The sequence below is a fragment of the Caulobacter segnis genome (assembly GCF_019931575.1).
Taxonomy (GTDB): domain Bacteria; phylum Pseudomonadota; class Alphaproteobacteria; order Caulobacterales; family Caulobacteraceae; genus Caulobacter; species Caulobacter segnis_C.
The window spans coordinates 3,845,995-3,903,203 of the sequence record NZ_CP082923.1; the positions used below are offsets into that span (position 1 = coordinate 3,845,995).

Sequence of the window (57,209 nt, forward strand, 5' to 3'; positions counted from 1 at the left end):
GCCAGCTGCGCCTGTTCGCCAGCGTGCTGCGCGACGGCGGCTTCCTGGACGCCCGCGTCGACCCGGCCCTGCCCGACCGCAAGCCCCTGCCGCGTCCGGACCTGCGCCTGCGCAACGTGCCGCTGGGCCCGGTGGCCGTGTTCGGGGCGTCGAACTTCCCGCTGGCCTTCTCGGTGGCCGGCGGCGACACCGCCAGCGCCCTGGCGGCCGGCTGCCCGGTCATCGTCAAGGCGCATCCCGCACACCCCGGGACCTCGGAGCTGGTCGGCCGCGCCATCCAGGCCGCCGTCGCCTCGGTCGGCCTGCACCCGGGCGTGTTCTCGATGATCCACGACAGCGGCTACGAGGTCAGCCAAGCCCTGGTCGCCGATCCGCGCGTCAAGGCGGCCGGCTTCACCGGGTCGCGCCGCGGCGGCCTGGCCCTGCTGGCCATCGCCCAGGGCCGCCCCGAGCCGATCCCGCTCTATGCCGAGATGAGCAGCATCAATCCGGCGATCCTGCTGCCGGAAGCTCTGAAGGCGCGTGGCGAGAAGATCGCTCCGGACTTCGTGGCCGCCCTGACCCTGGGCGCGGGCCAGTTCTGCACCAATCCCGGCCTGATCCTGGCCATCGACGGCCCCGAGCTGGACGCCTTCGTCGCGGCCGCCGGCCAGGCGGTCGAGGCCGCCCCGGCCGCGGTCATGCTGACCCCCGGCATCTGCAAGGCCTTCGCGCATGGGGTCGCGGCCCTGAGCGAGGCCTCGGAAGTCACCACCGTGGCGCGCGGCGTCCCGGGTCCCGACGGCAGCCACACCGGCCGCGCGGCCCTGTTCAGCGTCGCGGCCAAGGCCTTCCTGGCCAATCCGCACCTGCACGAGGAGGTGTTCGGCGCCGCCTCGGTGGTGGTCCGCGCCGCCGACCAGGCCGAGCTGGCCCAGGTCATCGACGCCCTGGAAGGCCAGCTGACCATCGCCATCCACCTGGACGCCGGCGACCACGCCCTGGCCGGCGCCCTGCTGCCGGCGCTCGAGCTGAAGGCCGGCCGCATCCTGGTCAACGGCTTCGGCACCGGGGTGGAGGTGGCCAACGCCATGGTCCACGGCGGCCCGTTCCCCTCGACCAGCGACGGCCGCACGACCTCGGTCGGCACCCTGGCCATCGCCCGCTTCCTGCGCCCGGTCAGCTACCAGAACCTGCCCGAAGCCCTGCTGCCGGCCGAGCTGAAGACCGACAACCCGCTGGGCATCGCGCGGCGGGTCGATGGCAAGGTGAAGATCGGCTGACGATCAAAGCCCTCCTCCCCATTAGGGGGAGGTGGCTCGATGCGGATACGCATCGAGACGGAGGGGGTCCGCGCAAGCGGTTCTGAGGTTGAGCGCCCCCAAGCCCCCTCCACCGGCGTTCGCCGGTCCCCCTCCCCCTGAGGGGGAGGAGAAATCAAGGTCCTCCCCCTCAGGGGGAGGATTTCTTTTGCCCAAACACTTAAGTAATCACTTGACCATTTCCCCACCCCTCGATACTTAACCCCATGCCTAACCAACAGCCTTCGCTCGATCTGATGTTCCAAGCCCTCGCGGACCCCGCGCGGCGGAGCATGGTCGAGCGGCTCTCCAGAGGTCCCGCCTCGGTGAGCGAACTGGCGCGGCCGCTGGACATGTCGCTGCCGGCGGTCATGCAGCACCTGGCCATGCTGGAGGCAGGCGGGATCGTGGCGTCGGAAAAGGTCGGCCGGGTGCGCACCTGCCGGATCAATCCCGACGTCCTGAGCCTCGCCGAACAATGGATCAACCAGAGGCGCACCCAGTGGGAGCAGCGCCTCGACAGGCTCGGCGCGTTCCTGGCGGCCGAGGACGAGGACACCAAATGACAGATCGAAACGTCGTCCACGCCAGCTTCACCGTCGAGCGCGTCTACGCCGCCGCGCCGGCCCGGGTGTTCGCCGCCTTCGCCGATCCGGAGAAGAAGAAGCGGTGGTTCAAGGGCCCGGAGGAATGGGGCCCGCCCGACCAGAAGTACGACTTCCGTGTCGGCGGCGAGGAGCACAGCATCGGCGGCTCGCCCGGCGATCCGCCGCACCGGTTCTACAACCGCTATCTGGAGATCATCCCCGACGAGCGGATCGTCTACGCCTACTGGATGCACCACGGCGAGCCGCTGGCCTCGGCCTCGGTCGCGACCTGGAGTTCCGGCCGGAGGGCGCCGGGACGCGCCTGGTGGTCACCGAGATGGGGGCGTTCCTGGACGGGTACTATTCGGCCGAAGGCCGCGAGCACGGCATCCGGCTGCAGTTGGAGAGCATCGCGGCGGTGGTGGAGGGCGAAGGGTGAGCGTCGCCCTCTCCTCCCCCTCTGGGGGAGGGGGACCGGCGAACGCCGGTGGAGGGGGCTTTGGGCGCTGAACGTCAGAACCGCTTCGCGGACCCCCTCCGTCTCGATGCGTATTCGCATCGATCCACCTCCCCCTAATGGGGAGGAGAGTTCACATCCCCCTCAGTGACTCGCCGCCGCCGGCGGCTTGGCGATCTTCGCCACGTCGGCCTCCGTCACCGGCTTGGCGTACGCATTGCCGAAGTGCGTCCGGACATAGGTGATCGCCTCGGCCATCTGGGCGTTGCTCAGCGTGCCGACGAAGCCGGGCATGGCGCCCTTGCCGCCGGTCACCACCATGATCGGATAGGCCGCGCCGGCCAGCTTGGGATTGGACGCCAGGGCCGGAATGGTCCCCGCCCCCGTCCCGCCCTTGGCGTCGGCCATGTGGCAGGCCTGGCAGACCGCGCCATAGACCTGCTCGCCAGTCACGGGCTTCTGCGCGCGGACGATGCCGCCGCCGGTGTCTCCGCTGGCCGGGGTCTGGGCGATGGCGGGCATGGCCAGGAGCGAGGCGGCCAGCGCCGCGGACAGAACGATCTTGCTCATGATCACGCCTCCAGCGCGCGCTTGTGCAGACGGGTGATGGCGTCGATGGACGACAGCAGCGCGCCCTCCATCCAGCAGCCGACATAGCTGGCGTGCTCGCCCGCCAGGACGATGCGGCGGTCCATGCCGACCAGGGTCTGGTAGTGCTCCTTGCGGGTGTCCTCGTTCCAGCGGGCGCAGCAGCCCAGGGTCCAAGGCACGCGGCTCCAGGCCACCGAGGCGCCGCTGGCGAACTCCTTGCGATAGCTCTCCGGGTGCAGCACCGAACCCTGCTGCAGGGCCACCTCGATCCGCTGCTCGGGCGTCATGCCCGACAGGCGATAGGCCCCCATCTCGCGCGCGAAGGCGCCCAGCAGCACCGCCGGCCCGTCCTTGAACATGTTGTTGTTCGGATACGAGATCAGGGCGATCTCCTGGTCGGTGAAGCTGTGGCCGCCATAGATGAAGTCGTCCTCCTCCCAGAAGCGGCGCTTCATCTCCAGGCCGATCTTGACCTGGCCCGAATAGGGCACGGCCTTGATGGCGGCCATCATCTCGTCGGTCACAGCCAAGTCCATCTGGCCCAGGATCCCCAGCGGGATCGTACAGACGCACCAGTCGGCCTTGGCGTCGGCGGTCTTGCCCGTGGCCGTGTCGGTCCAGCTGACCACGACGCCCTTGTCGTCCTGGGCGATCTTGGAGACCTTGGCGTTGTAGGTGATCAGCCCTTCGACCTGCTTGGCGAAGGCCTTGCCGATCATGTCCATGCCGCCCACCGGCTGGAACATGGTGGTCTGCATCTCGTGACCCATGAAGAAGGCCATCGAGGTCCAGACCTGCGGGTCCAGCACGTCGTGCAGGCCGTAGAGGTCCTTGGACGGGATCGGCGCGCCATTGACCCCGCCGCCGCCCGGCCGCTCGAAGCCCCGGTGCGAGGAGGCCCGCAGGGACGCCGAGTACTTGTAGTCGTTGTCCAGCATGCCCCAGCCCTTCAGGGCCTCCAGCAGCTTGTCGCGGTCTTCTTGCGTGACCGTGTCGTCAAGGGCCTTGGCGTTGACCGACTTGGCCAGCAGCTCGGCGATGTTGCCCTCGAAATCGGCCGCGGCGGTGTTGAAGCGCACCGGCTTGCCGCCGAAGGCCTGGGACGAGTGGACCCAGCCCGAGTGGTTGAACTGGATGAACGGCTCCAGGGCCACGCCGAACTGCTTGCAGTAGTGCAGCAGCGTGCGGTGGTGGTGCGGGATCCGCCAGGGGCCGGGGTTCAGGTAGTTGCCGGGCGAGAAGGCCACCTTCTGGGTCGCGCCGCCCAGCTCGGTATAGGTATCGCCGCCGCGCAGCGACCAGTTGCGGCCGCCGGCGCGGTTCTGGAACTCCAGGACCTGGACCTTGTAGCCGGCCTTGCGCAGCTCGAACGCCGCCAGCATGCCGGCCAGGCCCGCGCCCAGCACGATCACCGAAGCTCCCGGCCGCGCGCCCTGCAGGCCGGGCGGGCCGTGGAACTGGGTCTCGGCCGCGTGGCCCAGCGTGGTCATCGCCTGGTACAGAGCCGCCGTGCCGCCGACCTTGGCGATGGCGGAAAGAAGCTGACGCCTGGTCGGCGCCCCGGAACGCGAATCCATCAAAAGCCCATTCCCAACTGAACCGCCCCAAACCCGCGAAGGAGTCGGCGATGCAGCGTCAGGGGCGCACGCGCGCGCCGACGGGGGCGAGATGCGCGGGGCCAGAAGTGGGCTGGCGGGCGTCAGGTTTGCGAATTATCGGGCGCCCGGACGAAGGACCTGCGCAGGGAACGTGCAGTCCCTTCAAACCCTACCAATCCGGTGCGTCATCCCGGAGAGCCCGAAATCATGAGCTCCTAGCGCACGACCCGCAGCGTCGGGCGGTCGGCGTTGACCTGGGTCAGGGGGACGGTGAAGTGGAAGCTGGAGCCCAGGCCCAGCGAGCTGTGGACGCCGATCGTCCCGCCCATCAGCTCGACCAGCTCGCGGCAGATCGACAGGCCCAGCCCCGCCCCGTCGTGGGCGCGGGTCGTCGAGGTGTCGACCTGGGAGAAGGTCTTGAACAGCGCCGGCTGGTGCTCGGCCGCGACGCCCTGGCCGGTGTCCTCGACCTCGAAGCGCAGGCCGCCCTTGGTCGCGGGACGCACCCGGACGGTCACCCCGCCCTCGTCGGTAAACTTGATGGCGTTGGCCACCAGGTTGCCCAGCACCTGGCGCAGGCGCATCGGATCGCCCGTCCAGCGACCGCGCAGCTCGGGCGCGATGTCGACGGTCAGGCCCAGCTCCTTGGCCGCCGCCGCGCCCGAGAAGGCCGCGCAACTGGCCTCGACCAGGGCGGCCAGGTCGAAGAGCTCGGCCCGCAGGCGCACGGCCCGGGTCTCCAGGCGGGCGATGTCCAGGATGTCGTTCAGCAGGACCAGCAGCGACTGGCCGGACTCGGTCAGCACCCGCAGGCGCTTGGCCTGGGGCTCGGACAGGGCGTCGGCGGCCATCACCTGGGCCATGCCCAGCACGCCGTTCAGCGGGGTGCGGATCTCGTGGCTCATATTGGCCAGGAAGCGGGTCTTGGCCTCGTTGGCGGCCTCGGCCTGTTCCTTGGCGGCGATCAGAGCCACGCGGCCGGCCTCCAGCTTGCGCAGGGCCTCGGTCACGCGGGTCAGCAGCACCGCGCCGGCGCAGCCCAGCACCCCGAAGCCGGCGGCGATCCAGGGGGCGATGCTCTTCAGCAGCGTCAGGCCAGGATTCACCGGCTTCCAGGCCAGAGCCGCCAGCGGCCGGCCATGGATGTCCGACAGGGTCACGCGCGGCGCCTTGCCATAGGGCTCGTCCAGCAGGGCCAGGGCGTCCAGCCCCAGGTCGTCGGACAGCTGGCGGATGAAGGCCGGGTCCATGCGGCGGGCCGAGACGACGATGGCGGGCGGGCCGTCATAGGCGTCGGCGACCGACCGGCTCTCGGGCGTGATGGCGGCGAAGGCGGTCAGATAGACCGCCCCGTCGACCCGCATCAGGCCGGTGCGGGTCACCTCCCCGGCGGTGCTCAGCCGGCCGGCGCGACGGGCGTCGCGGGCGTCGGCGGCGACGATCGCGGCGATCGGCGCGGCCTGTTCGGGGAAGTCGCCCAGCGCCGCCGCCGGGGTCCGCTTGCCGTCCAGCGAGGCGTAGGCCACCTGGCCCGAGCGGACGACGAAGGTCAGGTCGTGCTTGAACTGGTCGTGATAGTAGGTGGCGAAGTCGGTGTCGGCCCAGTGCGCGTCGATGGTCCAGCCCGTGGCCTTGTAGGCCTGGTCCCAGACCGTGGCCGAGGTCACCTCCCGCTCCATGCGCTCCAGCGCGCGGACGATCGTGCGCTGGGTGATCTCGATCTCGTCGACGGCCTCGATCCGGTCCAGCTGGCGAGCGGCCAGGGCCATCAGGGCCAGGGCGCCCAGGATCGAGACGACCACCAGCACCGAGGCCGCGCCGACGATCCCGAGGATCAGCCGCATCGGCCGCGCGCCTTTGTCCAGGGAAGGAGAGGTCGGCCGCGTCATCGACGCCACCATGGCGGCTCGCACGCGGCCGCGACACGTGACGCGTGGTCGCGGTCCGAGGTTAGCGGACCCTTACCCCGTCCAGCACCAGGGCCGTCACCGCGGCCAGGGTCTCGTCCATGAAAGCCTTGTCGGACAAGGACTTGCCCGACAGCGCCCGCACCTGGACGGCGAAGTCGGCATAGTGCTGGGTCAGGGCCCAGATCGCGAAGATCAGGTGCGGCGGATCGACGGGCGCCAACCGGCCGGCCGCGACCCAGGCCCGCACCACCGCGACCTTGGCGTCGAACACCGCCTTCAGCGGGCCGGCCAGCACCGGTTTCAGCAGCGGCGCGCCGCGCAGCATCTCCAGGGCGAACAGGCGCGAGACCTCGGGATGGTCACGGCTCAGGACCAGCTTGGCGGCGATCAGGGCGGCGATGGCGTCGGCGGGGTCGTCGGCCTCGGTGAAGCGGGCCAGCGGGGCCAGCCATCGCGAAAGCCCCTGCTCCAGCACCGCCACGTACAGCGCCTCCTTGGAGGGGTGGTAGTAGAGCAGGTTGGCCTTCGAGATCCCGGCCGCCTGGGCGATGGCCTCGACGCTGGCCCCGTCCAGGCCCTGGCGAGCGAACACGGCCAGGGCGCCCTTGAGGATCGCGGCCTTGCGGGCTTCGCCAGCCTGTGCCCGGCGGCCTCGGGGCGCCTGCGCCGCCTCGGTTTCGCCCAGGGTTTGAGCGGCCTTGACCAGCTTGCGGGCGCCCGAGGCCGGCTTGGCGGCGGGACGGGCGCTCGCCTTGCGCGGCGGCTTGACGGTCTTGGCGGCTGGCCCGGTCATGGCGCCTCGAACTTGGACCATTTGGTCAAACTTGGACCGAACGGTTCGGATTGCAACGTTCTGCGGGATGGTATTCCATGCCATCCGGAATTCACAAGGAGCCGCGTCGATGAGCTCGTCGATCACCCCGCTTTCTCCCGGCGCGATCATGCTGCCCGCGCGGCCCGAGCCGCTGCCGGTGGATCCCAAGACCACGGCGGTGATCGTCATCGACATGCAGAACGCCTACGCCTCGCCGGGCGGCTATCTGGACCTGGCCGGCTTCGACATCTCGGGCGCGGCGGGCGTGATCCAGCAGATCAAGGGCGTGCTGGAGGTGGCCCGCGGCGCGGGCATGCAGGTGATCTATTTCCAGAACGGCTGGGACGACCAGTACGTGGAAGCCGGCGGTCCCGGCTCGCCCAACTGGTGGAAGTCCAACGCCCTGAAGACCATGCGCGCCCGGCCCGAGCTGCAGGGCAAGCTGCTGGCGCGCGGCCAGTGGGACTACGAACTGGTCGATGAGCTCAAGCCGCAGCCCGGCGACATCCAGCTGCACAAGACCCGCTACAGCGGCTTCTTCAACAGCCAGCTGGACAGCGTTTTGCGCGCGCGCGGCATCCGCCACCTCGTCTTCGTCGGCATCGCCACCAATGTCTGCGTGGAGTCGACCCTGCGGGACGGCTTCTTCCTCGAATATTTCGGGACCGTGCTGGAGGACGCCACCCACCAGGCCGGCCCCGACTTCGTCCAGAAGGCCGCCCTGTTCAACATCGAGACCTTCTTCGGCTGGGTCTCGACCACGGCCGACTTCAAGGGGGCGTTCGGTCAACTGGCGCCGCGAACCTAGAGAGGAACCACCATGCCCAAGACCGTCATCATCCCGCCCGGCACGGGCACGCCCATCGCGCCCTTCTCGCCCGGCACGCTGGCCGACGGCGTGGTCTATGTCTCGGGCACCCTGGCCTTCGACAAGGACAACAACGTCGCCTTCCCCGACGACGCCGAGGCCCAGACCCGCCAGGTGCTGGAGACCATCAAGTCGGTCATCGAGACCGCTGGCGGGACCATGGATGACGTGACCATGAACCACATCTTCCTGACCGACTGGAGCAACTACCAGACGATCAACAAGGTCTATGCCGAGTACTTCCCCGGCGACAAGCCGGCCCGCTACTGCATCCAGTGCGGCCTGGTGAAGCCCGGCTTCGTGGTCGAGATCGCGTCCGTGGCGCACATCGGGAAGCGCTGAGGCGATGGCCAATCCCTCCCTCGCTCATCCCCGCGAAAGCGGGGACCCAAGCGGCCTTTCGGGGCGTGACGCGGCCGAGCTGAAATCCGCTGCCTCGGCTTGGGTCCCCGCCTTCGCGGGGATGAGCGGATTGGGGGTGGGGTCATGAGTTCTGGCCTGGTCGACGGCCTCCACTACGAGCTGCACGGCGGCCCCGTCGCCGGGCGCGAGGTCGTGCTGCTGTCGTCGGGCCTGGGCGGCTCGGGCGCGTTCTGGGCCCCGCAGATGCAGGCCTTGCTGGAGCGCTGGCCGGTCGTGCTCTACGACCACCGGGGCACGGGCCGCAGCGTCCGCGAGCTGCCGCCCGGCCCCTACGGCGTCGCCGACATGGCCGCCGACATGGTCAAGGTCATGGACGCCCTGGGCCTGGCCAAGGCGCATGTCGTCGGCCACGCGGCCGGCGGCAACGCCGGCCTGCAGCTGGCCCTGGACGCCCCCGACCGCCTCGCCAAGCTGGTGGTGGTCAACGGCTGGTCCCGGCCCGATCCGCATATCAAGCGGTGCTTCGACACCCGCATCCATCTGCTGAACGACACGGGCCCCGAAGCCTATGTCCACGCCCAGCCGATCTTCCTCTATCCGGCCGACTGGATATCGCGGAACCATGCCCGGCTGATGGCCGAGGAGGCCCACCACGTGGCTGGCTTCCCGCCGCGCGAGGTGATGCTGGCGCGGATCAACGCCCTGCTGGCCTTCGACATCGACGCGCGGCTGGACGAGATCACCCACCGGGTGCTGATCAGCGCCAGCGCCGACGACATGCTGGTGCCGATGAGCTGCTCCCAGCGCCTGGCGGGCCGGCTGCCCAACGCCGACTTCCAGCAGGTCGCCTGGGGCGGCCACGGCTTCACCGTCACCGATCCCGAGACCTTCAACGAGGCGCTCGTGAACTTCCTACAAGGGGAATAACAACATGCAGGTCGGCGTCTTCATCCCCATCGGCAACAACGGCTGGCTCATCTCCGAGACCTCGCCGCAGTACATGCCCAGCTTCGAGCTGAACAAGGAGATCACCCAGAAGGCCGAGAAGTACGGCTTCGACTTCGCGCTCTCGATGATCAAGCTGCGCGGGTTCGGCGGCAAGACGCAGTTCTGGGAGCACAATCTCGAGAGCTTCACCCTGATGGCGGGCCTGGCGGCCGTGACCAGCAAGATCAAGATCTTCGCCACCGTCGCCACCCTGACCATCCCGCCGGCCATCGTGGCGCGCATGGCCTCGACCATCGACTCGATCGCCCCCGGCCGTTTCGGGGTGAACCTGGTCACCGGCTGGCAGAAGGCCGAGTACAGCCAGATGGGCCTCTGGCCCGGCGAAGAGCACTACACCGACCGCTACAACTACCTGGCCGAATACACGACCGTGCTGAAGGACCTGCTGGAGACCGGCGTTTCGGACTTCAAGGGCAAGTACTTCACCATGGACGACTGCCGGGTCAGCCCCCACCCCAAGGAGACCAAGCTGATCTGCGCCGGCTCGTCCGACGAGGGCCTGGCCTTCACGGCCCAGTACGCCGACTACAGCTTCGCCCTGGGCAAGGGGACCAACACGCCGACCGCCTTCGCCGACGTCAACAAACGCCTGGAGGCCGCCGCCGCCAAGACCGGCCGCGACGTGCAGTCGTTCATCCTGTTCATGATCATCGCCGACGAGACCGACGAGAAGGCGATGGCCAAGTGGCAGAAATATCGTGACGGCGCGGACCAGGAGGCCCTGGCCTGGCTGACCCAGCAGGCCGCCCCCAACGCCAAGGCCGGCGCCACGACCAACACCACCCAGCTGGCCGCGCCGGAGTCGGCGGTGAACCTGAACATGGGCACCCTGGTGGGCAGCTACGAAAGCATCGCCCGCATGATGGACGAGATCGCCGAGGTGCCCGGCACCGCCGGCGTGCTGCTGACCTTCGACGACTTCGTGAAGGGGGTCGAGGATTTCGGCGAGAAGATCCAGCCGCTGATGAAGTCGCGCGCGAAGTAGCGGCGACTTCTCTCCTCCCCCTCTGGGGAGGAGGACCGGCGAACGCCGGTGGAGGGGGCTTTGGGGCGCGGCCTATGCAGAACCGCTTCGCGGACCCCCTCCGTCTCGATGCGTATTCGCATCGATCCACCTCCCCCTAATGGGGAGGAGAAACACCTCAATCCACCGCCAGCATGCCTTCTAGCTTCAGCCGAAACACCAGCACGCTGTCGGGCGGGATCTCGCCCATGTCGCGGGGGCCGTAGCCCAGCTCCGACGGGATGTAGAGGGTCCATTCGTCGCCGACATGCATCAGCGGCAGGGCCTGCAGCCAGCCTTCGATCAGGCCGTCGGCCGGCATGATCGCCGCCTTGCCGCGCGCGAAGCTCGAGTCGAACACCGCGCCGCTCAGCAGCTTGCCCTCGTAGTTGACCTTGACGATGTCGCCCAGCTTCGGCGACGGGCCAGTCTTCGGGCCCGAGGTGGTGATCTTGTACTGCAGGCCCGAGGGCAGGACGACGACGCCCGGGGCCTTGGCGTTCTTCTCCAGGAAGGCCTTGCCGGCCACGGCGTTGGCGGACGGCCCGGCGTTCAGCTGCGGCGGCGCGGTCGGCGTGACCTGGGCGTTGGCCGCGCCGGCGGCGAGGAAGGCCGCGAGGGCGAGAGGAGCGAGAAGGCGCATCAAGGGGTCTTTCGGGTTCGATTCCGGTGGCGGGCACCGTAGCGAGGGTTCAGCCGAAGATCGCGGCGAAAAGATGCTCCGCCGCGATGCGGTGGAGGATCACTTCCCCAGATACCGCCCCGCGAACGCCAAGAAGTACGGCCAATTCGGCCCCGGCGTGTGGCCGCCCTCGTGTTGCCTGAACGCCAGGTCGCCGGTCGCCAGCAGGGTCAGCGGGGCCGGATACGTCGTCGCCTCCAGGTCGCGCGCGCCCAGCAGCCGGTAGACCGGTCCCGCCGCCACGGTCGCCATGAACATGCCGCGCGGGTCGGTCCAGGCGTCGGCCTCGTCGTTGCCGACGCTGATGAACAGCGGCCGGGGCGCGACCAGGGCGATCAGTTCGTGGGCGTCGACCGGCAGGTCGTCGGCGGTCAGCGGGCCGGCGTATTTCAGGAACTCGCCGGACATCCAGTGGTGCTCGCCCTCGGCGGCAAGGTTCTCGACCTGCTCGCCGCGCTGGCGCCGGTGCAGCTTGGCGCCGCCCTCGCCCGACGAGGCGATCAGCCCCACGGCCAGGCGCGGCTCGTAGGCCATGGCCACCAGCGCCGCCTTGCCGTAGCGCGACAGGCCCTCGATCCCCACGCGCTGGGCGTCGATGGCCGGGTCGCTCTCGAAATAGTCGATGGCCCGGCTGGCGCCCCAGGCCCAGGCGCGCAGGGCGCCCCAGTCGTCGCTCTTGCGCGGATGGCCCCGGTTGGCGAGGCCGATGATCCCCTGGTTCAACCTGGCCGGATCGTCGGCCTGGACGCTGGTCGGATCGAGGATCGCGTAGCCCCAGCCCTTGGCCAGGACCAGGTCGCGCCAGTCTTGGTAAGAGGGGCCCGGACCGGGCGGCGGCGGCCGGTTGCGGGCCCAGGGCGGACCGTCGGGGAAGCCCAGCTCCAGGATCAGCGGGACGCCCTTTTGACCTTCGGGCGTGACCACCAGCAGATCTAGCGACACCTTGATCGCCGGCGCGCGGCTATTGTCCGCCACGCCCGCTAGGCGCTTTTCGACCACGGGCACGCCGGCGCGGACGGTCTTGGTCTCCTTGACCACCGTCCAGGTGATCTTCGGCGCGTGCTTGGGGACGCGGCCATAGACCTCGCTGTCGAAGGCGGCGACCAGCTGCGGGCGGCGGGCCTTCCACCAGGCCTCGCCATTGGGGACCGGGCGGCCGTCCGGGAAGGCCAGCGGGTCGGGCAGCAGGCTGAACGGCCCAGCCTTGGCCTCGTCGTAGTTCACGGCGTTGGGCGCGGTCTTGTTGTAGCCGTCGACGCCGGGCCGCAGAGGCCTGGTGATGCCCAGCGCTTTCAGCATCCGGGCGTGCTCCGCCTGGCCCGCGGCGACATCGCGTTGGGGCGTCTGGGCGAAGGCCGGCGCCCCCGCCAGCAGGCCCGCCGCGCAGGCGATTTGCAGGATTGATCTTACAAGCATCATGCCGTCATCTGACCTCTGCCATGCGTAACACGATATCGCGCCTCAGCGCCGCTCTTTTGCTCGGCCTCGCCGCCGTTCCGGCCCACGCGGAGGAGCTTCCCCGCATCGCTCCCAAGGACGGCGTCCACCGCCTGCTGGTCGACGGCAAGCCGTTCCTGATCCTGGGCGGCGAGTTGGGCAATTCCTCGAGTTCGGACCTTGCGGACCTGTCGAACCACTGGGCGGTGCTGAAGACCGCCAACCTCAACACCGTGCTGGCCCCGGTGACCTGGGAGCAGCTGGAGCCGGTCGAGGGCCGGTTCGACTTCACGGTGCTGGACGGCATGATCCAGCAGGCGCGCGCCAACGACATGCGCCTGGTTTTGCTGTGGTTCGGGGCGTGGAAGAACAGCATGTCGACCTACGCCCCGGCCTGGGTGAAGCGCGACCCGGTCCGCTTCCCCTATGCCCGCAAGGACGACGGCAAGGCGGTCGAGATCCTCAGTCCGTCCTACCCCGCCACCCGCGACGCCGACGCCAGGGCGTTCGCGGCGATGATGAGCCACCTGAAGGCGGTCGACGCGGAGAAGCGCACCGTCCTGATGATCCAGGTCGAGAACGAGATCGGCATGCTGCCTCAGGCGCGCGATCACACGAAAGCGGCCGAGGACGACTTCGCAAAGCCCGTGCCGGCGGCGGTGCTGAAGGCGACCGGCGCGAAGAAGCCAGAGAAACAGACTGGGACCTGGGAGCAGGTGTTCGGCGCCTCGGCGGCGACCGACGAGCTGTGGCAGGCCTGGACCTTCGGCCGCTATGTCGAGGCGGTGACGGCGGCCGGCAAGAAGGCCTATCCGCTGCCGATGTACGTCAACGCAGCCCTGCCCCGCCCCGACACCGTTCCGGGCGGCTATCCCAGCGCCGGGCCGCTGCCGCACCTGATCGACCTGTGGCGCGCGGCGGCGCCGTCCTTGGACATGCTGAGCCCCGACATCTACTTCGCCGACTTCGTGAAATGGATGCCGCCCTACGACCGGCCCGACCAGCCGCTGTTCATCCCCGAGGCCGACCAGGCCGGCAAGACGCCCGCCCCGGCCAACGCCTTCTGGGCGATCGGCGAGCACGACGCGATCGGCTTCTCGCCCTTCTCGATCGAGCACCTGCCGGAGGGCGGGGTGAAGACCCTGGGCGCGGCCTACAAGCTGCTGGACCAGCTGACGCCGCTGATCACCACCCACGACGGCGGCAAGACCATGCGCGGCTTCCGCGCGCCGGTCGCCTATGACGGGACCGTGGACCTGACCCCGCGCAAGGCCAGCTTCGGCCCGTGGGACGTCACCGTGACCGTGGTCGATCCGTGGACGCCCAAGGACCAACAAGACTACGCCGCGCATGGCGGGCTGATGATCCAGACCGGACCGGACGAATTCATCGTGGCGGGACGCGGCGTCACCCTCACCTTCGCGACCGAAGGCGCCAGCGTCGGGCTGGAGAGCGTGCGCGAGCTGCGGTTCGAAGGCGGCCAGTGGGTCGACGGCCGCTGGCTGAACGGCGACCAGACCCACCAGGGCCGGCACGTGCGCCTGCCGCCGACCGAGTTCGGGGTCCAGCGGGTGAGGCTGTATCGGTATAGGTGACGGCCCCCCTCTCCTCCCCCTCTGGGGGAGGGGGACCGCCGAACGGCGGTGGAGGGGGCCTTGGGGCGCGGCCTCTTCAGCACCGCTTCGCGGACCCCCACCGTCTCGCCGCGTATCCGCGGCGATCCACCTCCCCCTAATGGGGAGGAGGGATGAGGCTCAGTCCTCCGCCCCATGCGCATAGACCCCCAGCATCGTTCCCACGAACCCGCCGGCCACCTTGGTGCTCAGGGTGGTCCCGTCGGCGTCGGCTTTCAGCGTCTCCCACGTTCCCGGCGCGGTCCCGTAGGCGAAGTCCAGCGCCCCGCCGCGCACGCTGATCTTCAGGTTCAGCCCTTGGCTCTTTTCGAGGGAAACAGCCTTTTCCGCCACCACCACGCCGTCCACGGCGTCCTTGTCCCCGGCCCGCTTCTCGACCCGCACCAGGGTCTTGCCGCCGTCGCGGACCAGGCCGACGAACCAATAGAAGGCGTCGTTCTGCACGGCCACCAGCCCGGCCTTGTCGCCGTCGGCCCGGGGCTCGAAGCGGACCGTCGTGGAGACCGTGGCGTTCATGTGCTGCTGGCGGCGCGCCCAGATCGAGGGCTGGTCGTTGCCGCCGATGCGGTCCTTGCGGGCCTCCAGGCTGAGGATGCCGCCCTTCACGCTCCACCAGCGCGAGGTCGGGATGCGCATGGTCATCCAGCTCTTGGGCAGCTCGGGTCCGGCGAAGGTCTCGGCGACGCGGAACGGGCCGGCGCTGGGCGGCGCCTTCGCTCCTTCCTTGCTTGGGGGCGGCAGCTTCGGCGCGGTCTTCACATAGGGGATGGTCTGGCCGTTGGGCAGAATGATCGGCCAGCCGTCCTTCCATTCGACCGGCAGCAGGAAGGTCTCGCGGCCGGTGTTGTACAGGTCGTCGCCATAGGGCCGCACGGCCAGGAAGGTCGCCCACCACTGGCCGTCGGGCGTGTCGACCAGGTCGGCGTGGCCGGCCGAGGTGATCGGCAGGGGCCGGTCCCTGGGCAGGCCGCGCTGGGTCAGGATCGGATTGTCCTTGTACGGAACATAGGGGCCGGTCACCGACTTGCCGCGCAGCACGACCTGGCTGTGGCCCTCGGCCGTGCCGCCCTCGGCGGCGATCAGATAGTACCAGCCGTCCTTCTTCAGGATGTGCGGCCCCTCGGGCCAGATCGGCTTGGCGGCGGGGTTCACGCCCTTGTCCAGCAGCACCGAGCGCGGCCCGATCGTCTTGCGGGCCTTGGGGTCGTACTCCTGGATCCAGATGGCGCGGTGACCCGAATATTCGGCCGGCCCCGGCGGGTTGTCGTTGTTGACGATCCAGGCGCGGCCGCCACCGTCCCCGCCCTCGTCGAAGAACAGCGAGGCGTCGATGCCGCCCACCTCCGGCAGCCACACCGGATCCGACCATGGCCCCTTCGGATCCTTGGCGGTGATCAGGAAGTTGCCGCCGCAGTCGACGCAGGTGTTGAGGATGTAGAACAGCCCGTCGTGATGGGTGATGGCCGGGGCGAACACCGCCCGCGACAGGCCCAGCCGCTTGAAATCCAGCATGCCCGGCCGGTCCAGGGCGTTGCCGACCTGCTCCCAGTGGACGAGGTCGGTCGAGTGGAACACCGGCAAGCCCGGGAACCAGGCGAAGGTCGAGTTGACCAGGTAGAAGTCCTTGCCGACCCGCACGACGCTGGGGTCGGGGTGGAAGCCCTGCAGGATCGGGTTGCGATACTGGCCGGGCGCGGCGCGGACGGCGTCCGAGGGGTCAGAGCCGCTGTAGACGAAGTTGGAGAACTGGGCGGTGTTCGGGGCGGCATTCGCGGCGGTGGAAGCCAGCAAGGCCAGGGCCAGGATCGATCTCTTCATACGCATCCCCTTTTACCGCTCATCCCCGCGAAAGCGGGGACCCAAGCCGAGCTTGTGACTTCGCGCCGCGCTCCAATCCGCGACACCGCTTGGGTCCCCGCTTTCGCGGGGATGAGCGGTGTTTTGTGTCGCGTTACCTGGAAGGCGCCGCCCGCAGCGCCGCCGCCACCGCCTCGCGCAGCGGCTTGGGCTTGTAGTTGTCATCGTACAGCGTCGGCCGCTTGGGCAGCTTGTCCTCGCGCAGCCACTGGTTCTGCAGCCACGAGTACTTGTCGACCATGCCCCAGGCCAGGACCTCCTTGGTCTGCCTGTAGCTCAGCATCTGGTCGAGGAACGCCTTGGCGTAAGCGGCGACCTCGGCGTCGCGCGGGCCGAAGGCGGCGGGCAGGCCCTTGTCGTGGACGTCGAACTCGGTGACCAGCAGGTCGTAGCCCATGCCGGTGACGTCGTTCAGGAACGCCGTCCAGTCCTTCGCCTGCGGCTTGCCGAAGCCGGTGAAACTGTCCGCGTTCTCGGCCCCGATGTGGCTCTGGATCCCGAGGGCGTCGACCGGCGTCCCGCGCTTCTTGAAGCCCTCCAGCAGCTTCAGCACGCCGTAGCGGTGCTTCTCGTTGCCGGCCTCCTGGCTCATGTAGTCGTTATAGACCAGCCGGGCCTTGGGCGCGGCCTCGCGGGCGACGTGGAAGGACAGGTCCAGCACCTGCTCCTGGCCCATGGCGTCGGAAAAGATCGTGCGGCGGATCGAGCCGTCCTTGGGATCCACGGTCTCGTTGACCACGTCCCACGAGATCATCTGCGGATAGTGGGCGCAGACCGTACGGATGTGCTCGGTCAGCATTTTCGCCACCGCATCGGCGGGCTTGGGGCCGAAGTCGTAGTGCTGCAGCCACTGGGGGAACCACTGCGGGTGATGCCACAGCAGGGTGTGGCCGCGCAGGGCCTGGCCGTTGGCCTTGGCGAAGGCGGCGATGCGGTCGGCGCGTTCGAACTGGAAGGGCGTCGGCCCGCCCTGGCGAACCACGTACCATTTCAGCTCGTTCTCCGGCACCAGCACGCCGCACTCGCGGGCCAGGATGGCGCGGTACTTCGGGTCCTCGAACGAGCCGGTCAGCGAGCCCTTCGGTCCCGCCCCGACGGCGCTGCCGAAATAGAGGCCCTTGGCCTTGGCGAGGTCGCGCAGCGGGGTCTCGTCAGCGTGGGCGGCGCCGGCGAAGGCCGTGGCGGCGCCGGCGAGCATCAGGTCTCGACGGGAAAGGCTCATGTCGGGCTCCAGGAAAGACGCGCATCGTTTGGAGGGCGATGCGCGCGAGGCCTTCCCGCTCACGAGGTGAGCGGACAGGAAGGCCTCGATCACCAAAAAGAAGCCTGCGCATCGCGCAGGCTCGGTAGTCGGCAGGCGTAACCGAGCCTCGTCGTCCCACAGGCCCCAACGACAGGGGAGACGAAACCCATCCGCGACCGCCGCCGGCCCCGGGGCGAAGGCCCCGGACCGGCGACGCCCGGACCCTAGAAGCTGGCGCGCAGGACCAGCGTGTAGCGGCGGTCGTTCACGAACCAGGAACGGCCGGTCTTGAGCAGGTTGCTGTCGAGGATCTGCGTGGTCCGCGTCGTCTCGTTCAGCAGGTTCACGCCCTGGACGCCGACCTTCACGGTCGGATTGACGGTGTAGAAGAACGAGCCGTCCAGCTGACCGGTCGCCTCGTTCATGATCGGCGCGTACGGGATGATCACGTCGCGGACGGTCAGCAGGAAGTCCGAGCGCCAGTTGTAGGCCAGGCGCGCCGAGATCTTCTTCTTCTCGTAGATGATCGCGAAGTTGGCGTTGTGCTTGGACAGGCCCTGCAGCGGCAGCTTGCTGGTGTCGACGGTCGTCACGCGGCCGGCGGCCACGTCGGGATCGGTCGCCGACAGCGTGCTCTGCGGGACGCCCGAGCTTTCGATATAGCTGTAGTTGGCGTTGATGCCGAGGCCGTCCAGCGGTTTGGGCAGGAAGTCGTAGAACTGCTGGTAGCCGACCTCGAAGCCCTTGACCGTCGCCTTCTTGTCCGAGTTGCCGGGCGTGGTGACCAGCACGTCGAAAGTGGCGCCGTTGTTGGTGAACGGCACGCGGGCGGTCGAGTTGAAGGCGACGTCCGTCAGCTGCTTCCAGAAGGCCGCGACCGTGACCGAGCCGACGGGGGCGAAGTACCATTCGACCGAGGCGTCGATGTTCTTGGACTGGGTCGGCTTCAGGAAGGGATTGCCGACGGTCACATTGCCGGTGGGCTGGCCGTTGGTGATGCCGTCGTTGTTCGTGTTGAGCGCCAGGTTGTAGTAGTTGCGCGTCAGGCCGATGTCGGGCGGCGTGATCGTCTTGGACAGGCCGACGCGATACTGCACGCCGTGCGGCGCCATGACCTTCAGGTTGAAGCTGGGCAGCCAGTACTCGAACGAGGCCTTGGCCGTGGTCGGCACCGTGGCGCCGTTCTGCCACGCGCGGGCCGCGGCGCGAACCTGGGGCGTCAGCGAGCAGAACGACGAGGCGACGAACGGCTGCTTGGGCTCCGGCAGGGCCTGCCAGTCGGCGAAGGCCTTGGCGCAGTCGCCGTCGGTCGACAGGCTGGTCGAGATCGGGAACGCCAGGAAGCCCGTGCTCTCGCGGTTGGTCTTGGTGTAGCGCAGGCCAATATTGCCGCTGACCCGGTAGTCGCCGACGTCGCCCTTGAAGCGCGTCATCAGATAGGCCGACTTGGTCTTCTCGTTGACCGGGTTGATTTCCTGCGGGCGGAACGGCGTGCCGGCGGTGACGCCGCAGCGCTGCGCCAGCGGCACCCAGTTCTGCGGGCAGCCGCCCGACAGGCGATCGCGCCACTCGTCGCCCACCGACATGATGAACTGCGAGGCGGCCACGTAGTTGTCGGCCAGGTTCTGCGAGTAGAACAGGCGGGGCTGGCCGCCGGTCGGCGCGCCGGTGGCGCCGCGCATGAAGTTGTCGAACGCGAAGGTCTCGGCCACGCCGACGCTGCTGGTCCCGCCGCCGGTGGTCGGGCTGCCGTTGATCGGGTCGTCCATCCAGACCGGACCGCCGCTGCCCCAGATTTCCGAGACCACGCCCCAGTTGTAGGCCGAGAAGCGGGTGGTCTGGTCACGCTCGGACCAGCGCACGCCGGCCTTCACAGAGTCGAACCAGGTGTCGTCGTTGAACTTGTACTCGACGTCGAACTTGACCGCGTCCTCGGTGCCTTCCGACTGCTCGATGTGGTCCATCGCCGAGCGCCAGAAGTTGTTGTACGGGTCGCTGAAGCTGGCGTGTGAACCGCGCAGGTAGGACGTGCAGTTGGCGTTGAACGGCGCGCAGGTCGAGATCGACGAGCCGCTGGCCGGGGCCGTGAAGGCGATGTCCGGCACGTCGTTGCCGTGCAGGGTGATCGAGGCGTTCTGGAACGTCGAGCCCCACAGACCCATGCTGATGGCGTCGACCTTGGAGTCGACGTGCTGGGCGTCGAACAGCAGGCCCCAGTGTTCGTTCGGCGTCCATTTGAAGTTGAAGCCGTAGTCCGTGGTCAGATTGACCTGGTTCTCGTCGCGGCGGACGTTGTTCGACTGCAGGCCGTTGATCGGCGTGCGCGGGTCCGAACCCGTCTGGTCGGCGCGCCAGCCCGTGCTGCCGGTGATGACGCCGTTGGTGAAGACGCCGCTGTCGTCGAAGGTGAACGAGGTGCCGTCGATCGGACGCGAGTCGCCATTGCCGGCGACGTTGTCGGTGGCGATTTCCACCGCGTGCTCGGTCCACTTGGTCCGCGACTTCGAGCGCAGGTACTGGAACGCGGCCTGCATCGAGCCGTCGGTGCTCTTCCACTGCACGGCGGCCGCCTGGCCCTCGCGCTTGCGGTCGTTGGTGGTCGAGCGGAACGCCGCGCCGCGCGGGAACCACACGCCCTTGCCGGCCACGCCGCAGTCGGCCACGGCGACGCCCAGGTTGGTGCGGCAGCCGAAGTTCGACACCTGGATGGCGTCGCTGCGGCTGGCCAGGCGCGAGCTGACGAAGCTGCCCAGGATGCCGAACTCGCCGATATTGGTGTCGAAGCGGTTGCTGTAGAGCACCGAATAGGTCGGCTTCCAGGTCTTGACCATGTCGCCGTAGCTCGTCTCGACCGACAGCGACAGGATGCGCTTGTTGCTGTCGAACGGCAGGCGGGTGCGCAGGTTGACCGTGCCCGAGATGCCGCCCTCGATCAGGTCGGCCGAGGGGCTCTTGAACACGTCCACGCCGCCCATCAGTTCCGAGGGCACGTCGGCGAAGCTGAGGATGCGGCCGTTGTTGGCCGTGAAGGTGTCGCGGCCGTTCAGCTCCGACCGGACGAAGTTCAGGCCACGGACGACCACGCCCGAGCCTTCGACCGAGAAGTGGTCGGGGTCGACGCCGGCGGCGAAACGGTTGATCGAGACGCCGGGCACGCGCTGCAGGGCTTCCGTCACCGAACGGTCCGGCAGGGCGCCGATGTCCTCGGCGGTGATCGAGTCGCCGATGATCTCCGACGACTGCTTCAGCTGCTGGCTGCTCTTGAGGCTCTGCTTGATGCTGGTGACGACCACCTCGTCGACGGTGTCGTCGGCCTTGGTCTGCGCCATCGCGGGCGCGCCGATGACCAGCGCCCCCAGCGCCAACACCGAGACCCCGTACTTCAGACTGTTGGTGATTGAATGACGTCCGCGAGTCGCGGACGGCCTGCTGGCCGTGCCCATTAGTCCACCTCCCCGTTATATCGTTGTGGCAGCAAGTTAGCGCTACCATTGGTCAATGTTACCGTGACCATTGTTGTCAGATCACATGACAGACCACTGGTCGTCAAGCGTTGTCAGAAACGCCCGGTTCGTTTAGCCATGGGGAATGGGATCGCTACCATTTTGGGTAGAGGCGCCCCGTAACACACGGGAATACCGCCATTACCGCGACCTGGTCGCCTCCCTATCCGTGGTCTGGCCACGCGAACCGGATCTCAAGGTCCGGCTTAAGAAGAAACGATGACAACGACAGACAGCGTTGTCAATTTTAACCTTGCTCCGACCGGGTCATCTAGCGAGAGGCCTGACCGGAAATGGGTTTCGGGGGAGGAAGCCATGACGGACATCAACGTCCGCGCGAGTCGAGGGCCCGGGTCCGGAGAGCGCGCCGAAATGTCGCACCCTTCCCTCGGCGACGCCGCCGATCCTAAGCTCTGTCCATGAGCCCCATCCGAAAGATCGTCATCGTCGGCGGCGGCACGGCCGGCTGGATGACCGCCGCCGGCCTGTCGGCCGTGCTGAAGGGCCTGCCCGTCGCCATCGACCTGGTCGAGTCGGCCGAGATCGGCACGGTCGGGGTCGGCGAGGCCACGGTCCCGCACATCCGCAACTACAACGCCCGCCTCGGCCTCGACGAAGCCGACTTCATGAAGAAGACCCAGGCGACCTACAAGCTGGGCATCGAGTTCCGCGACTGGGGCCGCAAGGGCGAGCGGTACGTCCACCCGTTCGGCGCCTTCGGCCACCCGATCGGCGGCATCCCGTTCCACCAGCACTGGCTGCGGGCCCGCCAACGCGGCCCAAATGGGGAGCAAGGGGCCGACGCCATCACCGCCTACAGCCTGCCGATCATGGCCGGCTTCGCGGGCAAGTTCGCCCCGCCCTCGCCCGACCCGCGCTCGCTGGGCTCGACCTTCAACTACGCCTACCAGTTCGACGCAGGGCTCTACGCCCTCTACCTGAGGGCCTATGCCGAGGCGCGCGGGGTCGTCCGCACCGAAGGCAAGATCGCCAGCGTCCAGCAGCGCCCCGACGACGGCTTCGTCACCGGCGTGACCCTGGAGAGCGGCCAGGCGATCGAGGGCGACCTGTTCATCGACTGCTCGGGGTTCCGAGGGCTGCTGATCGAGCAGGCGCTGCACGCCGGCTACGAGGACTGGACCCGCTGGCTGCCCTGCGACCGCGCCGCCGCCGTCCCTTGCGACTCCGTCGAGCCCGCCACGCCCCTGACCCGCGCCACATCCGACCAGTGCGGCTGGCGCTGGCGCATCCCGCTGCAGCACCGCGTGGGCAACGGCTATGTCTACTGCTCCAGCTATATCAGCGACGACGAGGCCGCCCGCGTGCTGGTCGACAAGCTGGACGGCGCCCCGCAGCAGGACCCGCGCTTCCTGCGGTTCGTCACCGGCCGGCGCAAGAAGCAGTGGTTCAAGAACGTCGTGGCCATCGGCCTGTCGTCCGGCTTCCTGGAGCCGCTGGAGAGCACCTCGATCCACCTGATCCAGGTGGCCATCTCGACCCTGCTGGAGCTCTTCCCGCACCGGGGCTTCGAGCCCGCCGACCAGGACGAGTACAACCGGGTCATGGACCTGGAGTTCGAGCGGATCCGCGACTTCCTGGTGCTGCACTACCACGCCAACCAGCGCGGCGATTCCGACTTCTGGCGCGACCGCGCCGCCGCCCCGATCCCCGACAGCCTGGCCGACAAGATGGCCCTGTGGCGCGAGCGCGGGGTGGTCGCCGCCTACAAGGACGGGTTCTTCAAGGAGCCGTCGTGGTTGGCCGTCTATCTGGGCCAGAACGTCGTCCCCGAGGGCTGGGACCCGCTGGTCGAGGCGATCGACCCGGCCCAGTCGGCCCGCGTCCTGGCCGAGCTGAAGACCGCCGTGGCTCGCACGGTCGAGGCCATGCCGGCCCACGAGACCTTCCTGCGCGGCTTCGCCGACGCCCGGACCTCCGGAGCCTTGGCATGAGGATCCTGATCGTCGGACGCGGCGTCGACGCCTGGATGACCGCCGCGGTGCTCGCCACCACCGCGCGCGGCGTCGCCGAGGTCGCGGTGACCGAGACCGCCCCGCCGGCCTCGGGCCAGCTGGTCGCCCTCCCCGCCTTGAGAGGCTTGCACGCCCGGCTGGGCCTGCCCGAGATCGGCAAGCCTCTGCTGGCCCTGCGCCACGGCGACGCCGTCGAGCCGTTCGGCGACACCGGCGCGCCGCTGGAGGGCCTGGCCTTCCACCACTACTGGCTGCGCGCCCGTGAAGGCGCGCCGCTGGACGCCTGGAGCCTGGCCGCCCAGGCCGCCGCGCGCGGCCGCTTCGCGCCGAGGAGCGCCGATCCCCGTTCCCCGCTGTCGACCCTGGACCACGGCCTGCTGCTGGACGGGGCGGTCTACGCCAAGGCCCTGAGGGCCGTCGCCCTGAAGGCCGGGGCCGTGATCGTGGACGGCCGCCCCGACGCCGACCTGGTGGTCGACGCGTCCGGCGAGGCGGGCGACGGCCCTCGCGAGGACTGGAGCGGCTGGCTGCCGGCCGGCGCGCGGCTGTCCGGCGTCGACGGCGCGGTCGCCACCTTCGCCCACGACGCGCCGCTGAAGGCCGGCCGCCGGGTTCGCGCGGTCGAGGGCAAGACCGTGGCGGTCGGCGCTGCCCTGGCCCGCCTCGGCGCGGCCGACGGCGGCGACCTGCACCTGCTGCAGACAACCGTCTCGCGCCTGGTCGCCCTGCTGCCGACCGGCCCGGCCACGATCGCCGAGTTCAACCGCCTGACCGCCCTGGCCGTCGACCGCGCGCGCGACATGGCCATCCTGCGCTGGGGCGTGCTCGATGCGACGCCTCCCGAGCTGGCCTGGAAGCTCGCCCAGTTCGAAAGCCGGGGCCGGGTGGTGATGTACGACGAGGAGACCTGGCCGGAGCAGGCCTGGGTGCATGCGTTCCTGGCGCGAGGGATTGTTCCGCGACGCTGGGACCCGCTGGTCGAGCGCATGCCGCTGGAGCGGACACGCGAGATGCTGGGGCGGATGCGGACGGTGATCGAGAAGACGGCGGAGGAGATGCCCGGTGTTTAGACCAAACTCCCCCTCCTCCCCATTAGGGGGAGGTGGATCGCCGCGCATACGCGGCGAGACGGAGGGGGTCCGCGCAGCGGTTCTGAGCCCGCAACGCCCCAAAGCCCCCTCCACCGGCGTTCGCCGGTCCCCCTCCCCCAGAGGGGGAGGAGAGATGAACTTGAAGCATGTGAGCGTCGCATGACCAACCCCATCCGCGAGGTCCTGATCGTCGGCGGCGGCACCGCCGGCTGGATGACGGCCGCCGCCCTGTCCAAGGTGCTCGACACCAAGGGCGTGCGGGTCACGCTGGTGGAGTCCGACGCCATCGCCACCGTCGGGGTCGGCGAGGCCACCATCCCGCCGATCACCACCTTCAACCAGATCCTCGGCATCGACGAGGCCGAGTTCATGCGGGCGACGAAGGGCAGCTTCAAGCTGGCCATCGAGTTCGTCGACTGGAAGCACAAGGGCCACCGCTACCAGCACCCGTTCGGCAATTTCGGCCTGGATATCGAGGCGCTGAAGTTCCACCAGTTTTGGCTGCGCGCCTATCACGAGGGCTGGGCCGCGCCGATCGACGACTTCAACCTGCCGGCCACGGCGGTGAACCTGGGCCGCTTCGCCCTGCCGTCCAAGGACCCGGGCCAGGTGATGTCGGCCCTGAAATACGCCTTCCACTTCGACGCCAGCCTCTACGCCAAGTACCTGCGCGGCTATGCCGAGACGCGCGGCGTCACCCGCGTCGAGGGCAAGGTCGCCAGCGTCCAGCAGCACGGCGAGACCGGCTTCGTCACCGGCGTCACCCTGGAGGACGGCCGGGTGCTGAAGGCCGACCTGTTCGTCGACTGCACCGGCTTCCGCGCCCTCTTGATCGAGCAGACCCTGAAGACCGGCTACGAGGACTGGGGCCACTGGCTGGCCAACGACCGCGCCGTGGCCCTGCAGTGCGAGATGGGCGGCGATGGCCTGACCCCGTTCACCCGCGCCACGGCGCACGCGGCCGGCTGGGTCTGGCGCATCCCACTGCAGCACCGGATCGGCACGGGCTATGTCTACGCCAGCCAGCACATCAGCGACGAGGACGCGCTGAAGACTCTGCGAGGCACGCTGGACGGCGCTCCGACCCAGGAGCCGAACTTCATCAAGTTCCGTCCCGGCCGGCGCAAGCAGATCTGGAACAAGAACGTCGTGGCCATCGGCCTGTCGTCGGGCTTCCTGGAGCCGCTGGAGAGCACCAGCATCCACATGATCCAGGCCGGCATCACCAAGCTCTTGGCCCTGTTCCCCGACCGCGGCTTCAACCCCGTCGAGATCGCCGAGTATAACCGCCTGACCATCCTGCAGGTCGAGCTGATCCGCGACTTCATCATCCTGCACTTCCACGCCAACCAGCGCGACGAGCCGTACTGGAAGGCGCTGCGCGAGATGGAGATCCCGGCCGACCTGTCGCGCAAGATCGAGCTGTTCCGCTCGTCCGGCCGCCTCTTCCAGTCGGACTACGACCTCTTCGCCGAGCCCAGCTGGATCGCGGTGCTGCTGGGCCAGGGGATCACGCCCCGGCGCCACGACCCGCTGGTCGACCAGTACGACCAGGCCTTCGTCCGGGGACAGATGGAGCGCCTCGGCGGCCTGATCCGCCGCACGGCCGAGGCCATGCCGACCCACGAAGCCTTCATCGCCCGCTATTGCGCGGCCCCGGAATTCGAGATCGCGAAATGACCGAGAACCACCGCCTGCGCCGGGTCGTCATCGTCGGCGGCGGCACCGCCGGCTGGATGACCGCCGCCGCTCTCGGGCGCTTCCTCAAGGACGGCTACACGAAGGTCACCCTGGTGGAGTCCGAGGCCATCGGCACGGTGGGCGTGGGCGAGTCGACCATCCCGCAGATCAACATCTTCAACCGCATGCTGGGGCTGGACGAGAACGAGTTCGTCAAGAAGACCAAGGCGACGTTCAAGCTGGGCATCGACTTCGTCGACTGGAAGGAAATCGGCCACAGCTACCACCACCCGTTCGGCCCCTATGGCGTCGACATGGAGGGGGTGTCGTTCCACGGCTACTGGCTGAAGGCCCGCGCCCTGGGGCTGGAGGACGACCTGGGCGCCTACAGCCTGCAGACCCTGGGCTCGCGCCAGAGCAAGTTCATGCGCCCCAACGGCCAGGCCAACTCGCCGCTGGGCCAGATCGCCTACGCCTTCCAGTTCGACGCCGGCCTCTACGCCAAGTTCCTGCGCGAATACGCCGAGGCGCGAGGCGTCGTCCGCCAGGAGGGCCGCATCCAGTCGGTGCAGCAGGACGGCGAGCGCGGCCACGTGACCTCGGTCACCCTGGAGAGCGGCGCGGTCATCGAAGGCGACCTGTTCATCGACTGCTCGGGCTTCCGGGGCCTGCTGATCGAGCAGACCCTGAAGGCCGGCTACGAGGACTGGTCGCACTGGCTGCTGAACGACCGCGCGGTGGCCATGCCGTGTACGCTGGGCGGCTCGCTGGCCCCGGCGACGCGGGCCACGGCCCGGCCGCACGGCTGGCAGTGGCGGATCCCGCTGCAGCACCGGCTGGGCAACGGCTACGCCTATTCCAGCGCGCATGTCAGCGACGACGAGGCCCTGGCCGACCTGCTTGCGAACCTGGACGGCGAGCCCCTGGCCGAGCCGAATTTCCTGCGTTTCACCGCCGGCCGTCGCAAGAAGAGCTGGGACAGGAACGTCGTGGCCATCGGCTTGTCGGCCGGCTTCATGGAGCCGCTGGAGAGCCAGTCTATCCACCTGATCCAGGTCGGAATCTCGCGCCTGCTGGCCCACTTCCCCGACCGCCGGTTCTTCCAGGCCGACATCGACCGCTACAACCGCACCATGACCTTCGAGTACGAGAAGATCCGGGACTTCCTGATCCTGCACTTCAAGGCCACGCAGCGAAACGACACCCCCTACTGGGACTATCTGCGCGAGATGGCGATCCCCGACTACCTGGCCGACAAGATCGCCCTATTCAAAGGCTCGGGCCGGATCTTCCGCGAGAACGAGGAGCTGTTCAACGACACCTCGTGGTTCGCGGTGATGATCGGCCAGGGGATCATCCCGGAGGCCTACGACCCCATGGTCGACGCCATGGACGAGGGGCTGTTCAAGGCCCGCATGGCCGAGATCAAGGCGGTCATCGCCAAGTCGGCGGCGGTGATGCCGGATCACATGGCGTTCATCCGCGAGAACTGCGACGCCTCTCCTCCCCATTAGGGGGAGGTGGCGCGCCGCGAATACGCGGCGTGACGGAGGGGGTCCGCGAAGCGGTTCTGAACAGGCCTCGTCCCCAAAGCCCCCTCCACCGCCGTTCGGCGGTCCCCCTCCCCCAGAGGGGGAAGAGAGATAGGGTCGACCTACTTCCCCATCACGTTCAGCACCGCCAGGGTCATCGCCTCCACCCCCGTGCGGATGCTCGGTTGCGGCACGGGCGCGAAGAAGGGCGAGTGATTGACCGGCAGGGGGCGGCCCTCGGCCTTGGCCTTGGCCATCTCGGCGGGGTCCAGGCCGCCGATGCTGAAATAGACCGACGGCACGCCGGCCAGGACGAATTCCGAATAGTCCTCGGACGCCGAGCCCGGCGACGGGTTGAGGATCGCGCGCGAACCGAAGGCGGCCTTGAACACGGTCGCGGTGCGCTCGGTCAGGGCCGCGTCATTGACCACCATCTTGCCGCCGGGGGTGATCTTGAGGTCGGCCGGCGGGGCCCCGGCCATGTCGGTGACGGCCTTCACCGTCCGCTCGATCCCGGCCAGGATCTTGGTCCGCACCGCGTCGTCCTGGGTGCGGATGGTGCCGCGCACGCGGGCCTTGTCGGGGATGATGTTGCCGGCGCTACCCGCCTGGATCGCGCCAACCGTGACCACGCCGAACGCGGCGGGGTCCTTCTCGCGGCTGATCACGCTCTGGACGTCGACGGTGAAGCGGGCGGCCATCAGCACCGGGTCGATCGTGGCCGCCGGCATCGAGCCGTGCCCGCCCCGGCCGTTGAAGGTGATGTCCAACCCGTCCGAGGTCGAGGTCAGCACGCCCGGCTTGTAATAGACCTCGCCGGCCGCGCCGGGGCCGACGTGCAAGGCAAAGCCGTAGTCGGGCTTGCCGCCGATCTTCTGGAACAGGCCGTCGTCCAGCATGGTCCGCGCCCCGCTGACCGTCTCTTCCGAGGGCTGGGCGATGAAGACCAGCGTGCCCTTCCACTGGGCCTTGCGGGCGACCAGCTGGCGGGCGGTCCCGATCCAGGCGGCCATGTGGATGTCGTGGCCGCACGAATGGGCGACGTAGACCTTGTCGCCGTTCCAGGTGGCCTGGGCCTGGCTGGCGTAGGGCAGGCCAGTCTTCTCCTGCATCGGCAGGGCGTCCAGCTCGGTGCGGATCAGCACCTTGGGCCCCTCGCCGTTCTTCAGCACCGCCACCACGCCGGTCTTGCCGACGCCCTCGGTGACGGTGAAGCCCAGGGTGCGCATCTCCTTGGCCAGCTTGGCGGCCGTCTCGACCTCCTGGAAGCCCAGCTCCGGATGGGCGTGGATGTCCTTGTACAGGGCGTCCAGCGCCGGGTAGTCGCGATCCAGCTGGGCGTCGATGGTCTTCAGCGTCGCGGGAACGTTCAGCGGCGCGGCGACGGCCGTCGTGGCGAGCAAAGCGGCGACGGCGGCGGAGACGAGGAGCTTCATGCGGGCGGTCTCGGGACAGGTGGGAAGGTGTCAGCTGACTGACGAAACAAACCACGCAAACCGCCCGCGCCGCCGCCCATTTTTCCTCTCCTCCCTTTTTGGGGAGAAGGGATGGCACTCCTCCCCCTCTTGGGGGAGGGGGACCGCCGAACGGCGGTGGAGGGGGCTTTGGGGCGCTATCTCGTCAGCACCGCTTCGCGGACCCCCTCCGTCACGCCGCGTATTCGCGGCGCGCCACCTCCCCCTAATGGGGAGGAGGGATGGCTACTCGCCGCCTCAAATCCCCGGCGCCCAGGGGAACGTCATCGCCTCGTATTGCTCCAGGGTCTTCGGCGGCGGCTTTTCACCCGGCGGCAGCGGGCGCTTCGAAAAGCTCCCGAACCAGGCCACCGAGGCGTCGCGCCACCATTGGGCCTCGTCGCGCTGGATCTTGAGGTAGTCGGCGACCTCGGCGTGGCGCTGCGGATCGACGTACGGCGTCATCGCCGCCCAGGTCGTCTCCATGCCGTCGACATACTTCACGCCCTGGCCGTAGCGCTTGACCAGGCCGTCCCACAGCGTGTCGCCGGACTTCAGGCGGTAGTCCCACGACAGGTGGTGGAACCACAGCAGGTCCTTCTCGTCGACGCACTTGAGGTCGGCGTAGCAGGCCCCGACCGCTGGGGCGTACTGGGCCGTGGCGTTGCTGCCCGTCGGGGTGCGGTCGAAGCCCAGGCCGTCGGGGCCGGCCTTGGCGTAGTAGACGCTGGTCCAGTCGGCGCGCTCGCCGCCGGAGACCCAGGGGCCCGGGCCGTAGTGATGGCTGCGGCCCATCTGGTGGTGCAGGCCCAGCGGCGTCATGTAGTCCACCGTCGCCTCGCGCGAGCCCATCATCATCTCGACCACCGGCTTCACGAAGCGCGGGTCGTTGGTGAAGGTCATCCTGGCCCAGTCGGTGGCGATGTCGCGCGTGGAGGCTTCCGGATCCCAGGCGAGACGCCCGAAGACGTACCAGTTGGCCTGGTCGAACTGCGAGCCGCTCCAGTTACGGTCCGAGCCGATATTGGCCACCCCGGCCATCACCGTCAGCTTGCGGCCGTCCAGTTGGCCGTCGACCACCTTGGCCACGGTCGACCCCTTGCCGTGGGCCATGGTGTCCGAGCGCAGGGTCTCCTCGTACATCGGGCCGAGGTAGACGAGGTGGGTCGAGAAGCCGAGATATTCCTTGGTGATCTGAAACTCCATGCCGAGGTTCGATTTCGGCATGGCCCCGAACAGCGGGTGGAACGGCTCGCGCGGCTGGAAGTCGATGGCCCCGTTCTTGACCTGGATGACCACGTTGTCGCGGAACTGGCCGTCGAACGGCTTGAACTCGTTGTAGCCCTGCTTGGCGCGGTCGTCGGGCTGCTCGTGCGAATAGACGAAGGCGCGCCAGATCACGACGCCGCCGTGCGGGCCGACCGCGTCGGCCAGCATGTTGGCCCCGTCGACATGGGTGCGGCCATAGTCCTGCGGTCCCGGCTGGCCTTCCGAATTGGCCTTTACGAGAAAGCCGCCGAAGTCCGGGATGGCCTTGTAGATCTCGTCCGCCTTGGCCTTCCAGAAGGCGGCGACGGCCGGGTCCAGCGGGTCGGCGGTCTTCAGGCCGCCCAGCTCGACCGGCGCCGACCAGCGGGCCGACAGATAGACCTTGATGCCGTATGGCCGGAACGTGTCGGCCAGGGCCGCAGCCTTGGCGATATAGGCCGGGGTCAGGCTGTCGGCCTTGGCGTTGACGTTGTTCAGCACCGTGCCGTTGATCCCGATCGAGGCGTTGGCGCGGGCGTAGTCGACCATGCGCGGATCGACATGGCCGGGCAGCCGCCACCAGTCGAAGATCGACTGGCCCGAATAGCCGCGCTCGACCGTGCGGTTCAGGTTGTCCCAGTGGTTCAGCATCCGCAGCTTCACCTTGGGGGACGAGGCGATGTCGAGCTTGTCGACCGGCTGGCGGGTCTGGATCAGCTCCAGATAGCGGAAGACGCCGTACAGCACGCCGATGTCGCGATTGGCGGCGATGACCGTCGTGGCCTTGCCGTTCACCGCCGTGGTGCGGATCCGGTAGCCCTCGTCGCCCAGGCCCTGCTGCGGCGCGACGGTCAGCTGGATCACTCCGTCGCGGGCGCCGGCGGCGGCGATGGCGGGCTTACCGACCAGGCCGGTCAGGCCCCGCTCCAGCTCGGTGCGGGCGACTTTCAGGGTCGGGGTGTCGGCGCTCGAAGAGGCCGGGGGCGCGATGGCGGCGGCGCGGGCGGCATAGGACGCTTTGGCGCCGGCCTCGATCGGCCTGTAGCGGAGCCACAGATCGTAGCCGTCCTCGGCCCGAGCGGCCGGAGCGGCCAGAAGCAGGACGGCCGCCGCCAACGCCAACAAACGCATGTCTCGCTCCCCGCCGATCCTCACGAAGATCGGACATTCTTGTACGGTTTGCACCGCCTCGAACGTCGCTGTCGGCAGCGCCGTCAAAGGTCGGGACACCGAAGACTAGTGGTCAGACCACCGGGTTGACAACCCTCATGGTAGCGGTAAACCGATAAGCAGGGAGGAAGATGGACGCCCGAGCGCTCAGGTATGGGCGCCCTGAGTACGGCGCGCCCATGATCTTTCGGCCCCGCTTCACGGTTCCAGCAAAAGCGTCCCATGCCCAAGATCATCGCCGCCAAGACCATCGTCACGTGTCCGGGGCGCAACTTCGTCACCCTGAAGATCATCACCGACGAGGGGGTGTACGGCATCGGCGACGCCACGCTGAACGGCCGCGAACTGGCGGTCGAGGCCTATCTGACCCAGCACGTCATCCCCTGCCTGATCGGCCGCGACGCCCACCAGATCGAGGACATCTGGCAGTTCCTGTACCGCGGGGCCTACTGGCGCCGGGGCCCGGTGACCATGGCCGCCATCGCCGCCGTCGACACCGCGCTGTGGGACATCAAGGGCAAGATCGCCGGCCTGCCGGTCTACCAGTTGCTGGGCGGCGCTTGCCGGACGGGCGTCATGGTCTACGGCCACGCCAACGGCGAGACGATCGACGAGACCCTCGACAACGCCGCCCACTACGCCGCCCAGGGCTACAAGGCCATCCGCCTGCAGACCGGCGTGCCGGGCATGAAGGGGACCTACGGCGTCTCCAAGGACAAGTTCTTCTACGAGCCGGCCGACAGCGACCTGCCCAAGGAGACCGTGTGGTCGACCGAGCGCTACCTGCGCTCGACCCCCGCCCTGTTCGAGGCCGCCCGCGCGCGCCTGGGCGACGACCTGCACCTGCTGCATGACGTCCACCACCGCCTCACCCCGATCGAGGCCGCGCGCCTGGGCAAGGATCTCGAGCCCTACCGGCTGTTCTGGATGGAGGACGCCACCCCGGCCGAGAACCAGGCCAGCTTCCGGCTGATCCGCCAGCACACCACCACGCCGCTGGCCGTCGGCGAGATCTTCAACTCGGTCTGGGACTGCAAGCAGCTGATCGAGGAGCAGCTGATCGACTACATCCGCGCCACGGTCGTCCACGCCGGCGGGATCACCCACCTGAAGAAGCTGGCCAGCTTCGCCGACCTGCACCACGTGCGCACCGGCTGCCACGGGGCCACCGACCTGTCGCCGGTCTGCATGGGCGCGGCCCTGCACTTCGACCTGTCGATCCCCAATTTCGGGGTCCAGGAATACATGCGCCACACGCCCGAGACCGACGCGGTGTTCCCGCACGCCTACACCTTCGAAGACGGCATGCTGCACCCCGGCGACGCGCCCGGCCTGGGCGTCGACATCGACGAGGACCTGGCCGCCAAGTATCCGTACCAGCGCGCCTACCTGCCCGTGGCCCGCCGTCTCGACGGCTCGATGCACGACTGGTGAGCCAGATGGTCGCCCACTTCGTCGCCCAACATCTGGCCAAGAGGACCGACAAACTCTGACCATTCGGGCTGGAAGCGACAGAAATTTGGTCAATCGCCACCGGTGTCCGTGGTAGTGATTCAAGGATCCGACTAACGCCCGCGGGAAGCCCCTCTGGGCGCCCGCGTCTTCCCGAAGTCTCTCGAGCCCGCATGTCCGACAACGTCAAGCTCTACCGCAAGATCGCCGACACCGTCGCCGACGCCATCGAGGCGGGGCAGTACAAGATCGGCGACCGCCTGCCGACCGAGCGCGAGTTGGCCGAGCAGTTCGGAGTTTCCCGCCCGACCCTGCGCGAGGCGATGATCGCCCTGGAAATGCTGGGCATGATCGAGGCCCGCCACGGCCTGGGCATCTACGTCACCGGCAATGTCCGCCCGATCGCCCCGTCGGCCGAGATGGACTTCGAGATCGGCGCCTTCGAACTGATCGAGGCCCGCCGCCTGTTCGAGGGCGAGGCCGCGGCGCTGGCCGCCACCTCGATCAGCGACGAGCAGATCGCGGCCCTGGAGGGCCTGCTGGAGCGCATGCACGTCGAGGAGGAGATCCGGGGCGAGGACGCCGACCGCGAGTTCCACCTGACCATCGCCCGCGCCACCGGCAACGGCGCGATCATCGCCACGATCGAGAACCTCTGGGACTGGCGCAACCGCTCGCCCCTGGCCCGCAACATCCTGACCCGCGCGCGCGGCATGGGGCTCGAGCCCCGCATCGTCGAGCACCGGAGGGTGGTCGAGGCGCTGAAGGCGCGCGACCCGGCGGCGGCCCGCCAGGCCATGCGCGACCACCTGGAACGGGTGATCGACCACCTGCTGCACGCGACCGAGACGGAAGCCGTCCAGCGGGCCCAGCAGGAGACGAAGGCGCGCCGCAACGCGATCGCGAAACGGGTGGCGATCTAGCTTTGTCTCTCCTCCCCCTCTGGGGGAGGTGGCCCAGAGGGCCGGAGGGGGCAGCTCGGCATAGGCCGCATTAGCCCCCTCAGCCGCTCCGCGACAGCTCCCCCAGAGGGGGAGCAGATGATGCCCCATGACACCGCTTTAACTCGCCCCGCCCGCCCCGCGCGGCTACCCTCCGGCCCATGCACCCGCCGCTCCGGCACACCCTCCCCGCCGACGCCATCCCGCGCCATATCCACGCCGCGCCCTACGCCGCCGTGGTGCTGGCGGGCGGCTACGAGGAGGCGGGCGAGCGGGGCCGCTGGCGGGTCGAGGCCGGGGACGTGCTGGTCCACGCCGCCTTCAGCGCCCACTGGAACCCCGCGCCCAATCGCGCCCAGGCCGGTCGCGCCATGGTGCTGAACCTGCCGCTGGCGGCCGCCCCGGCCTTCGCCGTCGCCCGGATCGCCGATCCCGACGCCTTGGCCCGCCTGGCCGAGCGCGATCCCCGCGCCGCCCGCGCCCTGCTGGCCGAGAGCTGGACGCCCGGCCGCCCCGCCCGCGACGACGCCCCCGACCTGATGGCGGCCGCCCTGTCGGACGCCTCCGACCTGGCCGTCGAGGCCTGGGCCCGCGACCACGGGATCGCCCGCGAGACCGCCTTTCGCTGGTTCCGCCAGGCCTACGGCGTGGCGCCCTCGCGTTACCGGGTCGAGGCGCGGGCGCGGCGGGCGTGGGGGCTGATCACCGGAACGGCCGCGCCCCTGGCCGACATCGCTGCCGAGACCGGCTTCGCCGACCAGGCCCACATGACGCGCGACGTGAAGGCGCTGACCGGGAGACCGCCGGGGGCGTGGCGATCTAACCCTCCTCCCCATTAGGGGGAGGTGGATCGATGCGAATACGCATCGAGACGGAGGGGGTCCGCGCAGCGGTGTTGACGACGCTTCGCCCCCCCCTCAACCGCCGTTCGGCGGTCCCCCTCCCCCAAAAGGGGAGGAGAGATGGGCCGGTGACGCCGTCGCCGTCCCATGCCACAGCTTCCGCATGCTCCGCCTCCCGCCCCTGAAGCCCGACTCCGACCAGATGCTGCACCTGGACGCCCTGCGGATCGTGGGGGCGGTGATGATCGTGGTGTTCCACTTCAACCGGTTCATCAACCTGGATGGCCGCTGGCAGCTGGCGGACGACACGATCAAGAGCTTCAGCCTGATCGTCGACCTGTTCTTCCTGATCTCCGGCTATGTGATGGCGGCGATCTATACCGGCCGGCTGACCACCTTCGCCAAGTACCGCGACTTCCTGCAGAAGCGCGTCGCGCGCCTGGGGCCGCTGCACTGGGCGACGCTGGCGGTGTTCGTGGCCATCGCCGCCCTGGGCTGGGCGGGTGTGCTGAACGAGCGGGACGCCTCACGCTACGACGTCTCGTGCATCCCGCAGAACATCCTGTTCGTCCACGCCTGGGGAACCTGCAAGGCCCAGACCTGGAACTTCGTCAGCTGGGCGATCAGCGCCGAGATGGGGATGTACATCGCCCTGCCCCTGCTCTTTCGGATTACCGCTTTGGGCCGCTGGCCCACGGCGGCCGTGGCGGTCGGGAGCCTGGCCCTGCTGCTGTGGATCTCGCGGACCGGCGAGCCCTTCTCGCAGTGGACCTACGACTTCGGCGTCGCCCGCGCCGTGCCCGGCTTCATGCTGGGCATGCTGGCCTTCCAGCTGAAGGACGTCCTGGGCCGCCTGCCCTTCGCCCGGTTCGTGATGTGGGCCCTGCTGGCGGCGTTCTTCGTCGCCTCGGGGATGGGAGCGTCTCGGACGAGCCTGCTGCTGCTGATCTACGCCGTCGGCCTGGCGGGCGTGGCGGCCGACGCGGCGGGTGTCCAGGGCGGGGTCAGCAAGGCCCTGGCGCCATGGGCCCAGCTGTCGTTCAGCCTCTATCTGCTGCACCCGATCGCCCTGAAGATCGCCCTGAACTGGGTCGGCTTCGGCATGTGGGGCCTGAACGGCGACGCCATGCGGCTGTGGTGCCTGGTCTGGGTCGTGGCCCTGTTCCCGATCGCGTACCTGTCGCTGGTGGCCTTCGAGCGGCCGGCGCGGGACTGGATGGCGGGGTTGGGGAAACGCTGAGCGAGCTCCCTCTCTCTCAGAGAGCGGGATCAAGGAGACGGCTCAGGACCGCGAAATCCGGTCCACCCACCCCGGCAGCTCGCCGATATTGCCCAGCTCGACATACCGCTCATGCCCCACCGGCGCGTCGGCCGCCTCGTGCGACCAGACCAGCGGATATGGGATCAGCGCGCTCCAGCAGCCGGCTTCCAGGGCCGGCAGGATGTCGGACTTCATCGAGTTGCCGGCCATCACCGCCTGCCCGGCGCCCGTGCCATAGCGGTCGAACACCCGGCGGTAGGTCCCGGCGTCCTTCTCGGAGACGATCTCGACGGCGACGAAATAATCGCCGAGGCCCGACGAGGCCAGCTTCTGCTCCTGGTGCAGCAGGTCGCCCTTGGTCACCAGGATCAGGCGGTAGCGCTTGGAAAGCTCCGACAGCGCCAGCTCGACGCCCGGCAGCGGCTCGATCGGCTCGGTCAGCATCTCGCGGCCGACGGCCAGGATCTCGCGGATCACGCGGGTGTCGACCGCGCCGTCGGTGACCTCCAGCGCCGTCTCGATCATCGACAGGGTGAAGCCCTTGGCCCCGTAGCCATAGACCCGCAGGTTGCGCTTCTCGACCGCCGTCAGCTGGGCCTCGATCTTCTCGGGATCGCCGTGCTCGGACAGCAGCTCCAGGAAGCGGGCGTGCGACAGGCGAAACAGGCTCTCGCAGTGCCAGAGGGTGTCGTCGGCGTCGACGCCGACGGTGGTGATCGTGGTCATGGGCCGTTCTTACAGCACCGGCCAAGCCCAGTTCCAGACGCCTCGCGCGGGGTGCGACTACAAGGCCTCGCAGTAGAAGCGCGGGCGCGGGCCCTCGGCGTCCGTCGGCTGGAAGCGGTACAGCACCAGCAGCCACTCGGCGTCCTCGGGGCTGACGCCCAGGGTGGCCACGACCCAGGCGGGCGTCGGCTCCCAGTCCGCGTCCTCGGCGGGGCGCGCTTCGGTCCGGGCCGCCATGTCAGTCCCAGGCCGGAAACGGGTCCGGCAGCTTGGCCCAGGCCTTGGGCCCGAAGCCGAATTGCAGGTCCGAGACCAGGCAGGCGTCGAAGCCCCGCGTGAGCGCCGCGCGGTCCATGTGCTGGCCGATCAGGACAATCTCCTGGCGGCGGTCGCCGTAGGGCGGGTTCCAGACCTTGTCGATCGCCGCCCGCCAGGCCGGATCGTCCGGCCAGGCCTCGCGCGGCGCGGTCGCCCACCAGCGGCCATGCGGGCCGAACTGGGTGACCGCCCCCGCCTGACTCCAGCCGCCGACCCGGTCGGGACGGGTGGCCAGCCACAGGAAGCCCTTCGAGCGGAGCACGCCTGGCCATTCGCTGTCCAACCACGCCTTCAGCCGCCCGGGATGAAAGGGTCGGGCCGCGCGGTAGACGAAGTGGTCGATGCCGTATTCCTCGGTCTCCGGCAGGACCTCGCCCATCAAGGCCTGTTGCCAGCCGGCCGCGCCCTCGGCCTGGACCGGGTCGAACAGGCCGGTGTCCAGCACCTGGTCCAGGGCCACGCCGCCCCGGGTCGCCGCGACGATCCGGGCGCGCGGGTTGAAGGTGGCGATGATCGCCCCCAGCCGCCCCAGATCGTCGGCCGAGACCAGGTCGGTCTTGTTGAGGACGATGACGTCGGCGAACTCGATCTGCTCGACCAGCAGGTCGACGACGGTGCGATGGTCGTCCTCGCCCGCCGTCTCGCCGCGATCGGCCAGCCGGTCGCGCGAGCCGTAGTCGCGCAGGAAGTTGAAGGCGTCGACCACCGTGACCATGGTGTCCAGCCGGGCGACGTCCGACAGGCTGTCGCCGGCCTCGTCGCGGAAGTCGAAGGTCGCCGCCACCGGCATCGGCTCGGAGACGCCCGTCGACTCGATGAGCAGGTAGTCGAAGCGCCGCTCGGCGGCCAGGCGACGGACCTCCTTCAGCAGGTCCTCGCGCAGGGTGCAGCAGATGCAGCCGTTGGACATCTCGACCAGGGCCTCGTCGGTCCGCGACAGGTCCGCCCCACCCTCGGCGACCAGGGCGGCGTCGATGTTCACCTCGCTCATGTCGTTGACGATGACCGCGACCTTCTTGCCTTCACGGTTGCCCAGGACGTGGTTGAGCAAGGTGGTCTTGCCCGCCCCCAGGAAGCCCGAGAGCACGGTGACGGGCAGGCGGCGGTCAATGCGCGCGGTGGACGGAGCTGGGAGGGACATGGGCGGCCATGGTGTTATTTTATAACACCATGTCTAGAGCGCCCGCCCGTTCAGCACAAGAAGAATGTTACATTATAACGCTCAGCGGCCGACGGCCGGACTCGACGGAGACGGACCTCAGAACGTCAGGGCGGCGAACACCACGATGCTGACCGGCACGGCCGCCGACAGGGCCAGGTTCAGCACGACCTCGCCCACGCCCAGGGCGAAGCGGGCCGAAAGGGCGGCGATCTTGGCGGTGGTCGGGTCGGCGGGGATCATGGCGGCTCCTTGCGAACCCTCCCATGCCACAGCGAAGGTTAACGCCCTGATTTCGCCACACTGATTAAGCCGCGACAGATTGTCCTTCGCCGCAGAGGCGCGCGGTAAAACCAGGCAAAAAAAAGCGGCGCGCCCTCGCCCCGCTTCGGGGAAGGACGCGCCGGCAAGCCCGCGCGAGGTGGGAGGTGGAGGATGTCGGCCTCGCGCGAATTCGAAAAGATCCCGCCGGTCCAGGGAACGCGCGACCGGCGGGCAGAGGGAACCAAGTAGAAACCGAGCCCTAGAAGCTCATGCGCAGGCCGACCAAGTACTGACGGCCGGGCTTGTAGTAGGTGAAGGTGGCGTTGTCGTACTGGAAGTACGAGCGCAGCGCCTCGTTGGTCAGGTTGGTCACGTTGAAGGTCAGCTGCGGGGCGTTCTTGAAGCCGAAGATCTTCTCCAGGTCGTAGCTCGAGGAGAAGTCCGTCTGCTTGTAGTCGTCCGAGAACAGGGCGGCGGCGGTGACGCCGTTCTGGTTGGCGCCGCTGGACTGCGAGCCCTTCCGGTAGACGTGGCTGAGACGCAGGCTGACGCCGTTGTGCTCGTAGTAGCCCGTCAGGTTGTAGGTGTACTTGGCCACGCCGTAGGCGATCGCCGGACCGTTGCTGGTCTGGTCGACGATGGTGGCGTTGGCGTTGACGCCCAGGCCTTCGACGCCAAACCGGCTGGTCAGGAAGTCGAGCGGCTGCACCCACTGGAATTCCAGGCCGTTGATCGTCAGCTTGTTGGGCACGTTGATCTGCGACTGGATCTGAACCTGCGCCTGGGTCGGGCCGCCACGCGAGTTGATGGCCGTCTTCTGGGTGTCGTTCAGGGTGTCGTAGGTGATGCCGTACTGGGCCAGGTACGAGAACGGCTGGGTCACGACGTTGTTGGTCGTGAAGCCGGTCAGCGACTTGCGGAACGCGTTGACGGCGATCACGCCTTCCTGGCCGGTGTAGAACTCGAAGCCCAGGTCGATGTTCTTCGAGAAGTACGGCTTAAGGGCCGAGTTGCCGATCGTGGCCTGGTCGGCCGACGGGGCGCCGAAGCTGACGCCCGGCAGCTGGGCGGCCGGATCCGGGCGGGTCATGGTCTCGGACACCGCCACGCGGGCCACGGCGTGCTCGCCGACGTCATAGGCGATGTTCGCGGCCGGCAGCCACTTCGAATAGGTGTTCTCGGTGTAGACGAAGTTGGTGACGTTCGGATAACGCGCGCCGTCCGGCAGCTGGGCGCCGCCCGGCAGGGTGTTGCGCGGGTCCGCCAGCGAGACGCGGCCGCCGATCGTCTGCTTGGTGTGGACGTAGCGGACGCCGACATTGAAGCGCAGGTCGCTGTCCATCACCTGGGTGACGCCGTTCAGCTCGGTATAGGCCGAACTGTTCTTCTCGTTGATGTAGCCGCCGCTAGCGCCGGTGTTGGAGCCGCCGGTTTCCGGCGAGGCGTCGTGCAGCGCGTCGTAGTTGGTGGCCTTCTTGACCTTGTCCCAGTCGACCGTGACGAAGCCGGCCGGGCCGGGCTTGAGGTAGCTGGCCAGGTTGGCGGTCGGGATCAGCGAGCCGCCATAGGTCAGCGTGCCGGTCTGGCCGGCCGTGGCGCCCGTGCCGTAGCCCGGATAGGTCGGATAGCCCGCCGGCGCGGCGCCCGGCTGGTTCAGGCCCTGGCAGGGCGGCGCGCTGTTCGGCGACAGCAGGGTGATGCTGGGATTGTTGCCGCAGGTCGCGTTCTGCCACGGGGTGGTGTTGTCGTAGCCGCGGATGGTGCGCGAGACATCGTCGTAGTTGCCGCCGAACTTCAGGTTCAGCGCCTCGTCGCCCCAGGTGACGACCGCGCGGGCGCCCTTGGTCTCATACCAGCGCTTCTCGTCCTGCATGTTCAACCGGCCGCCGGTCCAGACGAAGTTGGCGGGGTTGTTCAGGTCGACGCTGCTCTTGATGGTCGGGATGCCGGTCGGGTTGTAGGTGTAGTCGACCGTCGCGCCGACGCCCAGCGCCGTCACCGGACCGAAGGTCGGGCTCTCGCGGTGGAAGTTGCTCTTGGTGTAGTTGGCCTGGGCCTCGACCTTCAGCTTGTCGGTGATGCGCCATTCGCCGCCCGGATTGATCCCCCACAGCTCGGTCTTCTCGAGATAGGGCCGGAATTCCAGGAAGAACTGCGAATTGGCGTAGGTGCCTTGCGTGACCGTGCAGCCCGCCGAGCAGTCGGTCTTGTCGTACTTGGTGTTCATCGGAATGACCGCGCCGTTGCGCACGATCCAGGCGATGTCCTCGCGCAGCAGGTCGTTCTTCTTGTAGCCGTACATGCCGTCGACATAGAAGTTCATGTCGTCGTTCGGACGCCATTCGAGGCTGCCGACCAGGTTGAGGCGGTCGCGGCGGCCGTACTCGGCCGACGGGCGGCCCAGGCGCGGCAGCAGGCCGTTGTCGATCTGCTGGATGCTGGCGCCGGGGTTGTTGGCCAGCAGGAAGTTGCGGTCGATGAGCGTGCCGGCCACCAGGCCGCCGCCCGCGCCGACCGGCACCGTGGCCGGGATCGTCCAGTTGCCGCCGCCCGTGGCGTTGCAGCCGCTGGTCGCGCCGCACTGGGCCGCCGACAGGTTCGGATTGGTGAAGCCGATGGTCTCGTAGCCGCGCGTGTCGGTGTGCAGGCGCTGGCCCGAAACCCCGAACAGGACCCCGAAATTGTCCCAGGTCTTGCTGGCGATCAGCGAGCCCTTGCCGCCCAGCTTGGCGCCGTCCGGCTTCACGCCCTGGACGTTCATGGTCAGGTGCTGGCCGGGGCGGTCGAACGGACGCGCCGAGCGCATGTCAATGTTACCCGCCGCGCCGCCTTCCAGCAGGCTGGCCGAATAGCTCTTGTTGACCGTCAGCTTGGTGAAGAGGTCGGTCGGGAAGAACGAAAGGTCGACCGAGCGGTCGGTGCCTTGCGCGTCGGTCGCGCCCGACGAGGCCACGGCGATCGAGGCGCCGTTCAGCGTCACGTTGGTGAAGTTGCTGCCCAGGCCGCGGATGGCGACGTTCGTGCCTTCGCCCGTGATGTCGCGGGTGATGGTGATGCCGGGGATGCGGTTGAACGACTCGGCGATGTTGGAGTCGGGGAACTTGCCGATGTCCTCGGCGAAGATGGCGTCGGCGAAGCCGGTCGTCTCGCGCTTGGCCACGGTCGATTGCGCCAGACTCTTGCGGTAGCCGGTGACGACGATCTCCTCGACGGCGTCAGAGGACGCGGCCGGCGCGGGCGCGGTCTGGGCGTAAGCGGCCTGACCGATCACCAAAGTGGTCAGGCATGTCGCGCCGATCAGCGCCAGACGAACGGAACGGTTTTGTCGGATGGACAGCATGTTTCTCCCCTAAGCCTCGGCGCTCTGCGCCTGTTTGTTTCTCTTAGCCCGCCAAGGTCCCTTCCCGAGCCTTGGCGACCTCCGCTCCTAAGCGGTGGTAGCGGTCACACTGATAGGGTTATGAGGTAAGTCCTCGAAGGTCAAGGTGGTCAGACCTCGTTCGCCGAGTCCTGTCCGACCTTTGACGCGCACATGCGGCGCCGGCGCCACGCTCGGCGAGCGGGACGGCGAGGGGTCGGGGGTTGGCGGGGAATTCCGGGCCGTCGGGCGCGGCGCGGGAGCCGTGGTCGACCTATGGCCGGCGCGAACGTCGCTCGACGGGAGTTCGGCCAGGCGACGGAACCTGCGCTTGATTACTCAGACAAAAGGTCAGACCAATGGGCCGCGTCTTCTCCTCACCCGTGAAACGGGGGAGGTGGCGCGGCGCGAATACGCGCGTGACGGAGGAGACGCTCGCCAGCCCCCCTAAGCCCACCCCGCCGGCCGGTCCCGCTCAGGTTCCCGCCGGATCGGCGTCGTGTAGCGGTGACCCTTGTTCACGCGGCGCAGCGACGCGGGGTAGCGGTGCAGCTGGCTCTCGGGGCGGATCGGCCTGGCCACCAGGCCGCCGCCGCAGTCGGGGCAAGCCGCGTCGAAGCGCAGGTCCGCGCAGGACGCGCAGAAGGTGTGCTCGAAGGTGCAGATTCGGGCCGCGTCGCTGGCCGGCGGCAGATCCGCGTCGCAGCACTCGCAATTCGGGCGCAGTTCGAGCATGGGTCCGTCCTCCCGTGTTCGTCTGGTCATTCTTGCCTGGAAGCCGTTCACCATAAGGGCTTTTCGGGCCTTCGCGCGAGGGGGCGCGTTCAGCGATCACGGGAATGTGGAGCCAAGCGAAATCCGCGTGATCGCCTGGGGGGACGCGAGGGGTTGACCCCCTCCCCCATACCCCCTAGACACCGCGCCGTTTGCGCGGCGGACGGGCCAAAAGCCCGTCCGCTTTCTTGCAAGCAACGCCCCGGCATGCCGGGGCTGGACCGGGGTTACCCCTGGCCCGCCTTTTTGCGACAATAGACACCCACCCCCTCGCGTTCAGGAGCGCTCCAAGAATGTCCCAAGACCTTCTCCCCGGCGTTACCGGCGTTCTGGCCCTGGCCGACGGCACCATCCTGCAAGGCGTGGGCTGCGGCGCGGTCGGCGACGCGGTCGGCGAGGTGTGCTTCAACACCGCCATGACGGGCTATCAGGAGATCCTGACCGACCCGTCCTACATGGCCCAGATCGTGGCCTTCACCTTCCCGCACATCGGCAATGTCGGCACGAACGTCGAGGACGTCGAGCAGATCACCGGCGTGTCCGAGACGGCCGCCCGCGGCGCCCTGTTCCGGGACGTCCCGACCCAGCAGGCCAACTGGCGCGCCAACGGCGACTTCGACGCCTGGATGAAGACCCGCGGCGTCATCGGCCTGGCCGGGATCGACACCCGCGCCCTGACCCGCAAGATCCGCGAGACCGGCATGCCGCACGGCGTCATCGCCCACGCGCCGGACGGCCAGTTCGACCTGCCCGCCCTGGTCGCCAAGGCCAAGGCCTGGGCCGGCCTGGAAGGCCTGGACCTGGCCAAGGACGCCTCGACCACCCAGACCTTCACCTGGGACGAGGGCCTGTGGTCGTGGCCGGAAGGCTACGCCAAGCTGGACAAGCCCAAGTACGAGGTCGTGGTCATCGACTACGGCGTCAAGCGCAACATCCTGCGCGCCCTGGCCCATGTCGGCGCCCGCGCTACGGTGGTGCCCGCCTCGACCTCGGCCGAGGACATCCTGGCCCGCAATCCGGACGGCGTGCTGCTGAGCAATGGCCCGGGCGACCCGGCCGCGACCGGCGAATACGCCGTGCCGGAGATCCAGAAGCTGGTGCAGAGCGGCAAGCCGGTGTTCGGCATCTGCCTGGGCCACCAGATGCTGGCCCTGGCCCTGGGCGCCAAGACCGTGAAGATGGACCAGGGCCACCACGGCGCCAACCATCCGGTCAAGGACCTGACCACCGGCAAGGTCGAGATCGTCTCGATGAACCACGGCTTCACCGTGGACTCGGCCTCGCTGCCGGCCCCGGTCCGGGAGACCCACGTCTCGCTGTTCGACGGCACCAACGCCGGCATCCAGCTGGCCGACAAGCCGGTGTTCTCGGTCCAGCACCACCCCGAAGCCTCGCCCGGCCCGACCGACAGCCTCTACCTGTTCGAACGCTTCGCCGGCCTGATGGACCAGGCGAAGTAGGCACGCCCCCCCTCTCTCAAAGAGAGAGGGGTTCAAGGCTTTGACCTCCCCAACGTCACCCGCGCCTATCCTTTGAAAAAGGGAGACGCCGGGATGATCGACGACACCGATTTCAGCGGCCGGCGGGTGCTGGTCGTGGGCGGGTCCAGCGGCATCGGCAACGGGATCGCCCAGGCGTTCCGGGCGCGGGGCGCGGCCGTCGCGGTCTGGGGCACGCGGGCCAGCGCCGGCGACTACGACCCCGCCGAGGGCTCGGACCTTTCGGGCCTGGCCTATGCCGGCGTCGACGTCGGCGATCCCGACGCCATCGAGGCCGCGCCCGCCCCGTTCGCGGACGGCCTGGACGTGCTGGTGCTGTGCCAAGGGACGGTGGTTTACAAGCGCGGCGAGTTCGAACGGCCCGGCTGGGACCGGGTGATGGCCGTCAATCTCGACAGCCTGATGCACTGCGCCCGCCGCTTCAAGCCGGCCCTGACCGAGAGCCGGGGCAGCGTGATCATCGTCAGCTCGATCTCGGGCCTGAAGGCCAATATCGGCAACCCGGCCTACGCCGCTTCCAAGGCTGGCGCGATCAGCCTGACCAAGACCCTGGGCCAGGCCTGGGCGCCCGAGGGGGTGCGGGTCAACGGCCTGGCGCCGGGCCTGGTCGAGACCAAGCTGACCAAGGTCACCACCGGGAGCCCCGATCGCCTGGCCGGGGCGCTCTCCGCCATTCCGCAGCGGCGGATGGGCGCCCCCGCCGACATGGCCGGCGCGGCGCTGTTCCTGGCCTCCCCGCTGGCCGCCTATGTCACCGGCCACACCCTGGTGGTCGACGGCGGCCTGTCGCTCTAGCTGGAGACGAGCACAATGAAGGCCCTTCGCTATCACGGCGCCCGTGACGTCCGGTACGAGAGCATGGACGACCCGACGCCCCAGTCGGACCGCGACGCGATCGTCAAGGTCACCGCCTGCTCGATCTGCGGCTCGGACCTGCACATCTATCACGGCCACGGGTTCTCGGAGGACCTGGGCTTCTGCGTCGGCCACGAGGCGGTCGGCGAGGTGGTCGAGATCGGACGGGGCGTCCATCGGCTGAAGGTCGGCGACAAGGTCATGCTGCCGGCCGCCGTCGGCTGCGGCCGCTGCCGCTCGTGCCTGGCCGGCGTGGTCCAGACCTGCGAGTATGGCGAGTTCGGCTGCTATGGCCTGTCGGCGCGGCTGCAGGGCTCGCAGGCCGAGGCCGTGCGGGTGCCGGCCGCCGACATGAACGCCGTGCCAGTGCCCGAAGGCGTCTCGATGGAACAGGCGCTGATGATGACCGACGCCCTGGCCACGGCCTGGTTCGGGGCGCGCAACGCCGAGGTCCGCCCCGGCGCCAGCGTGGCGGTGATCGGCCTGGGCCCCATCGGCCTGATGGCGGTCGAGAGCGCCTATGTCATGGGCGCGCACGTGGTCTACGCCATCGATCCCCTGCCCGCCCGCCGGGCCCTGGCGGCGGAGGCCGGCGCGATCGCCCTGACGCCCGACGAGGTCCTGCCCCGGGTGCGCGAGGACACCAAGGGTCGGGGCCTGGACTGCGTGATCGAGGCCGTGGGCGGCGAGGCGACGGTCGACGCGGCCCTGCGCCTGGCGCGCCCACGCGGCGTGGTGTCGGTGATCGGGGTGCAGCAGGCCCGGCGCTTTCCCTTCCCGCTGGAGCGCGCCTTCGCGGCGGGCCTGACCTTCCGGGTGGGGACCTGCTCGGTGCCCGAGGAGTTGCCGGCCCTGTTCCCGCTGGTCCGCTCGGGACGGCTGCGGCCGGAGAAGTATGTCAGCCACCGCCTGCCGCTCAGCCAGGGCGCCGAGGCCTACCGCCTGTTCGAGTCCCGCGAAGCGGGGGCTTTGAAGATGGTGCTGACGCCGGATTGAAGACCGGAACGGCCCCGCGTGGGGGCCGCCTCCCGCGAGGCTAGGGGGCAATGCGGGAGGCGGCTGCCGAACGCCCTCGGCAAAGGGGGGCGCGCTTTGGGCGTCCGGCCGCTAGAACCTGTCCGCTCCGGTGGGAAACCGAACCGGCTGGCCAGGCTCTAACCTCGAGAACTCGAGAATTTGGGAAACTCTGGAGAGCGTGGCGAACCACGCTCGGGACCTGGAGGCGCGCTAGACCTTGAGGTTCAGCAGCGCGCCGGCCATCTCGTCGGCGGTCTTGATGACCGCCGCATTGGCCTTGAAGTCGTTGACCGCGCTGATCTGCCCGGTCCGCTCGGTGACGTAGTCGACGTCCGAGAGCCCCTCGGCGCGTTCGGCCTGGGCGTCCGCCGCGGCCATGCGGTGAGCGCTGGCGGTGAGGCGGTCGGCGGCGGCCATCATGCCGGCCGCGGCGATCGATATTGCCTGCATCGGGTCCCCCAGAGAAAGAAATCGGCGTTGGAGATCGGCGTTTGTTGACGTTGGTTATCGCGGCGGTTGGGTTAAGAAGGTGCAACTAAAGATGGTAAAATTTACAGTTTGGTCATAATTTTTTACGCGGGTTAACCACGTTTCGGAGGCCGGTTTCGAGGCCGAAAGCAGGGTTAATCCGTCGCTAACCGAACCCGGGCGGGGCCAGGGTTGGCGCGGTTTTTCGCCTATCGCGCGAGCCCGTTGCCGGAACACCGTTCTCGACGACAAATCCTGCCCAACATTACAAAACGTTCAGGTTCGGCCGTCTCGACAAGCCGTCAGCACACCGACATGGTTCGGCCCTCGCGCGAGCCGGGGGCGGCTCGTTCATTTAACCTTTGCGCAATGACGGCCGACGAAACCGCCCACCCCTGGCCGCCGCGTCCCAGAAGGCTCTCACACACATGTCGTTTACGCGCCGCGCCGCGCTCGCCAGCGCCGCCCTGCTCATGGTCGCGCACCCCGTCCTGGCCGCCGCGCCGGCCAAGCCCGTCGCCGCCGTTCAGAAGAAGGCCGCGCCGGCCTCGGACTTCGTCCCCTCGGCCGAGACCATCAAGGCCCACATGACCTTCCTGGCCGACGACGCCATGGAAGGCCGCGAGGCCGGCACGCGCGGCTACGACATCGCCGCCAACTACGTCGCCGCCCAGTACGCCCTGCTGGGCCTCAAGCCCGCCGGCGACAAGACCGCCGCCGGTGTCTCGTACCTGCAGCGCGTGCCGCTGATCGCCTACCGCCCGGCCGGCGACGGCGCGGTCACCCTGACCGGGGCCGACGGCCAGGCGATGGCCCTGAAGTACGGCGAGGACTACCTGCCCTCGCCCCAGGCCCAGGCGGCCGACGTCGCCGTCGACGCCCCGCTGGTCTTCGTCGGCTATGGCGTGGTCGATCCCTCGCGCGGCCGCGACGACTATGCGGGCCTGGACGTGAAGGGCAAGATCGTGGTCGTGCTGACCGGCGCCCCGACCGCGATCCAGACCGAGGAACGCGCCCACTTCAGCAACCCCAACACCAAGCGCGCCGAGGCCGCCAAGCGCGGCGCGATCGGCGTGATCACCATGCCGACCACCAGCGGCGAGAAGCGCCGCCCGTTCGCGCGCGGCCTGGCCGGCATGCAGGAATGGCGCGTGGTGTGGCGCAACGCCCAGGACGTCGGCGCCATCCGCGCCCCGTCGGCCCCCGCCCTGGCCACCGTCAGCCTGGCCGGCGCGGAGAAGCTGTTCGCGGGCGCCGCGACGCCGCTGGCGTCGGTCCTGGCGCAGGCCGAGACCCCGGCCGGCGCGGTCAAGGGCTTCGCCCTGCCCGCCAAGGCCAGCATCGCCCTGAAGACCCAGATCGAGAAGCGCGAGAGCAGCAACGTCGTCGGCCTGATCGAGGGCTCGGACCCGACGCTGAAGGCCCAGACCATCATCCTGTCGGCCCACCTGGACCACATCGGCATCAAGGAGAACGCCAAGCCCGGCGAGGACCGCGTCAACAACGGCGCTCTCGATAACGCCTCGGGCATCGCCACCCTGCTGGAGGTGGCGCGCGGCTTCAAGAACACCAAGGTCCGCCCCAAGCGCTCGATCATCCTGCTGGCGGTCACCGCCGAGGAGAAGGGCCTGGTCGGCTCGGACTACTTCGCCAACAACCCGACCATCAACAAGGCCGACATCGCCGCCGACGTGAACCTGGACATGCCGGTGCTGCTGTACCCGTTCACCGACGTGATCGCGTTCGGCTCGGACCGCTCGACCGTGGGTGAGGCCGTCAAGCACGCCGCCGGCCGCGTGGGCGTGGCGCTGTCGGGCGACCCGCTGCCGGAGGAAGGCCTGTTCACCCGCTCGGACCACTACCGCTTCGTCGAGCAGGGCGTGCCGTCGGTGTTCCTGATGACCGGCTTCCAGAACGGCGGCGAGAAGGCCTTCACCACCTTCCTGAAGACCAACTACCACCACCCGGGCGATGATCTGAACCAGCCGATCGACTATCAGGCGGCCGCCAAGTTCGCCCTGGTCAACTACGAGATCGCCCGCGAGCTGGCCAACGCCCCGGCCCGTCCGGTGTGGAAGAAGGGCGACTTCTTCGGCAATACGTTCGCACCGGCGGGGCATCCGTCCTCCGCCAAGTGATTGGGGCGAAGTAGTCGCTCGAACCCCACAATCGTTTCCCCGGCGAAAGCCGGGGCCCAGATGGAAGAGCGCTGGGGCGGGCTCTAGAAACACCGACGCCCTCCAATCATCCCCAGCGCCATGAGATCTGGGTCCCGGCTTTCGCCGGGAAGACCGGGTTGGGAAAACGGGAATAGGACCATTGACCCGGAGGGCGGCGGAAGGGATTCTGCCGCCCTCTCCCTTTCGTGATCCCGGATGTACCTCGCGTGACCGCCCGCACCGGCGCCTTCCTGAAGATCGGCGTGATCGCGCCGGCCATCATGGTGGCCGACGTGGCCCTGGCCCAGCGGCTGTTTCCCGGCTTCGACGCGGGGGCCCAGTTCATCAGCGAGCTGGGCGGGCCCAAGGCCCCCCTGCCCGAGGTCTTCAACTACGGCATGATCCTGGCCGGGATCGCGGGCCTGTTCGCCGGCGCGGGCTTCACCCACGCGCTGGAGCACGCCGGCGGCCGCCGGCGGGTCTCGGCCTTCGCCGGCCTGTTCGTGGCCCTGACGGGCCTGGGGGCGTTCTTCGCCGGGGTGTTCCACTGGCCCGACCCCATGCACCGCGCCTGCGGCGTGGGCCTGGCCATCCAGTTCGCGCCGCTGTTCACCGCCTGGGCCCTGTGGGGCAAGCCGGGCTATCGGCGGCTGGCCCACTTCTCGCTGGGCTGGTTCCTGGGGCTGCTGCTGGTCTTCGCCCTGCTGACCGGGGTGTGGAACGTGCGCACTGGCTACGACGTCGGCTACTGGCAGCGCGGCCACGCCTTCCTGGGCTTGCTATGGCTGGCCATCGCCGCCTGGACCCTTGAGAGGAGCTGGAAGAAGGCCCTCGCCCCGACGGCGGAACCGGCCGTCGTCTAGGCCCGTTGGCCAGGACCAACGACGAAGCGAGGCCCCCCGATGATCCGATCCTGGATGCTGTCCGCCGCCCTGCTGACGCTGGCCGCCTGCTCACAGCAGAAGACCGAGGACCAGCCGGCCCCGACGCCCGCCACGGCCCAGCCCGAGACGCCGGCCGCCGCACCGCCCGCCCCGGCGCCAGCGCCGGCCGCCGTCGCGGCCCCGGTCCCGGGCGAAACGGTCGGCGGCGACGGCTCGGAAATCCGGCTGTCGGGCCTCACCGAGGCGGACCTGAAGGCCAACCCCTTGCCGGGCGAACTCGCCTGCGGCTTCTCGGCCAAGGGGGCGTTGTTGCTGACCGCCAAGGGCGCGGTCGCCTCGAAGGACGCCGCCCTGGGCCTGGTCAAGGTCGGGGACTATGTCGAGCGGGTCGGCGCCCCCGGCGGCTTCGACGGCATGCTGAAGGGGGCGACGTTCTCCGGTGCCGGCAAGACGGTGATCATCGCCCTGACCGGCCCGGCGATCGGGGACGGCGAATCCCCGCCCAGCCCGGCCACGCTGACCTACCAGCGCGCGGACGGCGCCCAGCGGGTCTATGCCGGAACCTGGACCTGCGGGCCGTAGAGGTCTTCCCTCCTCCCGCACCGACGGCGCGGCTTCCGCTCAGGTCAGCGCCTTGCCCAGCGTATGCAGCAGCACCGACGGCGCGCGGTCGTGGCGCGTGACCGCGGGGATGGGTCGATCCACGCCCATCAGCTGGTAGACCGCCGTCTGGGCGGCGCGCACCGAATATTCGACCGTGAAGACGACGTCGTCGGGGATCTCGACGAACTGGCTGACGAACGCCAGGTTCCGCGAGCTGGCCGGGACCGGCAGGGGCCGGTCGGTCTTGCGGCGCGGCATGAACATCGAGGTGATGTAGGGCAGCCGGCACGGCACGCAGGTGGCGGTCTCGAACACCTCGGGCGCCAGGCCCAGATGGCCGCACAGCTCTTGCAGGATCTCGCGACCGCCGCAGGCGCTCATCGGCTTGGCCACGAAGTCGCCGATCCGGTCGGGATGCAGGGCGTAGCCCCAGAACACCGACCAGCCCTCCGGCTGATCCGGGAAGTGCGGCTGGTGGTACAACACGATCGACATCAGCCAGCGGGAGTCCTTGAAGGTCACCAGCCCGCCGGTGCCGGCCGCGTTGCCGCTGAAGGCCTGCATGGCGTCGAAGAAGCGCGGGTCGCGGCAGGTGACGGTGAACGACTCCCACAGGCTGCGCGCGATGGCGGTGTTGAAGGCGGCGGGGTTGCCGAACTCCGGGCGGCCTTCGGCGAGCTTCTCCCACAGCGCCCAACCCTGACTGTCGGCCTTGGTACGGGCCGGCGGCGGGGCGTCCATGGTCCCCAGGCTGGTGGCGTCGGTCATCGAGCCGTTCTGGAAGAAGACCAGATCGTCCTCGCCCACCGACACCGTCTCGGCGCGCCCCTCGCGCTCCAGCGCCAGGCGGATCACCCGATGGCGGCCGGCCTCGGTGACGATGTCGATGTCGGTCACCGTGGTGTTTCCGACGAAATTGACGCCGCGCTCGCGCAGCCAGCGCTCCAGCGGCAGGGCGATGGCGTCATACTGATTGTAGACGGTGCGCTTGACCCCGCCGAGCGTGTCGATGCGCGGAAACTCGTTCAGGAACCGGTGCAGGTACCGCTTGAGCTCCACGGCGCTGTGCCAGGGCTGGAAGGCGAACGTGGTCTGCCACATGTACCAGAAATTGGTCTCGAAGAACGGCGGCGACAGCTAGTCGGTGATGGCGCTGTCGCCCAGCTTGTCCTCCGACGTCTCCATCAGCCGGATTAGCTCCAGCCGGTCGTGGGTCGAGAAGCCCATGTGGCTGACATCGACCTTGTGCAGGTTGCGGTCGACCAGCCGGGCCTGCGAATGGGCGACGACCTGCTTGTTGAAGGCGATGGTCTGGTCGCGGACCGACTGGCCCGGCGCGTCCAGGCTGGGGATCGTGGACAGCAGGTCCCAGGTGCACTCGTAGTGGTCGGTGGTCAGCATCCGGCCGCCGCGCAGCGAGTACGAGCCGTCCGGCAGCCGCGAGCCGTCCAGCGAGCCGCCGAAGACCCGTGGGTGCTTCTCGTAGATCGTGATGTCCGCCCCGGCGACGCCGGCGTCGCGGATCAGGAAGACCGCCCCGGCCAGGGCGCCCACGCCGCCGCCGATGAAATAGTGCTTCATGGTCTTGCCTCCCGCCGGGATCGGCGAGGCGACACCCTCGCCGATCCCGAAAGCGGCATCCTTGATCCGGGGCAAATCGGCGCCGAACCGCGCCGGAAACCTCAGCGCCAGGCGTAGTTGAAGCTGACGCTGATCCGCTGCTCGTCGGCCTGGTTGGGCGTCACCTCGTGGCGCAGCCAGCTCTCCCACATCAGGATCGCGCCCGGCGCCGGCTGGACGTAGACGAACGGCTGCAGGTCCTCGGGCGCCTCGGTCTCGCGGGTCGGGGCGGCCATCATCATCGGCAGGCGCGGGTCCTCGAACTTGATGGCCGAGGCGCCCGGCGGGATGGTCACATAGACCGTGCCGGAGATGACGCTGTGGGGGTGGATGTGGCCGGTGTGCTGGCCGCCCGGCTCCAGAATGTTGATCCAGAAGCTGTCCATGACCAGCTTGCCGCCGGCCAGGTCGAAGCGAAGGGCCTTGGCGAAGGCGTTGGCGTGCTTGTCCAGCTTGCGCTTGAGGTCGGCGAACAGGCTGTCGCGCAGGGCCAGGTCGTTCAGCGAGGCGTAGGACGTATAGCCCAGATAGCCCTTGTTGTAGGCCCAGGCCTGGCCGGCGTCGTCGTCCTCGGCGATGGCGATGCAGGCGTCGTGCAGCTCGTCGATGAAGGTCTCGAAGTCCTTCTCGCCGGCGAGGCTGGCTTCATAGAGCGGCGTGACGAAGAGGCTGCGTGTGGTCATGGGGCGCGTCATAGAGCGTGACAGCCAAAAGTGGAAACCGGTTTTGGCGGCCGTCATGCTCCAGCCGAGAGAGCCCGGCCAATTCGCGCATTGGCCGTTGGGCGCCGGACCGCGTTGACGACAAACGGCAGGTGGAACATCATGAGAACATGACCGGCGACGACCTGACCCTGAGGATCGACGCGGCGCTCGCCGAGCGCCTGCGAATTCGCGCCGAGGCCGCGGGCCTGAGCGTGGAGGAGTATACGCTCGGCATCCTCAGACGCGCCGTCGAGGAGCCGGGTTTTGGAGAGACCGGAACCCAGTGGAGTGGGGCTCCGGTAAGCGCCTCGTACGACATTGACCAGGACTCCGAGGCCTATGCCGACGAGCTCGATCGAATCTGCGACGAGGCCCTGGAAACGGGTGGCATTCCCTTCGAGATCTTCCAAGCTCGCCTTCGCAATCTTGGACAGCGCCGCTGATCCATGTACCGGGTCATCGTCACGCCAGCGGCCATGGCTGATGTCGAATATCTGGAAGACTGGCTGCTCAAAACGCGGCGCCGAATATGGCCTCGAACTTGGCGACGTACTCGCGGGTGCTTCTGCAACCCTCGTAGACTATCCCAAACGGACACGGACCAGCCGAAACGGCCGCTATCGCGAACTCCACGTCACCTTTCACTCGAACCAGTATGTGATCCAATACCAGGTTCACCGCGACATCGTCGTGATCCTGCGCGTCCGGCACAGTCTCGAAGATCGCTGAACGCGCCGGACTCGCCTATATCTGCCCCCGTGACCGATACGACCGCTGACCCCGACGCCTCGCCCCGCCTGATCGGCGCCGCCCTGATCAAGGACGAGGTCTCGCGCCTGCCCGACGCGCCCGGCGTCTACCGCATGATCGGCGAGGCCGACGAGGTCCTCTATGTCGGCAAGGCCAAGAGCCTGAAGAAACGCGTCGTGCAGTACGCGCAAGGCCGCTTCCACACCAACCGCATCGCCCACATGGTCGACGCCACGCGAGCCATGGAGTTCGTCACCACCCGCACCGAAGCCGACGCCCTGCTGCTCGAGATCAACCTGATCAAGCAGCTCAAGCCCCGCTTCAACGTGCTGTTGCGCGACGACAAGAGCTTCCCCGAGATCGTCATTCGCCGCGACCATGACGCCCCGCAGCTGCGCAAGCACCGCGGCGCCCACACCCTCAAGGGCGACTATTTTGGGCCGTTCGCCAGCGCCTGGGCGGTGAACCGCACGCTCAACACCCTGCAGAAGGCGTTCCTGCTGCGCTCCTGCAGCGACAGCGTCTACGAGAGCCGCGACCGGCCCTGCATGCTGCACCAGATCAAGCGCTGCGCCGCCCCCTGCACCGGCCTGATCGGCAAGGACGACTACCAGGCCCTGGTCGACCAGGCCGAGGCCTTCCTGCGGGGCAAGTCTCGCGCGGTCATGGCGACCATGGCCAAGGAGATGGAGGCCGCCGCCGAGGACCTGGAGTTCGAGCGCGCCGCCCGCCTGCGCGACCGCATCCGCGCCCTGTCCAGCGTCGCCCAGGAGACCCAGATCAACCCCGAGACCGTGGAGGAGGCCGACGTCGTCGCCCTGCACGTCGAGGGCGGCCAGGCCTGCGTGCAGGTGTTCTTCTTCCGCGCCGGCCAGAACTGGGGCAACCGCGCCTACTTCCCGCGCGTCACCGGCAACGCCGAGGACACCGACGAGACCACCACCGAGGAACAGCGCATCCTCACCGCCTTCCTGGGCCAGTTCTACGACGACAAGCCGATCCCGCGCCTGATCCTCTCCAACCTGCAGCCGGCCGAGGCCGACCTGCTCTCGGAAGCCTTCGCCCTGAAGAGCGGCCGCAAGGTCGAGATCGCCACCCCCAAGCGCGGCGAGAAGGCCGACCTGGTCCAGCACGCCCTGACCAACGCCAAGGAGGCCCTGGGCCGCAAGATGGCCGAGAGCGGCGCCCAGACCAAGCTGCTGGCCGGCGTCTGCGAGGCCTTCAAGCTTGAGGCGCCGCCCGAGCGGATCGAGGTCTACGACAACAGCCACATCCAGGGCACGAACGCCGTCGGCGGCATGATCGTGGCGGGCCCGGAAGGCTTCATGAAGGGCCAGTACCGCAAGTTCAACATCAAGAGCACCGAGCTCACCCCCGGCGACGACTACGGCATGATGAAGGAGGTGCTGCGCCGCCGCTTCGCCCGCCTGGTCAAGGAGGAGGAAGAAGGCGACAGCGACAACCGCCCCGACCTCGTGCTGGTCGACGGCGGCAAGGGCCAGCTGGACGCGGCCCTGGAGATCATGGCCGACCTGGGCGTCGACGACATCGCCGTGGTCGGCGTCGCCAAGGGCCCCGACCGCGACGCCGGCCTCGAGCGCTTCTTCCTGCCCGACCAGCCGCCGTTCATGCTCGAGCCCAAGTCGCCGGTGCTCTACTACCTCCAGCGCCTGCGCGACGAAGCCCACCGCTTCGCCATCGGCGCCCACCGCACACGGCGGTCGATGGACCTGAAGAAGAACCCCCTCGACGAAATCGAAGGCGTCGGCCCCGGCCGCAAGAAGGCCCTGCTGCACGCCTTCGGGTCAGCCAAGGGCGTGGGCCGGGCCAGCGTGGAGGACCTGGTCAAGGTCGAGGGCGTGAGCCAGGCGCTGGCCGAGCGCATCCACGGCTTTTTCCGCAAGGGGTGAGGCCCTCTCCACGGGGGGAGAGAGCCTCGACCTGGCGCCTCAGTTCCCGCTCGCCGCCGTCTCGATCAGCTTCGACACCGCGTGCGGGTGCGAGATCATCACCACGTGCGAGGCGCCCGGCACGGTGACGACCTGCTTGGCGTGGGCGCGCTCGGCCATCCACTTCATGGCGGCGGGTGGGATGTTGCGGTCGGCCTCGCCATAGACCCACCACGACGGCAGGGCCTTCCAGGCGGTGGCGACAGCCTTCTCGGCGCCGGCCGTGTCGGCCAGGGGGCGCTGGGCGACGGCCATCAGCCGGGCCTCGGCCACCGGCACGTCCGCGGCGAACTGGGCCGGGAACTTGGCCTGCTGGATGTAGAGATCGTGGCCGCCGCCGGGCAGGTCGACGGGCTTGTCCAGGGTGGGCGGCAGGGTGCTGCCCGGGAACTTGCCGGTCAGGTCGAAGATGCTCTCACCGACCTCGGGCGCGAAGGCGGCGACATAGACCAGCCCCTTGACGTTGGCGGCCCCGTCGGCGGCGGCCGAGATCACCGCGCCGCCATAGGAATGGCCGACCAGGATCACCGGACCGGGGATGGAATTGATCACCGTGCGCACGGCGGCGGCGTCGCTGGCCACGCCGCGCAGGGGGTTGGCGGCGGCCACGACGGCGTAGCCGTCGCGGGTCAGGTCGGCGACCACGCCGTTCCAGCTGCTGCTGTCGGCGAAGGCCCCGTGCACCAGCACGACGGTGGGCTTGGCCGGCTCGGCGGCATAGGCGGCGGACAGGCCGGTCAGGCTGAAGGCCAGGGCGAAGGCGGCGGTCTTGAAGGACATGGAGGATCTCCTGAGAGCGTGCGTGATGCGCTGAATGACGGGGAAAGCGGACAGGTCTTGGAGGAACGGAAGCCTATCCGAAGGTGAAGACGTAGGCGCGAACGCCCGGATCGAGGAACGCGACCTCGAAAATCCGGTCGGCGACGGGGCCGGCCTGACGGACAAGCTGATACATGCGGGGGCGGTCGACCACGCCCTGGCCGTCGGCGCCGACGTCGACGCCATGATCGGAGCCCGGCGCCGCGCTGTCCAGACGCACGCGATAGCGTACAGGACCGGCCGACGGCGCCAGCACCATGTGCAGGTCGCGGGCTCGGAAATGGTGGGCGATCCCGCCGCCCGCCGCACCGGTCGCGAACTCGTCGCCCACGGTCCAGGCGCCCGTCAGGCTCCAGCGGTTCAGCGGCAGGGCGCGCGGCGACTCGTAAGTCCGCGCGACATCGCGCGCCTGGCCACCTGGCGAGGCGAAGCCACTGGCCTGGGCGTAGCCGACATAGGTCTCGCCCGAGCCGAGGTCATCCCAGTCCGCCGCCAGTTCGGGGCCGACGCCGGCCGGTGGCCGCGCATCGCCCGACACGCTCAGCAGCCGCTGAATCAGGCGCTCGGTGGACTCGTACTGGCCCTCGCCGGCGACGCGGCCGCGCACGCGTCCCTCACCGTCCATGATGTAGAAGGCCGGCCAGGCGTTGTTGCCGAAGGCGCTCCAGATGCGGCGGTCGCTGTCCAGCACAACGGGAAAGTCGACGCCCAGATCGCCCAGCGCCTGATGCACGTTCGACGCCTCGGCCTCGAAGGCGAACTCGGGCGTGTGGACGCCGATCACCGTCAGGCCCCGATCGCCGTAGCGGGCTTTCCAGCCGCGCAGATAGGGCAGGATCCGCAGGCTGTTGATGCAGGAATAGGTCCAGAAGCAGACCACCACCGTCCTGCCCCGCAACGCGGCGGCGTCCAGGGGCGGGCTGTTCAGCCAGGTCGGCGACAGCCGCAGGGCGTCCAGGATCGGCGAGGGCTGGAAGGCGCGCGCCAGAGCCTGGCGGGCCGGCGGGAGGGCCAGAGCGCCGCCCAGAGCCAGGGGAATCACACCGCCGGCGGCCGCCTTCAGCCAGTCCCGGCGGGTCGGGTTCGAAGGGGTGGTCATGGCGTTCTCCTTCAAGCCCAACCCGCCACATCCAGAACCGCTCGCGCGAACGCCTCCGGCGCCTCCTGCGGCAGGTTGTGACCCACGCCGCCCGCGATCAGGCGGTGCGCGTATCGCCCCTTGAACTTGCCGGCATAGGCCGCCGGCTCTGGGTGCGGGGCGGCGTTGGCGTCGCCTTCCATCGTGATGGTGGGGACGGTGATGTCGGGGCGCTGGGCCAGGCGGGCCTCCAGGGCGTCGAAGCGGGGCTCGCCGCGCGACAGGCCCAGGCGCCAGCGGTAGTTGTCGATGGTGATGGCCACGTGGTCGGGATTGGCCAGCGAGGCGGCCGACCGGGCGAAGGTCGCATCGTCGAAGGCCCAGCGGGGCGAGGCCGTCTTCCAGATCAGCCGGGCGAAGGCCTGCGTGTTCTGAGCGTAGCCGGCCGCGCCGCGCGCGGTGGCGAAGTAGAACTGGTACCACCAGGACAGCTCGGCTTCCGGCGGCAGCGGCGCGGCGTTGGCCTGCTGGCCGGCGATCAGGTAGCCGCTGACGCTGACCAGGGCCACGACCCGCTCGGGCCACAGGGCCGCGACGATGTCGGCCGTGCGCGCGCCCCAGTCGAAGCCGGCCAGCACGGCCTTCGGGATGTTCAACGCGTCCATCAGGGCGATGACGTCGGTGGCCAGGGCGGCCGGCTGGCCGTTGCGCGGCGTGGCGACCGAG

The 57,209-nt window shown here is 69.0% G+C and carries 43 protein-coding genes and 8 pseudogenes (2 of these 51 only partly in view); 27 read left to right on the top strand and 24 right to left on the bottom strand.

Annotation, left to right across the window (positions count from 1 at the left end; translation table 11 throughout):
* The 4 genes and pseudogenes from K8940_RS17675 to K8940_RS17685 all read left to right on the top strand — a co-directional run.
* A protein-coding gene (locus K8940_RS17675; RefSeq protein WP_223391380.1) for an aldehyde dehydrogenase (NADP(+)) crosses the window boundary here: on the top strand, positions 1-1,262 show its 3' portion. The gene continues 322 nt to the left of window position 1, outside the view; the window shows 1,262 of its 1,584 coding nt (coding positions 323-1,584); its start codon lies beyond the left edge, outside the window; its stop codon occupies positions 1,260-1,262.
* Positions 1,263-1,366: 104 nt separating this feature from the next.
* Positions 1,367-1,465, top strand: a pseudogene (locus tag K8940_RS23960) (hypothetical protein); the annotation flags it as partial.
* A 72-nt stretch (positions 1,466-1,537) separates the two neighbouring features.
* The gene (locus tag K8940_RS17680) at positions 1,538-1,846 is read left to right on the top strand and encodes an ArsR/SmtB family transcription factor (RefSeq protein WP_223391381.1); all 309 of its coding nucleotides are present in this window, start codon (positions 1,538-1,540) and stop codon (positions 1,844-1,846) included.
* Positions 1,843-2,100 (top strand): annotated as a pseudogene (locus tag K8940_RS17685) (SRPBCC domain-containing protein); the annotation flags it as partial. The gene K8940_RS17680 and the pseudogene K8940_RS17685, both read left to right, overlap by 4 nt.
* Positions 2,101-2,306: 206 nt before the next feature.
* Here K8940_RS17685 and K8940_RS17690 read toward each other — a convergent pair.
* The 5 genes and pseudogenes from K8940_RS17690 to rutR form a co-directional block, all read right to left on the bottom strand.
* Positions 2,307-2,384: pseudogene (locus K8940_RS17690) on the bottom strand (hypothetical protein); the annotation flags it as partial.
* 84 nt (positions 2,385-2,468) lie between these two features.
* Entirely contained in the window at positions 2,469-2,894 is a 426-nt protein-coding gene (locus K8940_RS17695) for a c-type cytochrome (protein WP_223391382.1), read from the bottom strand.
* Positions 2,895-2,896: 2 nt separating this feature from the next.
* Positions 2,897-4,492: a flavin monoamine oxidase family protein gene (locus K8940_RS17700; protein WP_223391383.1), complete on the bottom strand. Its 1,596-nt coding sequence runs from the start codon at positions 4,490-4,492 to the stop codon at positions 2,897-2,899.
* A 236-nt stretch (positions 4,493-4,728) separates the two neighbouring features.
* Positions 4,729-6,357 carry an ATP-binding protein gene (locus tag K8940_RS17705; protein WP_223391384.1) on the bottom strand — a complete coding sequence of 543 codons (1,629 nt, stop codon included), beginning with the start codon at positions 6,355-6,357 and terminating at the stop codon, positions 4,729-4,731.
* Between the two features lie 106 nt (positions 6,358-6,463).
* Positions 6,464-7,216: an HTH-type transcriptional regulator RutR gene (rutR, locus tag K8940_RS17710; protein ID WP_223391385.1), complete on the bottom strand. Its 753-nt coding sequence runs from the start codon at positions 7,214-7,216 to the stop codon at positions 6,464-6,466.
* A gap of 109 nt (positions 7,217-7,325) precedes the next feature.
* On the opposite strand from rutR, the gene rutB reads away from it, so the two are divergent.
* The 4 genes from rutB (at position 7,326) to rutA (ending at position 10,461) form a co-directional block, all read left to right on the top strand.
* A complete protein-coding gene (rutB, locus tag K8940_RS17715; RefSeq protein ID WP_223391386.1) occupies positions 7,326-8,045 on the top strand; it encodes a pyrimidine utilization protein B in 720 nt (239 codons plus the stop codon).
* A 12-nt stretch (positions 8,046-8,057) separates the two neighbouring features.
* A complete protein-coding gene (gene rutC / locus K8940_RS17720; RefSeq protein WP_223391387.1) occupies positions 8,058-8,447 on the top strand; it encodes a pyrimidine utilization protein C in 390 nt (129 codons plus the stop codon).
* A 144-nt stretch (positions 8,448-8,591) separates the two neighbouring features.
* Positions 8,592-9,395, top strand: a complete 804-nt coding sequence (gene rutD, locus K8940_RS17725) for a pyrimidine utilization protein D (RefSeq protein ID WP_223391388.1) — start codon at positions 8,592-8,594, stop codon at positions 9,393-9,395.
* A 4-nt stretch (positions 9,396-9,399) separates the two neighbouring features.
* Positions 9,400-10,461 carry a pyrimidine utilization protein A gene (gene rutA, locus K8940_RS17730; protein WP_223391389.1) on the top strand — a complete coding sequence of 354 codons (1,062 nt, stop codon included), beginning with the start codon at positions 9,400-9,402 and terminating at the stop codon, positions 10,459-10,461.
* Positions 10,462-10,618: 157 nt separating this feature from the next.
* Here rutA and K8940_RS17735 read toward each other — a convergent pair whose 3' ends face one another.
* Together K8940_RS17735 and K8940_RS17740 are read right to left on the bottom strand one after the other, a co-directional pair.
* Complete coding sequence (locus tag K8940_RS17735) at positions 10,619-11,122, bottom strand: FKBP-type peptidyl-prolyl cis-trans isomerase (RefSeq protein WP_223391390.1); 504 nt, start codon at positions 11,120-11,122, stop codon at positions 10,619-10,621.
* Between the two features lie 99 nt (positions 11,123-11,221).
* Positions 11,222-12,577: an alpha/beta hydrolase family protein gene (locus K8940_RS17740; protein WP_223391391.1), complete on the bottom strand. Its 1,356-nt coding sequence runs from the start codon at positions 12,575-12,577 to the stop codon at positions 11,222-11,224.
* Between the two features lies 1 nt (position 12,578).
* Here K8940_RS17740 and K8940_RS17745 point away from each other — a divergent pair.
* Positions 12,579-14,193, top strand: a pseudogene (locus tag K8940_RS17745) (DUF5597 domain-containing protein).
* 159 nt (positions 14,194-14,352) lie between these two features.
* Here K8940_RS17745 and K8940_RS17750 read toward each other — a convergent pair.
* From K8940_RS17750 to K8940_RS17760, 3 genes and pseudogenes are all read right to left on the bottom strand, one after another.
* Entirely contained in the window at positions 14,353-16,050 is a 1,698-nt protein-coding gene (locus K8940_RS17750) for a glycoside hydrolase family 43 protein (RefSeq protein ID WP_223391392.1), read from the bottom strand.
* 133 nt (positions 16,051-16,183) lie between these two features.
* Positions 16,184-17,336 (bottom strand): annotated as a pseudogene (locus K8940_RS17755) (endo-1,4-beta-xylanase).
* Positions 17,337-17,556: 220 nt separating this feature from the next.
* Entirely contained in the window at positions 17,557-20,775 is a 3,219-nt protein-coding gene (locus K8940_RS17760) for a TonB-dependent receptor (protein ID WP_223391393.1), read from the bottom strand.
* 479 nt (positions 20,776-21,254) lie between these two features.
* Here K8940_RS17760 and K8940_RS17765 point away from each other — a divergent pair, with 479 nt between their 5' ends.
* The 5 genes and pseudogenes from K8940_RS17765 to K8940_RS23965 all read left to right on the top strand — a co-directional run.
* Positions 21,255-22,787 carry a tryptophan halogenase family protein gene (locus K8940_RS17765; RefSeq protein WP_223391394.1) on the top strand — a complete coding sequence of 511 codons (1,533 nt, stop codon included), beginning with the start codon at positions 21,255-21,257 and terminating at the stop codon, positions 22,785-22,787.
* The gene (locus K8940_RS17770; protein ID WP_223391395.1) at positions 22,784-23,878 is read left to right on the top strand and encodes a tryptophan 7-halogenase; all 1,095 of its coding nucleotides are present in this window, start codon (positions 22,784-22,786) and stop codon (positions 23,876-23,878) included. Before K8940_RS17765 ends, K8940_RS17770 begins: the two co-directional genes overlap by 4 nt.
* A gap of 180 nt (positions 23,879-24,058) precedes the next feature.
* Positions 24,059-25,579 (top strand): tryptophan halogenase family protein, encoded by a 1,521-nt coding sequence (locus K8940_RS17775; RefSeq protein WP_223391396.1) that lies wholly within the window; start codon positions 24,059-24,061, stop codon positions 25,577-25,579.
* Positions 25,576-27,093 (top strand): tryptophan halogenase family protein, encoded by a 1,518-nt coding sequence (locus tag K8940_RS17780; RefSeq protein ID WP_223391397.1) that lies wholly within the window; start codon positions 25,576-25,578, stop codon positions 27,091-27,093. The genes K8940_RS17775 and K8940_RS17780 overlap by 4 nt, the downstream gene beginning before the upstream one ends.
* A gap of 56 nt (positions 27,094-27,149) precedes the next feature.
* Positions 27,150-27,221 (top strand): annotated as a pseudogene (locus tag K8940_RS23965) (hypothetical protein); the annotation flags it as partial.
* Positions 27,222-27,233: 12 nt separating this feature from the next.
* On the opposite strand, the gene K8940_RS17790 reads toward K8940_RS23965, so the two are convergent.
* Together K8940_RS17790 and K8940_RS17800 are read right to left on the bottom strand one after the other, a co-directional pair.
* Entirely contained in the window at positions 27,234-28,547 is a 1,314-nt protein-coding gene (locus K8940_RS17790; RefSeq protein ID WP_223391398.1) for an amidohydrolase, read from the bottom strand.
* Between the two features lie 276 nt (positions 28,548-28,823).
* Positions 28,824-30,944, bottom strand: coding sequence for an alpha-glucuronidase family glycosyl hydrolase (locus tag K8940_RS17800; protein ID WP_223391399.1), 2,121 nt, complete (start codon positions 30,942-30,944; stop codon positions 28,824-28,826).
* 261 nt (positions 30,945-31,205) lie between these two features.
* Between K8940_RS17800 and manD the strand changes: the two genes are divergently transcribed.
* The 4 genes from manD to K8940_RS17820 all read left to right on the top strand — a co-directional run bounded on the left by manD (position 31,206) and on the right by K8940_RS17820 (position 35,458).
* Positions 31,206-32,417 carry a D-mannonate dehydratase ManD gene (manD, locus tag K8940_RS17805; protein WP_223391400.1) on the top strand — a complete coding sequence of 404 codons (1,212 nt, stop codon included), beginning with the start codon at positions 31,206-31,208 and terminating at the stop codon, positions 32,415-32,417.
* Between the two features lie 191 nt (positions 32,418-32,608).
* Entirely contained in the window at positions 32,609-33,358 is a 750-nt protein-coding gene (locus K8940_RS17810; RefSeq protein ID WP_223391401.1) for a FadR/GntR family transcriptional regulator, read from the top strand.
* 179 nt (positions 33,359-33,537) lie between these two features.
* Positions 33,538-34,215: a helix-turn-helix domain-containing protein gene (locus tag K8940_RS17815; protein ID WP_223391402.1), complete on the top strand. Its 678-nt coding sequence runs from the start codon at positions 33,538-33,540 to the stop codon at positions 34,213-34,215.
* Between the two features lie 166 nt (positions 34,216-34,381).
* A complete protein-coding gene (locus K8940_RS17820) occupies positions 34,382-35,458 on the top strand; it encodes an acyltransferase family protein (protein ID WP_223391403.1) in 1,077 nt (358 codons plus the stop codon).
* A gap of 42 nt (positions 35,459-35,500) precedes the next feature.
* On the opposite strand, the gene K8940_RS17825 is transcribed toward K8940_RS17820, so the two are convergent.
* The 6 genes from K8940_RS17825 to K8940_RS17850 form a co-directional block, all read right to left on the bottom strand.
* Entirely contained in the window at positions 35,501-36,205 is a 705-nt protein-coding gene (locus K8940_RS17825) for an HAD family hydrolase (RefSeq protein WP_223391404.1), read from the bottom strand.
* Positions 36,206-36,262: 57 nt separating this feature from the next.
* Complete coding sequence (locus K8940_RS17830; RefSeq protein ID WP_223391405.1) at positions 36,263-36,442, bottom strand: hypothetical protein; 180 nt, start codon at positions 36,440-36,442, stop codon at positions 36,263-36,265.
* A gap of 1 nt (position 36,443) precedes the next feature.
* On the bottom strand, positions 36,444-37,664 hold the full coding sequence (gene zigA, locus K8940_RS17835; protein ID WP_223391406.1) for a zinc metallochaperone GTPase ZigA: 1,221 nt from the start codon (positions 37,662-37,664) through the stop codon (positions 36,444-36,446).
* A 117-nt stretch (positions 37,665-37,781) separates the two neighbouring features.
* Complete coding sequence (locus K8940_RS17840) at positions 37,782-37,925, bottom strand: hypothetical protein (protein ID WP_223391407.1); 144 nt, start codon at positions 37,923-37,925, stop codon at positions 37,782-37,784.
* A gap of 280 nt (positions 37,926-38,205) precedes the next feature.
* A complete protein-coding gene (locus tag K8940_RS17845; RefSeq protein WP_223391408.1) occupies positions 38,206-41,286 on the bottom strand; it encodes a TonB-dependent receptor in 3,081 nt (1,026 codons plus the stop codon).
* Positions 41,287-41,751: 465 nt separating this feature from the next.
* Positions 41,752-42,039 (bottom strand): DUF1272 domain-containing protein, encoded by a 288-nt coding sequence (locus K8940_RS17850; RefSeq protein ID WP_223391409.1) that lies wholly within the window; start codon positions 42,037-42,039, stop codon positions 41,752-41,754.
* 332 nt (positions 42,040-42,371) lie between these two features.
* On the opposite strand from K8940_RS17850, the gene carA reads away from it, so the two are divergent.
* The 3 genes from carA (at position 42,372) to K8940_RS17865 (ending at position 45,428) form a co-directional block, all read left to right on the top strand.
* Positions 42,372-43,538: a glutamine-hydrolyzing carbamoyl-phosphate synthase small subunit gene (carA, locus tag K8940_RS17855; RefSeq protein WP_223391410.1), complete on the top strand. Its 1,167-nt coding sequence runs from the start codon at positions 42,372-42,374 to the stop codon at positions 43,536-43,538.
* Between the two features lie 93 nt (positions 43,539-43,631).
* The gene (locus K8940_RS17860; RefSeq protein ID WP_223391411.1) at positions 43,632-44,372 is read left to right on the top strand and encodes an SDR family NAD(P)-dependent oxidoreductase; all 741 of its coding nucleotides are present in this window, start codon (positions 43,632-43,634) and stop codon (positions 44,370-44,372) included.
* 15 nt (positions 44,373-44,387) lie between these two features.
* Positions 44,388-45,428 (top strand): alcohol dehydrogenase family protein, encoded by a 1,041-nt coding sequence (locus K8940_RS17865; RefSeq protein ID WP_223391412.1) that lies wholly within the window; start codon positions 44,388-44,390, stop codon positions 45,426-45,428.
* 231 nt (positions 45,429-45,659) lie between these two features.
* Here K8940_RS17865 and K8940_RS17870 read toward each other — a convergent pair whose 3' ends face one another.
* Entirely contained in the window at positions 45,660-45,899 is a 240-nt protein-coding gene (locus tag K8940_RS17870; protein ID WP_223391413.1) for a flagellar basal body rod C-terminal domain-containing protein, read from the bottom strand.
* Between the two features lie 446 nt (positions 45,900-46,345).
* Between K8940_RS17870 and K8940_RS17875 the strand changes: the two genes are divergently transcribed.
* The 3 genes and pseudogenes from K8940_RS17875 (at position 46,346) to K8940_RS17885 (ending at position 49,542) form a co-directional block, all read left to right on the top strand.
* Positions 46,346-48,055, top strand: a complete 1,710-nt coding sequence (locus K8940_RS17875) for a M20/M25/M40 family metallo-hydrolase (protein WP_223391414.1) — start codon at positions 46,346-46,348, stop codon at positions 48,053-48,055.
* A 181-nt stretch (positions 48,056-48,236) separates the two neighbouring features.
* Positions 48,237-48,939 (top strand): annotated as a pseudogene (locus K8940_RS17880) (DUF998 domain-containing protein).
* A 39-nt stretch (positions 48,940-48,978) separates the two neighbouring features.
* Complete coding sequence (locus K8940_RS17885; RefSeq protein ID WP_223391415.1) at positions 48,979-49,542, top strand: hypothetical protein; 564 nt, start codon at positions 48,979-48,981, stop codon at positions 49,540-49,542.
* 39 nt (positions 49,543-49,581) lie between these two features.
* Here the strand turns inward: K8940_RS17885 and K8940_RS17890 are convergent.
* Together K8940_RS17890 and K8940_RS17895 are read right to left on the bottom strand one after the other, a co-directional pair.
* Positions 49,582-51,144: pseudogene (locus K8940_RS17890) on the bottom strand (oleate hydratase).
* A 101-nt stretch (positions 51,145-51,245) separates the two neighbouring features.
* A complete protein-coding gene (locus K8940_RS17895; RefSeq protein ID WP_223391416.1) occupies positions 51,246-51,866 on the bottom strand; it encodes a TIGR02466 family protein in 621 nt (206 codons plus the stop codon).
* A gap of 149 nt (positions 51,867-52,015) precedes the next feature.
* Here K8940_RS17895 and K8940_RS17900 point away from each other — a divergent pair, with 149 nt between their 5' ends.
* Genes K8940_RS17900 through uvrC form a run of 3 tightly spaced genes read left to right on the top strand, consistent with a single transcriptional unit; the run spans position 52,016 to position 54,547 of the window.
* Entirely contained in the window at positions 52,016-52,330 is a 315-nt protein-coding gene (locus K8940_RS17900; protein WP_223391417.1) for a hypothetical protein, read from the top strand.
* A 40-nt stretch (positions 52,331-52,370) separates the two neighbouring features.
* Entirely contained in the window at positions 52,371-52,616 is a 246-nt protein-coding gene (locus tag K8940_RS17905) for a type II toxin-antitoxin system RelE/ParE family toxin (RefSeq protein WP_223395893.1), read from the top strand.
* A 17-nt stretch (positions 52,617-52,633) separates the two neighbouring features.
* Complete coding sequence (gene uvrC, locus K8940_RS17910; protein WP_223395895.1) at positions 52,634-54,547, top strand: excinuclease ABC subunit UvrC; 1,914 nt, start codon at positions 52,634-52,636, stop codon at positions 54,545-54,547.
* A gap of 39 nt (positions 54,548-54,586) precedes the next feature.
* Here uvrC and K8940_RS17915 read toward each other — a convergent pair whose 3' ends face one another.
* The 3 genes from K8940_RS17915 to K8940_RS17925 form a co-directional block, all read right to left on the bottom strand.
* On the bottom strand, positions 54,587-55,366 hold the full coding sequence (locus K8940_RS17915; RefSeq protein ID WP_223391418.1) for an alpha/beta fold hydrolase: 780 nt from the start codon (positions 55,364-55,366) through the stop codon (positions 54,587-54,589).
* Between the two features lie 73 nt (positions 55,367-55,439).
* A complete protein-coding gene (locus K8940_RS17920; RefSeq protein WP_223391419.1) occupies positions 55,440-56,504 on the bottom strand; it encodes a redoxin family protein in 1,065 nt (354 codons plus the stop codon).
* Positions 56,505-56,515: 11 nt separating this feature from the next.
* Positions 56,516-57,209, bottom strand: the 3' portion of a protein-coding gene (locus K8940_RS17925; protein ID WP_223391420.1) for an alpha/beta fold hydrolase. It continues 305 nt past the right edge of the window; 694 of the gene's 999 nt are visible here — the last part of the coding sequence; the start codon falls outside the window, past its right edge; it ends in the stop codon at positions 56,516-56,518.

Bases quoted from the DNA above. Each gene is read 5' to 3' on its own strand.
- K8940_RS17680 (WP_223391381.1), top strand. From the start codon at position 1,538: ATGTTCCAAGCCCTCGCGGACCCCGCGCGGCGGAGCATGGTCGAGCGG.
- K8940_RS17695 (WP_223391382.1), bottom strand. From the start codon at position 2,894: ATGAGCAAGATCGTTCTGTCCGCGGCGCTGGCCGCCTCGCTCCTGGCC.
- K8940_RS17700 (WP_223391383.1), bottom strand. From the start codon at position 4,492: ATGGATTCGCGTTCCGGGGCGCCGACCAGGCGTCAGCTTCTTTCCGCC.
- K8940_RS17705 (WP_223391384.1), bottom strand. From the start codon at position 6,357: ATGCGGCTGATCCTCGGGATCGTCGGCGCGGCCTCGGTGCTGGTGGTC.
- rutR (WP_223391385.1), bottom strand. From the start codon at position 7,216: ATGACCGGGCCAGCCGCCAAGACCGTCAAGCCGCCGCGCAAGGCGAGC.
- rutB (WP_223391386.1), top strand. From the start codon at position 7,326: ATGAGCTCGTCGATCACCCCGCTTTCTCCCGGCGCGATCATGCTGCCC.
- rutC (WP_223391387.1), top strand. From the start codon at position 8,058: ATGCCCAAGACCGTCATCATCCCGCCCGGCACGGGCACGCCCATCGCG.
- rutD (WP_223391388.1), top strand. From the start codon at position 8,592: ATGAGTTCTGGCCTGGTCGACGGCCTCCACTACGAGCTGCACGGCGGC.
- rutA (WP_223391389.1), top strand. From the start codon at position 9,400: ATGCAGGTCGGCGTCTTCATCCCCATCGGCAACAACGGCTGGCTCATC.
- K8940_RS17735 (WP_223391390.1), bottom strand. From the start codon at position 11,122: ATGCGCCTTCTCGCTCCTCTCGCCCTCGCGGCCTTCCTCGCCGCCGGC.
- K8940_RS17740 (WP_223391391.1), bottom strand. From the start codon at position 12,577: ATGCTTGTAAGATCAATCCTGCAAATCGCCTGCGCGGCGGGCCTGCTG.
- K8940_RS17750 (WP_223391392.1), bottom strand. From the start codon at position 16,050: ATGAAGAGATCGATCCTGGCCCTGGCCTTGCTGGCTTCCACCGCCGCG.
- K8940_RS17760 (WP_223391393.1), bottom strand. From the start codon at position 20,775: ATGGGCACGGCCAGCAGGCCGTCCGCGACTCGCGGACGTCATTCAATC.
- K8940_RS17765 (WP_223391394.1), top strand. From the start codon at position 21,255: ATGAGCCCCATCCGAAAGATCGTCATCGTCGGCGGCGGCACGGCCGGC.
- K8940_RS17770 (WP_223391395.1), top strand. From the start codon at position 22,784: ATGAGGATCCTGATCGTCGGACGCGGCGTCGACGCCTGGATGACCGCC.
- K8940_RS17775 (WP_223391396.1), top strand. From the start codon at position 24,059: ATGACCAACCCCATCCGCGAGGTCCTGATCGTCGGCGGCGGCACCGCC.
- K8940_RS17780 (WP_223391397.1), top strand. From the start codon at position 25,576: ATGACCGAGAACCACCGCCTGCGCCGGGTCGTCATCGTCGGCGGCGGC.
- K8940_RS17790 (WP_223391398.1), bottom strand. From the start codon at position 28,547: ATGAAGCTCCTCGTCTCCGCCGCCGTCGCCGCTTTGCTCGCCACGACG.
- K8940_RS17800 (WP_223391399.1), bottom strand. From the start codon at position 30,944: ATGCGTTTGTTGGCGTTGGCGGCGGCCGTCCTGCTTCTGGCCGCTCCG.
- manD (WP_223391400.1), top strand. From the start codon at position 31,206: ATGCCCAAGATCATCGCCGCCAAGACCATCGTCACGTGTCCGGGGCGC.
- K8940_RS17810 (WP_223391401.1), top strand. From the start codon at position 32,609: ATGTCCGACAACGTCAAGCTCTACCGCAAGATCGCCGACACCGTCGCC.
- K8940_RS17815 (WP_223391402.1), top strand. From the start codon at position 33,538: ATGCACCCGCCGCTCCGGCACACCCTCCCCGCCGACGCCATCCCGCGC.
- K8940_RS17820 (WP_223391403.1), top strand. From the start codon at position 34,382: ATGCTCCGCCTCCCGCCCCTGAAGCCCGACTCCGACCAGATGCTGCAC.
- K8940_RS17825 (WP_223391404.1), bottom strand. From the start codon at position 36,205: ATGACCACGATCACCACCGTCGGCGTCGACGCCGACGACACCCTCTGG.
- K8940_RS17830 (WP_223391405.1), bottom strand. From the start codon at position 36,442: ATGGCGGCCCGGACCGAAGCGCGCCCCGCCGAGGACGCGGACTGGGAG.
- zigA (WP_223391406.1), bottom strand. From the start codon at position 37,664: ATGTCCCTCCCAGCTCCGTCCACCGCGCGCATTGACCGCCGCCTGCCC.
- K8940_RS17840 (WP_223391407.1), bottom strand. From the start codon at position 37,925: ATGATCCCCGCCGACCCGACCACCGCCAAGATCGCCGCCCTTTCGGCC.
- K8940_RS17845 (WP_223391408.1), bottom strand. From the start codon at position 41,286: ATGCTGTCCATCCGACAAAACCGTTCCGTTCGTCTGGCGCTGATCGGC.
- K8940_RS17850 (WP_223391409.1), bottom strand. From the start codon at position 42,039: ATGCTCGAACTGCGCCCGAATTGCGAGTGCTGCGACGCGGATCTGCCG.
- carA (WP_223391410.1), top strand. From the start codon at position 42,372: ATGTCCCAAGACCTTCTCCCCGGCGTTACCGGCGTTCTGGCCCTGGCC.
- K8940_RS17860 (WP_223391411.1), top strand. From the start codon at position 43,632: ATGATCGACGACACCGATTTCAGCGGCCGGCGGGTGCTGGTCGTGGGC.
- K8940_RS17865 (WP_223391412.1), top strand. From the start codon at position 44,388: ATGAAGGCCCTTCGCTATCACGGCGCCCGTGACGTCCGGTACGAGAGC.
- K8940_RS17870 (WP_223391413.1), bottom strand. From the start codon at position 45,899: ATGCAGGCAATATCGATCGCCGCGGCCGGCATGATGGCCGCCGCCGAC.
- K8940_RS17875 (WP_223391414.1), top strand. From the start codon at position 46,346: ATGTCGTTTACGCGCCGCGCCGCGCTCGCCAGCGCCGCCCTGCTCATG.
- K8940_RS17885 (WP_223391415.1), top strand. From the start codon at position 48,979: ATGATCCGATCCTGGATGCTGTCCGCCGCCCTGCTGACGCTGGCCGCC.
- K8940_RS17895 (WP_223391416.1), bottom strand. From the start codon at position 51,866: ATGACCACACGCAGCCTCTTCGTCACGCCGCTCTATGAAGCCAGCCTC.
- K8940_RS17900 (WP_223391417.1), top strand. From the start codon at position 52,016: ATGACCGGCGACGACCTGACCCTGAGGATCGACGCGGCGCTCGCCGAG.
- K8940_RS17905 (WP_223395893.1), top strand. From the start codon at position 52,371: ATGTCGAATATCTGGAAGACTGGCTGCTCAAAACGCGGCGCCGAATAT.
- K8940_RS17915 (WP_223391418.1), bottom strand. From the start codon at position 55,366: ATGTCCTTCAAGACCGCCGCCTTCGCCCTGGCCTTCAGCCTGACCGGC.
- K8940_RS17920 (WP_223391419.1), bottom strand. From the start codon at position 56,504: ATGACCACCCCTTCGAACCCGACCCGCCGGGACTGGCTGAAGGCGGCC.